43 protein-coding genes (1 of these 43 running past the window's edge) are annotated in these 57,671 nt (G+C 62.4%); 29 read left to right on the forward strand and 14 right to left on the reverse strand.

Features of this window, described 5'->3' with window-relative positions:
- The 8 genes from Q7P63_01730 to Q7P63_01765 all read right to left on the reverse strand — a co-directional run.
- On the reverse strand, positions 1-2,013 hold a 2,013-nt coding region (locus Q7P63_01730; protein ID MDP0498794.1), incomplete at its 3' end, for a hypothetical protein.
- A 169-nt stretch (positions 2,014-2,182) separates the two neighbouring features.
- Positions 2,183-2,986, reverse strand: a complete 804-nt coding sequence (locus Q7P63_01735; protein ID MDP0498795.1) for a fumarylacetoacetate hydrolase family protein — start codon at positions 2,984-2,986, stop codon at positions 2,183-2,185.
- Between the two features lie 24 nt (positions 2,987-3,010).
- Complete coding sequence (locus tag Q7P63_01740; protein MDP0498796.1) at positions 3,011-3,784, reverse strand: SDR family oxidoreductase; 774 nt, start codon at positions 3,782-3,784, stop codon at positions 3,011-3,013.
- On the reverse strand, positions 3,759-4,598 hold the full coding sequence (locus tag Q7P63_01745; GenBank protein ID MDP0498797.1) for an amidohydrolase: 840 nt from the start codon (positions 4,596-4,598) through the stop codon (positions 3,759-3,761). Before Q7P63_01745 ends, Q7P63_01740 begins: the two co-directional genes overlap by 26 nt.
- 19 nt (positions 4,599-4,617) lie before the next feature.
- Entirely contained in the window at positions 4,618-5,718 is a 1,101-nt protein-coding gene (locus Q7P63_01750) for an L-rhamnose/proton symporter RhaT (protein ID MDP0498798.1), read from the reverse strand.
- A 184-nt stretch (positions 5,719-5,902) separates the two neighbouring features.
- The gene (locus Q7P63_01755; protein MDP0498799.1) at positions 5,903-7,045 is read right to left on the reverse strand and encodes a CaiB/BaiF CoA-transferase family protein; all 1,143 of its coding nucleotides are present in this window, start codon (positions 7,043-7,045) and stop codon (positions 5,903-5,905) included.
- Between the two features lie 4 nt (positions 7,046-7,049).
- The gene (locus tag Q7P63_01760; protein MDP0498800.1) at positions 7,050-8,207 is read right to left on the reverse strand and encodes an ABC transporter substrate-binding protein; all 1,158 of its coding nucleotides are present in this window, start codon (positions 8,205-8,207) and stop codon (positions 7,050-7,052) included.
- Complete coding sequence (locus tag Q7P63_01765; GenBank protein ID MDP0498801.1) at positions 8,204-9,283, reverse strand: Gfo/Idh/MocA family oxidoreductase; 1,080 nt, start codon at positions 9,281-9,283, stop codon at positions 8,204-8,206. Before Q7P63_01765 ends, Q7P63_01760 begins: the two co-directional genes overlap by 4 nt.
- A gap of 49 nt (positions 9,284-9,332) precedes the next feature.
- Between Q7P63_01765 and Q7P63_01770 the strand changes: the two genes are divergently transcribed.
- From Q7P63_01770 to Q7P63_01800, 7 genes are all read left to right on the forward strand, one after another.
- Positions 9,333-10,097 (forward strand): IclR family transcriptional regulator, encoded by a 765-nt coding sequence (locus tag Q7P63_01770; protein ID MDP0498802.1) that lies wholly within the window; start codon positions 9,333-9,335, stop codon positions 10,095-10,097.
- Positions 10,094-10,540, forward strand: coding sequence for a MaoC/PaaZ C-terminal domain-containing protein (locus Q7P63_01775; GenBank protein ID MDP0498803.1), 447 nt, complete (start codon positions 10,094-10,096; stop codon positions 10,538-10,540). Before Q7P63_01770 ends, Q7P63_01775 begins: the two co-directional genes overlap by 4 nt.
- Positions 10,541-10,833: 293 nt before the next feature.
- Positions 10,834-14,640: a TonB-dependent receptor gene (locus Q7P63_01780; GenBank protein MDP0498804.1), complete on the forward strand. Its 3,807-nt coding sequence runs from the start codon at positions 10,834-10,836 to the stop codon at positions 14,638-14,640.
- Between the two features lie 28 nt (positions 14,641-14,668).
- The gene (locus tag Q7P63_01785; protein MDP0498805.1) at positions 14,669-15,358 is read left to right on the forward strand and encodes a DUF3826 domain-containing protein; all 690 of its coding nucleotides are present in this window, start codon (positions 14,669-14,671) and stop codon (positions 15,356-15,358) included.
- A gap of 93 nt (positions 15,359-15,451) precedes the next feature.
- Positions 15,452-17,014, forward strand: coding sequence for a polysaccharide lyase (locus tag Q7P63_01790; GenBank protein ID MDP0498806.1), 1,563 nt, complete (start codon positions 15,452-15,454; stop codon positions 17,012-17,014).
- 291 nt (positions 17,015-17,305) lie between these two features.
- Positions 17,306-18,121 (forward strand): sugar phosphate isomerase/epimerase family protein, encoded by an 816-nt coding sequence (locus Q7P63_01795; protein MDP0498807.1) that lies wholly within the window; start codon positions 17,306-17,308, stop codon positions 18,119-18,121.
- Between the two features lie 49 nt (positions 18,122-18,170).
- Positions 18,171-18,665 (forward strand): DUF3016 domain-containing protein, encoded by a 495-nt coding sequence (locus Q7P63_01800; protein MDP0498808.1) that lies wholly within the window; start codon positions 18,171-18,173, stop codon positions 18,663-18,665.
- 87 nt (positions 18,666-18,752) lie between these two features.
- Here the strand turns inward: Q7P63_01800 and Q7P63_01805 are convergent, their stop codons facing one another.
- Positions 18,753-20,138: a glycoside hydrolase family 28 protein gene (locus Q7P63_01805; GenBank protein MDP0498809.1), complete on the reverse strand. Its 1,386-nt coding sequence runs from the start codon at positions 20,136-20,138 to the stop codon at positions 18,753-18,755.
- 240 nt (positions 20,139-20,378) lie between these two features.
- Here Q7P63_01805 and Q7P63_01810 point away from each other — a divergent pair, with 240 nt between their 5' ends.
- From Q7P63_01810 to Q7P63_01830, 5 genes are all read left to right on the forward strand, one after another.
- Complete coding sequence (locus tag Q7P63_01810; GenBank protein MDP0498810.1) at positions 20,379-22,199, forward strand: glycoside hydrolase family 2 TIM barrel-domain containing protein; 1,821 nt, start codon at positions 20,379-20,381, stop codon at positions 22,197-22,199.
- 322 nt (positions 22,200-22,521) lie between these two features.
- Positions 22,522-23,631 carry a 3,4-dihydroxy-2-butanone-4-phosphate synthase gene (gene ribB, locus Q7P63_01815; GenBank protein ID MDP0498811.1) on the forward strand — a complete coding sequence of 370 codons (1,110 nt, stop codon included), beginning with the start codon at positions 22,522-22,524 and terminating at the stop codon, positions 23,629-23,631.
- A 169-nt stretch (positions 23,632-23,800) separates the two neighbouring features.
- Complete coding sequence (locus Q7P63_01820) at positions 23,801-26,764, forward strand: FAD-linked oxidase C-terminal domain-containing protein (GenBank protein ID MDP0498812.1); 2,964 nt, start codon at positions 23,801-23,803, stop codon at positions 26,762-26,764.
- A gap of 31 nt (positions 26,765-26,795) precedes the next feature.
- Entirely contained in the window at positions 26,796-29,117 is a 2,322-nt protein-coding gene (locus tag Q7P63_01825) for a family 43 glycosylhydrolase (GenBank protein ID MDP0498813.1), read from the forward strand.
- Positions 29,114-30,073, forward strand: coding sequence for a pectinesterase family protein (locus tag Q7P63_01830; protein ID MDP0498814.1), 960 nt, complete (start codon positions 29,114-29,116; stop codon positions 30,071-30,073). The genes Q7P63_01825 and Q7P63_01830 overlap by 4 nt, the downstream gene beginning before the upstream one ends.
- Positions 30,074-30,161: 88 nt before the next feature.
- Here the strand turns inward: Q7P63_01830 and Q7P63_01835 are convergent, their stop codons facing one another.
- Positions 30,162-30,863: a hypothetical protein gene (locus Q7P63_01835; protein MDP0498815.1), complete on the reverse strand. Its 702-nt coding sequence runs from the start codon at positions 30,861-30,863 to the stop codon at positions 30,162-30,164.
- 243 nt (positions 30,864-31,106) lie between these two features.
- Here Q7P63_01835 and Q7P63_01840 point away from each other — a divergent pair, with 243 nt between their 5' ends.
- From Q7P63_01840 to Q7P63_01865, 6 genes are all read left to right on the forward strand, one after another.
- Positions 31,107-31,385 (forward strand): acylphosphatase, encoded by a 279-nt coding sequence (locus Q7P63_01840; GenBank protein ID MDP0498816.1) that lies wholly within the window; start codon positions 31,107-31,109, stop codon positions 31,383-31,385.
- Positions 31,385-32,062 (forward strand): ABC transporter ATP-binding protein, encoded by a 678-nt coding sequence (locus Q7P63_01845; GenBank protein ID MDP0498817.1) that lies wholly within the window; start codon positions 31,385-31,387, stop codon positions 32,060-32,062. Before Q7P63_01840 ends, Q7P63_01845 begins: the two co-directional genes overlap by 1 nt.
- Positions 32,059-32,727: a hypothetical protein gene (locus Q7P63_01850; GenBank protein ID MDP0498818.1), complete on the forward strand. Its 669-nt coding sequence runs from the start codon at positions 32,059-32,061 to the stop codon at positions 32,725-32,727. Before Q7P63_01845 ends, Q7P63_01850 begins: the two co-directional genes overlap by 4 nt.
- Positions 32,724-33,104 carry a hypothetical protein gene (locus Q7P63_01855; GenBank protein MDP0498819.1) on the forward strand — a complete coding sequence of 127 codons (381 nt, stop codon included), beginning with the start codon at positions 32,724-32,726 and terminating at the stop codon, positions 33,102-33,104. The genes Q7P63_01850 and Q7P63_01855 overlap by 4 nt, the downstream gene beginning before the upstream one ends.
- A 138-nt stretch (positions 33,105-33,242) precedes the next feature.
- Complete coding sequence (locus tag Q7P63_01860) at positions 33,243-36,698, forward strand: hypothetical protein (GenBank protein ID MDP0498820.1); 3,456 nt, start codon at positions 33,243-33,245, stop codon at positions 36,696-36,698.
- A 183-nt stretch (positions 36,699-36,881) separates the two neighbouring features.
- Positions 36,882-37,544 (forward strand): PEP-CTERM sorting domain-containing protein, encoded by a 663-nt coding sequence (locus Q7P63_01865; protein MDP0498821.1) that lies wholly within the window; start codon positions 36,882-36,884, stop codon positions 37,542-37,544.
- 64 nt (positions 37,545-37,608) lie between these two features.
- Here the strand turns inward: Q7P63_01865 and Q7P63_01870 are convergent, their stop codons facing one another.
- On the reverse strand, positions 37,609-37,863 hold the full coding sequence (locus Q7P63_01870; protein ID MDP0498822.1) for a hypothetical protein: 255 nt from the start codon (positions 37,861-37,863) through the stop codon (positions 37,609-37,611).
- A 165-nt stretch (positions 37,864-38,028) separates the two neighbouring features.
- Here Q7P63_01870 and uvrA point away from each other — a divergent pair, with 165 nt between their 5' ends.
- Both uvrA and Q7P63_01880 read left to right on the forward strand, forming a co-directional pair.
- The gene (uvrA, locus tag Q7P63_01875; protein MDP0498823.1) at positions 38,029-40,962 is read left to right on the forward strand and encodes an excinuclease ABC subunit UvrA; all 2,934 of its coding nucleotides are present in this window, start codon (positions 38,029-38,031) and stop codon (positions 40,960-40,962) included.
- A 5-nt stretch (positions 40,963-40,967) separates the two neighbouring features.
- Positions 40,968-41,366 (forward strand): DUF2809 domain-containing protein, encoded by a 399-nt coding sequence (locus Q7P63_01880; GenBank protein ID MDP0498824.1) that lies wholly within the window; start codon positions 40,968-40,970, stop codon positions 41,364-41,366.
- A gap of 326 nt (positions 41,367-41,692) precedes the next feature.
- Here Q7P63_01880 and Q7P63_01885 read toward each other — a convergent pair whose 3' ends face one another.
- The gene (locus Q7P63_01885; GenBank protein ID MDP0498825.1) at positions 41,693-42,049 is read right to left on the reverse strand and encodes an L-rhamnose mutarotase; all 357 of its coding nucleotides are present in this window, start codon (positions 42,047-42,049) and stop codon (positions 41,693-41,695) included.
- Between the two features lie 89 nt (positions 42,050-42,138).
- Between Q7P63_01885 and Q7P63_01890 the strand changes: the two genes are divergently transcribed.
- The 3 genes from Q7P63_01890 to Q7P63_01900 all read left to right on the forward strand — a co-directional run bounded on the left by Q7P63_01890 (position 42,139) and on the right by Q7P63_01900 (position 45,174).
- Complete coding sequence (locus Q7P63_01890) at positions 42,139-43,185, forward strand: Gfo/Idh/MocA family oxidoreductase (GenBank protein MDP0498826.1); 1,047 nt, start codon at positions 42,139-42,141, stop codon at positions 43,183-43,185.
- A 9-nt stretch (positions 43,186-43,194) separates the two neighbouring features.
- The gene (locus Q7P63_01895) at positions 43,195-44,100 is read left to right on the forward strand and encodes a sugar phosphate isomerase/epimerase (protein ID MDP0498827.1); all 906 of its coding nucleotides are present in this window, start codon (positions 43,195-43,197) and stop codon (positions 44,098-44,100) included.
- A gap of 81 nt (positions 44,101-44,181) precedes the next feature.
- The gene (locus Q7P63_01900) at positions 44,182-45,174 is read left to right on the forward strand and encodes an MBL fold metallo-hydrolase (GenBank protein MDP0498828.1); all 993 of its coding nucleotides are present in this window, start codon (positions 44,182-44,184) and stop codon (positions 45,172-45,174) included.
- A 27-nt stretch (positions 45,175-45,201) separates the two neighbouring features.
- Here Q7P63_01900 and Q7P63_01905 read toward each other — a convergent pair whose 3' ends face one another.
- Together Q7P63_01905 and Q7P63_01910 are read right to left on the reverse strand one after the other, a co-directional pair.
- Positions 45,202-45,603: a hypothetical protein gene (locus tag Q7P63_01905; GenBank protein ID MDP0498829.1), complete on the reverse strand. Its 402-nt coding sequence runs from the start codon at positions 45,601-45,603 to the stop codon at positions 45,202-45,204.
- Positions 45,604-45,713: 110 nt separating this feature from the next.
- Positions 45,714-45,920 (reverse strand): hypothetical protein, encoded by a 207-nt coding sequence (locus Q7P63_01910; GenBank protein MDP0498830.1) that lies wholly within the window; start codon positions 45,918-45,920, stop codon positions 45,714-45,716.
- 418 nt (positions 45,921-46,338) lie between these two features.
- Between Q7P63_01910 and smc the strand changes: the two genes are divergently transcribed.
- From smc to Q7P63_01940, 6 genes are all read left to right on the forward strand, one after another.
- On the forward strand, positions 46,339-50,028 hold the full coding sequence (gene smc, locus Q7P63_01915) for a chromosome segregation protein SMC (protein ID MDP0498831.1): 3,690 nt from the start codon (positions 46,339-46,341) through the stop codon (positions 50,026-50,028).
- Positions 50,029-50,347: 319 nt separating this feature from the next.
- On the forward strand, positions 50,348-52,777 hold the full coding sequence (locus Q7P63_01920) for a TonB-dependent receptor (GenBank protein ID MDP0498832.1): 2,430 nt from the start codon (positions 50,348-50,350) through the stop codon (positions 52,775-52,777).
- 175 nt (positions 52,778-52,952) lie between these two features.
- On the forward strand, positions 52,953-54,134 hold the full coding sequence (locus Q7P63_01925; protein ID MDP0498833.1) for an N-acetylmuramoyl-L-alanine amidase: 1,182 nt from the start codon (positions 52,953-52,955) through the stop codon (positions 54,132-54,134).
- A 97-nt stretch (positions 54,135-54,231) separates the two neighbouring features.
- On the forward strand, positions 54,232-55,965 hold the full coding sequence (locus Q7P63_01930; protein MDP0498834.1) for a hypothetical protein: 1,734 nt from the start codon (positions 54,232-54,234) through the stop codon (positions 55,963-55,965).
- Between the two features lie 173 nt (positions 55,966-56,138).
- A complete protein-coding gene (locus Q7P63_01935; protein ID MDP0498835.1) occupies positions 56,139-57,242 on the forward strand; it encodes a hypothetical protein in 1,104 nt (367 codons plus the stop codon).
- Positions 57,243-57,420: 178 nt separating this feature from the next.
- On the forward strand, positions 57,421-57,671 hold the 5' portion of the coding sequence (locus Q7P63_01940; GenBank protein MDP0498836.1) for a hypothetical protein. The gene runs 871 nt beyond the window's last position; 251 of the gene's 1,122 nt are visible here — the first part of the coding sequence; its start codon is at positions 57,421-57,423; its stop codon lies beyond the right edge, outside the window.

Below are 57,671 nucleotides of genomic sequence, written 5' to 3' on the forward strand. Positions count from 1 at the left end.
CAACACGAAGTCGCCCCACGCGTCGCTGGAGACGAGTTGGTAATCCAGCCCGGCGTCCGGCGAGATCGGCCCGAAGACTACGTAGCCTTGCTCCACCGTCGTGCGCAGGCGGCTGTCGGCTTCCGTCGGGTCGAGCCCCAGCAGCTGCTCGAAACGGTTACTGTGCCCGTCGCCGTCAAAGTCAGCTTCGGCGGTTTGGGAGAGGTCGCCGAAGTAAAGCAGCTCCCAGTCGTCCGGAAGTAAATCGGCGTCGCTGTCGGCGTCGATGAAGAGGTAGGCGACATCGCGTGCAGCGCTGAGGTGGCGAATCGAGGGCAGATCCGACGGGGCAAAAAAGCCAAAGTAGTTATAGGAGTGTAGAGGCTCCGTGGTCCCGTCTACGAACACGACCAGAGGTGCCGGCAGGTCGTTGTAACCGGCGAGGTCCATCGTCAGAATTTCTTTGGTAAAAGCGGGGAGGGTGAAGTCGTAGCTTCCGTTGGCAAAGCCATCATCTACCCCTGGCTGGTATGCATTCGGATCAAAAACGACATTCCAGGCGTAGAATTCGCCGCTCTCCGTGAGTGCCCACGCCTGCCCTTGTGCGACGCCTACGTCCTTGACGGTTCCCAGTTGGTAGGGCGGGGTGCGCGGGTGCTCGCTCCAGGTGCTCAGGGTGCCATCATCATGCAGGGCGATGGAATAGAGGCCGTTGGTGGCAGCCTTTTTGACGTTCTGGAGGCCCTCGGGGAGAATTGAAGCGCCCTCGACGTCCGATCCAAGCTCTGCGACCGTGCCATCGGCATAGGTGATCGTGGTGACGTCACCTCCTGCGCTGATAAAGACTGCCGCTCCCCGCGTCGTCGGAAAATCGAGTTGTTGCTTGGAGTTGTCGCCCCAGCCATAGAGAGTGCCGCTCGCATCGAGGGCTACGGAGTGGTTGGTGCCAACGGCTACTTGGACGATGTCGGCCAAGCCTTCCGGCACGTCGGCTTCCCTGTGGGAATTGTTGCCCCATGCGCGTACGGTTCCGTCCATCATGACGGCGAGAGTGGTGCCGTTCCAATCTTCGCTGGCCTGAATATCTCGCACGTCCGTTACGTAAAACGGGAGGTCGATTGTCGTGCCTCCGTTCTCTGCGTATGCTGTAACCGCCGTGCCATTGCTGAGCATCGCCGTACCACCCCATAGTGCGGTGACGTCTGTAAGGCCGTAGAGCGCAGATTCTTCTGCTCCGTTGCCCCAGACGTCGAGAGTTCCGTCGCTGTTCAGGGTGTAAAAGTGCTCGGAAGGGTTTCCATCGGCAGCGCCGATCGCGACGACGTTCTGCAAATTTGGAGGAACTGCTTCGTCGTCGGAGACAACGGTGCCATCGGCCCGGAGAGCGATGAAGTCGGATTCACCAGCGGCAATTGCGATGATTCCGGACACATCTTCAAACGCGGCAACTTCCAGGCCAGTCTTCAGGTCGAAGCTCTTGAGGGTGCCGTCTTTCAGCAGCAGCAACGCAACCTCGTTCTCGTTGATCGCTAAAGTCTGCACCGGCGAGACCTCCAACTGAGGAGGCGTGGTGTGCTGATCAGTCGAAAACGTAATGACGGATCCGTCTTCCCGCACCGCCACTCCGCGGGGGTGCCCCACGGCGATCTCGACCACGTTCTCGCCTTCAATAATCGGGTCCAGAAAATAGCCGTTGGAATCCGTTTTGATCGCCATAACGTTGCCGTTTTTCAGCAACACCAGATGCTGGCCCGAATTTCCCGCGTAGGCCGCGACATTCTCGATCACCGGAAGCCCCAGAAGCTGCGTGTCTTGTGCCCAGCCACCCCAAGCAAATAATTCGCCTTGCTTGCTGAGCGCGAGACCGGGCCCAAAGACCTCCTGAATGTTCGGGTAACGGGGCTTGCGCAAATCCATCGGCACATCTGCGACCTCGCCGAGGGCGAGCGCATCATACGCCGCCAGCGGTGCGGCGGAGGTGAACAGGGCAAAGGCCGAGAGGACCCAGTGGCGGAAGGTGACGGAAGATGTCATGACAGCGCGAATACGGAAAGGATGGTTAGCTGGAGCAGAACGATCTACGCGTAGGGTCGCAACCTTAATTTCTGCCAAGTTATGGCAGTGGCTCTCCACATCGCCCGCACAAAAAAGGAGAGGCGTGGCGGCCTCTCCTTGGGGGGAAACGAAAGTGCAACCGGGCCTCTTACTCTTCGTTGGCGACGGGGTTGGTGAGGCTGCCGATACCTTCGATCTCGATGGTGACGCTGTCGCCGGCCTTGAGCCAGAGAGGGGGCTTGGCGGCCATGCCGACGCCGTGGGGCGTGCCGGTGAGGATGACGGTGCCGGGGACGAGCGTGGTGCTGCCGCTGAGGTAGGAGATGATCTCGGCGACGCTGTAGATCATGTCGTTGGTGTTCCAGTCCTGCACACGCTTGCCGTTGAGCACGGTGGCGATCTTGAGCGACTGCGGGTCCTTCAGCTCGTCGGTCGTCACGAGCACGGGGCCGAGCGGCGCGAAGGTGTCGAAGAACTTGCCGCGGCACCATTGCCCACCGCCCCACTCGATCTGCCAGTCGCGGGCGGAGACGTCGTTGGCGCAGGTGTAGCCGAGCACGTAATCGAGCGCCTCTTCCTTGGAGACGTTCTTGCAGGGCTTGCCGATCACGACGGCCAGCTCGCACTCATAGTCCACCTTTTCGCTCTTGGCGTGGGTGGGGATGAGGATGGGGTCGCCGGGGTGTTGCAGGGTGTTGATACCCTTGACGAAGAGGATGGGGCGCTCGGGGATCTTGGCGCCCGTTTCTTCGGCGTGGTGGCGGTAATTGAGCCCGATGCAGAGGATCTGGCTGGGCACCACGGGCGCGAGCAGCTTGGCGACATCGGCCTTCTCGGCCGTCACCTGATAGGTGCCGTAGACGTCGCCCTGGATGCGTTGGGCGCTGCCGTCGGCGTTTTGGGCACCATAGTGGACGGCGCCGTTCGAGTCCTGGTAGCGGATGATTTTCATATGCTCGGTCTTAAAGGTAGTGGATTATTTGCCGGCGCTCCAGCCTCCATCGATCATCTGGCAAGAGCCTGTGACCATGGCGGAGGCGTCGCTGGCGAGGTAGAGGGCGAGGGCGGCGACTTCGTGCGGCTCGACCATGCGGCCGTTGAGCTGCGTGGCGGCGAGGTCGCGGGCGGCCTTTTCGGGGTCGGGATACTCGGCGATGCGGGCCTTGACGAAGGGCGTCATGACGCGGCCGGGGCAGATCGCATTGAAGCGCACGCCCGTGTGGCTGTGGTCGAGCGCGAGGGACTTGGTGAGGCCGACGACGGCGTGCTTGCTCACGGTGTAGGCCAGGCGGTCGCGCACGGCTACGACGCCGCCGATGGAGGCGAGGTTGATCACGCTGCCTTGGCCGCGCTCCAGCATACCGGGCACGAAGGCCTTGCAGAGATTGAAGGGCCCGCGCACGTTCACCGCGTGGAGGCGGTCGAGGTCGGCGGCACCCGTCTGGAGCAGGTTGCCCACGTGGCCGATGCCCGCGTTGTTCACGAGGATGTCGACCGCGCCCAGCTTCTCGGCCAGCGCGATCGCAGCGGCCTCGTCGGCGACGTCGAGCGTCTCGAACTGGGCCGATCCGCCAGCGTCCTGAATGGCCTGCACTGTCGACTGCCCGGCCTGCGCGTCGCGGTCGACCACGACGACGTGGGCACCTTGGCGCGCGAACAGTTCGGCAATGGCGCGCCCGATCCCGGACCCGGAGCCCGTGACCAGCGCGGTTTTGGAAGTCAGCTCAAACGGCATAAATTCGTTCCGCATTGTGTCGATACAGCTTGGCGCGTTCGGCATCGCTGGCGTTGGCGGCGAGGGCCGCCGTGGCGTCGACCCACTCCTTGAGCGAGGCGGTGAGGGTGCAGACCGGCCAGTCGCCGCCCCACACGAGGCGGTCCCAGCCAAAGCACTCCACCACATGGTCGAACCACGGACGAAGGGTCTCGACCGACCAGCTTGCCGGGTCGGCATAGGCCACGATGCCGCTCACCTTGCATGCGAGCACGTTGGGCAGCTTGGCCAGGCGGGCCATGTCTTCGCGCCACGGGTCCAGCGTGCCGCCCTTGACGTCGGGGATGCCGCAGTGGTCGAGCACGAAGGCCGTATGCGGGCACTGGGCGATCACTTCGGCGGCGATCTTCAACTGGTGGGGCAGGGCGCAGTAGTCAAACGGCAGCCCGTATTGGCCCAGCAGCTGGAGGTTTTCGATAAAGAGGGGCTGCGTCGGCAGGTCGTCGGGCTGGGTGTGCAGCACGCGGCGGATCCCGCTGAGCAGGGGCAATCGGCGCAACGCATCCAGATGTTCCGCAAAGCCCTCCTGCTCCGGGCGGGCATTGGCAATGATGCCGCCGATGATGGGGTAGCGCTCGGCCAGTTGCTGGATCGCGCGGGCCTCGTCGAGCAGGTGCGGCTCGTCCACATCGGCCTCCATAAAGATGGCCTTGCTGATGCCGCAGCCTTTGGCCGCCTCCAGGTAGTCGGTGATGAGGAAGTCGCGGCTCAGCGGCGCAACGCCTTCCGTCCACGAGTAGGGGAACTGGCGGCGGTCCCAGAGGTGCAGGTGGGTGTCGACGAGTTTCATGGGGCGCAGCGGGTGGGGGTTAGTGGCCGGGCGTGCCTTCTTCGACCGGCACCGGGGCGGTGTCGGTGGCTTGGCTACCGAGGTAGTTGCCGTAGGTGATAAGGCCGACCGCGCCAAAGAGCAAGGCTAGCGCAGCCCCCATGCCCGCGAGCGTCTTGGCGCGCGCGCCCTTCCATTCGCCGATCAGCACGCCAAAGCCGCTGCTGAGCAGGATCAGGATGATCATGTGGATCGCCCAGCTCGAGAACTTGAAATCGCCCATCAGCACGTGCCCACGCCCGTAGAAGAAGAATTGGGTGTACCACATCAGTCCCGTCGCGGCGGCGAGCCCGTAGTTGCGCAACAGCTTGCCCTTGGCGGCATCCGGCACCTTGCCGAACTCGCCCCAGCTCCGGTTTTTGTTGGCGAGGATCAGCACGTAAACCACGGTGGTGACAAACGAGCCGTTCATCGCCGTGATGTACTTCACGTTTTCCTGATTCTGACCCGCGCCGAACTGGGCGGCCAGCTCGGCCACCGGATTGGCAGACTCAAGCGCAAAGTTGAAGACGGCGGAGAGCACGCCCGCCAGTACGCAGATCGGCAGGCCGATGTGGGCGTTGAAAGTCGTTTTGGTGCCGTCGGCCGCCAGCTCGTTTTCCTTTCGGAAGCCCGCCACGCCCGTCAGGATCATGGCCACAAAGCCCAGCACGACCCCGCCGATCACGAGCATGCCGCCGTCCTGACTGAGCGTTGCCCCCAACTGGCCCTTGATCAGCGGCATGAAGAGCGTGCCGATGAGGCAGGAAAAGCCGATCGCGATGGCGTAGGTGAGCGAAAACCCGATGTAGCGGATCGAGAGGCCAAAAGCGATGCCGCCTACGCCATAGAGCATGCCGTAGAGGAACGAGTGCAACATGGCGTCTTTGGGCGCTTCGGCCAGCACGGCGAAGAGCTGCCCGTCGGGCACCGAAAAGTAGGCCCCGATCCACGGCAACAACAGCCAGCAGACCATTGCCTGGACCATCCAGTAGGTTTGCCAGCTCCACTTGTGCAGGAATTTTTGGGGCGAGTAGCACAAGGCGGCGCTGGCCGCTCCAACCGTGTGCAAAAGGGTTCCGATCAGTGGGGCATCGTTCATGGGTGAGAAGGAGGGGTGAGAATCAAAATTGCTAAAGAGAGACGAACTGACGGAAGGCGCTCTGGGAGTGCTGAGCTCTGCTCAGATCTGGTTTCGGTGGTGAAGGATCCGCTTGAGACGATTGCGTGGGTGGATCCAGATCGGTGCAGAGCACCGCACTCCCAAAGTAGTTTTCGTGTAAGACCTACAGCCCGAACTCCGCCTCGATCTTGGCCGTATGCTGGCCGACGCGCGGGGCACCGAGGGTAGGGCGGTAGTGCTCGCCGTCGATCGTGATCGGGCAACGGGTGGTGCGCAAGGTCGGGCCGTCTTCGCGCGTCACCTCCATCTCGAATTCGAGGGCCTTGAAGGCGTCCGTCTGCCAGAGGCGCTCCCAGGTGAGCACGTCGGCGCACCAGATGTCGGCGGGCTCGAGGATGCCGAGCCAGTGGGCGGTCGGCTGCGTCTTCAGGTGATCGGCGATGTGCTGCTTGATCGTATCGCGCTGGGTAAACCACGTCTTCTGGTCGGCGAACTGCTCCAGTACGGGCAGGCCGAGCAGCTTGCCCAGCACGGGGATCGAGCCCATCGCGAGGGCCATGTAGCCGTCTTGCGTCTGGTAGATGCCATAAGGGGCACCGAGGTAGGCGTGGCCGTTGTTGACCGCGCTGCGCTTGGGCTGCTTGCCGCCGTCGTTGAGGAAGGTAGACGTGACCTCGAATTGGAGGTCGAGCACCGATTCGAGCAGGCTCACCTCTACCTTGCCGCCCTGGCCGGTAATACCGCGGCGCACGAGGGTGGCGAGGATGCCTTGCACGAGGTGGGCGCTGGCGGTGAGGTCGGCCACCGCGAGGCCAAACGGCATCGGGGGCTGGTCGGCATTGCCATTGAGCCAGACCAGGCCGGAAAGCGATTGCGCGAGCAGGTCTTGCCCGGGTTTTTCGACCCAGGGGCCTTCGCTGCCGTAGCCGGTCACCACGCTATAGACGAGGCGCGGGTTCAGCTCGCGGCACACGTCGTAGCCGAGGCCGATGCGCTCCATCACGCCCGGGCGGAAGTTCTGGATCAGCACGTCGGCCTTGGCGATCAGGTGCTTGATCTTTTCCAGATCGGCCGGGTCCTTGAGGTTGGCGGCGTAGCTCTGCTTGTTGCGGTTGATGCTGTGAAACAGCGTGCTGTCGCCATCCAGCTCCAGATCGGAGATGTAGAGGTGGCGGCAGATGTCGCCCGAGCCGGGGCGCTCGATCTTGATCACGCGCGCGCCGAGGTCGGCCAGACGTGTCGCGGCCCAGGGGCCGGCGAGGAATTGGGCAAAGTCGAGGACGAGCAGTCCTTCCAGTGGCTTCATATACTTAAGCGGTGGCCAGCGTGTGGCGGTAAAGTTCGTTCAGTTCGCGCAAGGCATCGTGCGGCTTCGTCTCGCGACGTAGCGCGCGGTGCAGGATCGGCCCGCCCTCTTCCTGGAAGCGCGTGTAGCCGCAGTAGCGGGGGCGCAGGAACGAGCGGTCGAGCGTCGGCAGCGTATCCTTGAAGTAGTTGTGCGTGATCGCGTTGTTGGTCGCGTTGAGCCAGGCGCTGCGGTGCCCGGGCTGCCCGCCGGCCAGCGTCGAGAGGTGGCGCTGCGTGTTGGCCGAGGCGGCAAACTGGGCGTAGTCCACCGCGATCTTCACGTTCGGGCGCAGGGCCGAAAGCGCGAGCCCGGTGCCGCCGAGGGTCGAATAAAACGGCTGGTTCAGATAAGTCGGCGGCTGGCCAAACTTCAGCAGGTGGTCGGCATAGCCCTTGCGCGCGTAATTGGAATAGCCGTAGGCGAGCGGGCAGTAGGCGATCTGCTGATTGGCCTTCGACGACATGAGGTTCATCGAGTGAATCGGGTTCTGCTGCCACGAAACGGGGTCGCAGGCCTCGATCAGCTCCTGCAGGTCGGCAATCGCCTGCCAGCCGATTTCCTCGGAGATAAAGGTCTCGCTCTGGAACGGCTCTTCGCCGAGGGCCACGCAGAGCGAGTAGAAATTCATCAGGCAGTTGATCGGCACCGCCGGGCACACGACGTGGCCCGCCCGGGCGAGGTCGAGCAGCTCGGCCCAGGTCTGCGGCACCTTGCGGCCCAGCTTGGCCAGCAGGTCTTCGCGCCAGAAGGCAACCGGCGTGGCAGCGTCGATCGCGAGCGCCCACTGGTGGCCTTCGTAGGTGTAGCTCTCGTGGCTCTTGCCCACCTGATTGGCCAACTGGTCGGCCATAAAGCCCTCCGGCATGTGCTCGTCGAGCGCCAGCAGCGGGCGGTGCTTGGCCGCGTAGCCCGAGAACGGGTGGTCGATGATCATGAGGTCGTATTCCTCGGCCAGCTTTTCGACCGGGAACTCCTCGAACGCCTTGAGGGAGCGTTTTTCCCACCGGATTTCGATCTCCGGGTGCATTTCCTGATAACGCTGCGCGGAGGCGACCATCGGCAGATAACCGCGCGAGTGGTCCCAGGTCATACCGCGCAAAATGGTTTTGGCAGAGCTCATATACTTGGAATGGGGGTGGCGCCGTGGGCGCTGGATTCGTAGGCCGCTTCGACGAGGGCCATGGTGCGGGTCGCGTCTTCTGCGCTGGTGGGGAGTTCGGTCGTCTCGCCGTTGGCCACGCGCTGGACGCTCGCCATCGTACCGATAAAGGCATCCGGGAACCAACTGCCCGAGAAGGGCACGGCTTCCCACGGGCCCGCCTTGCCGTCCTTGCCCACGCGGCAGATTTCAAGACTGTCGGGCTCGCCGTGCGGGTAGTTCATCAGCAAGCCGAGGCGCGCCTTGATCGAGCCTTTCGTGCCCTCCCACTTCACGTAGCTCTCCTGGTGGCGGAGGCCGAAGTTGTGCCCGTGGTTGGTCACGATGTTGGCCCGTAGCAGGTTACCGTAGTCGAGCGCCATGTTGGTGCGCGTCGAAGCGAGGTTTTGGGTGGCCGGATGCTGAAGCGTCTTGGCGTAGATGCCCCGCGGCTCGCCGAGAAAGGCGCGGATCAAATCAAGGTAGTGCACGCTGTGGTAGAGGATCTCCACGCGGGGAATGCCTTCGAGGAAAGTCCAGAGCTGCCACGGCATGTAGACCGTCACGCGCACCTCCATGTCGTGGATCTCGCCGATCTCGCCCGCGTCGATCAACTGCTTGGCCGCGAGAATATAGGGGGCGTAGCGTAGCTGGAAGTTGACGGCGGCCACGAGGCGCTTGGCGCGGCAGATCTTCAACAGCTCGCGTGCGTCTGCCAGGTTTTCACCAAAGGGTTTCTGGATCAGGACGTGCGCGCCGTCTGGCAGCTGCTCCAGCACAGTGCCGATCGCGTTGGCCGGCACCGCGAGGTCGTAGACGACATCCTCCGGCGCCTGGGCGATGGCGTTGCCCAAGTCGCGGTAGATGTGCGGAATGTTGAAGCTCGCCGCCAGTCGCTTGGCCTTCACCTCATTCAGATCGAAGACGCCATGGACGGGGAACTCTGCCGCCTGATAGGCCGGGAGGTGGGCATCGCGGACAATGCCTCCGGCCCCGATGACGACAATCGGGCGCAGGCGCTGCGGCAAGGTGGGGCAAGGAGTGGGGAGACGGGGCATTTTATTTGCAAAAACAAGATTTATATATGAAAAGACGCAAGCCTCAAAAATGAGTACCCCCGACTATCGCGTGCCTGCCCTCGAAAAGGGGCTGGATATCCTCGAAGCCCTGGCCGCTGCCTCCATCCCCCAATCGTTGACGGATCTCGCTACCCGCCTCGATCGCAGCCCCAGCGCGCTCTTTCGCATGCTCAATTGCCTGGAACGCCGCCACTACGTGATGCGCGACCCTGTCTCCGGCAAATACATCCTCTCGCTCAAGCTCTACGCCCTTGCGCACACGCACTCCCCTGTCGAGGCGCTGATCCGCGCGGCCCGCCGCCCCATGCAAGAGCTCTCCGAAGCGGTGCGCGAGTCCTGCCACCTCAGCGTGCTCGACCACGGTCAGCTCCTCGTCGTGCAGCAGCAAGACAGCCCCGAGCCGGTGCGTATCTCCATCGAGATCGGCGGGGTCTTCGATGCAGCAGCCACGCTCTCCGGTCGGCTGCTGCTCTCGCGCCTGCCCGCCGAGCGCCGGGCCGAAGCCCTTGCGTCCTCGCCTATTTACACCGGTTGGAGCAGCCGCGAGCGCCAAAACTTTGAAGCGGGCCTCGCCGAGATGGCGACGAAGGCCTTTGTCGCGGTGCAGGACGAAACTGTGGAAGGTGTCGACGACCTCGCCGCCGGCGTCGGGGGAGGGCAGGGGCCCTGGCACGCCGCCCTTACCATTACCCGCTTTCGCCGCCCCGGCGCCGCCTCCCGCCAGCCAGAGCTGGAGCAGCAACTCCTGCACGCCGCCCAGGAAATTACCACCCAACTCGGAATCGCTTTATGACCCCCACATCCTTCGAAGCCTACCAGATCGGCACCAGCCGCACCTCCACCGGCCGTACCATCACCGAAGCCGACATCATCCTCCACGCGGGCCAGACCGGCGACTTTTACCCCCACCACATGGATGCCGAGTGGTGCAAGACGCAGGACTTCAAGCAACGCATCGCCCACGGCACCCTCATCTTCAGCGTCGCCGTCGGCCTCACCGCCGGTGAAATAAATCCGCTCGCCTTCTCCTATGGCTATGACCGCCTGCGCTTTATCAAACCGGTCTTCATTGGCGACACCATCACGGCAAAATGTACGGTGAAAGAGAAAAAAGACCATAAACGTCCCGAGTACGGGGTCGTTATAGAAGGGGTGGAAGCGATCAACCAGCGTGGCGAAACCGTGCTGGTGGCCGACCACCTCCTCCTCGTGCAAAGAGAAAATGTTGCATCGTGACGTGAAAAAAGCTTCTATTTCAGCGTCTGGATGAAAAAACTGCCTTTTGTTTGCTGAACACTTTTCCCTCCGCGTCGTGGCGTCTCGAACCACCGGCGAGCCGATTGTAAAAACGGTCGGTAAGCTTGGCCCTCCGAGACGCTACTTCTGTTTTTCTACTCCCCTAGATGACCGGTGAATCCACCAATTCCGTGGTTGACACTGGTATTTCATGAAACATAACTAGTGCCATAACTTATTTCATATGAAATAAGTGGCCCCCCGAAACGCAATACCCCTCCCCTTTCCCCAAGATGAAGTTCCGATCCGCTTCGAAGTCGGCTGAGCTGGCTAAGTCTGCCTCGTGTTTCCGTCACTTGATGTGCGGAGCCTCGCGAGGTCTGGTTTACCTGCTGGCCGGGTCATCCCTGTTCTCCGCTGTCTCTGCGCAAGATACCTCCACTGCTCCGGCACCCGAGGCCTCTGCGCAAGCCCCCACTGGTTCCGGCGAAATCCGCGGCCGCGTCTTCAACGCGGAAACGGGTCGCGCTGTCAGCCGGGCTATCGTCACCATCGACGGGACCTCCCGCCAGACGCTGACGAACGACTTCGGTGAATACTCGTTCTACAATGTCCCCTCTGGGCCCGTTCGCGTTCGCGTGAGCTTTACCGGTCGCGACCCGCTCTACCGCACGGTGGAAGTGCCGGTCGACGGTTCCGCCCAAAGCGACTTTACCTTCTCCGCCCCCACCGCGAGCGGTGAAGACGATGAGACGGTCTACGAGCTCGATGCTTTTGTGGTGCGCGCCAGCGACTACCAGACCGCCAGCCAGATTGCGATCCAGCAGGAGCGCACGGCGCTGACGCAGCGGAACGTCGTCGACACGGACGCCTTCGGCATTGTGCCGGACGGTAACGTAGGCGAGTTCATCAAGTTCATGCCAGGTGTGCAGGTGAATTACGGCCAAGGATATTCCAGCGGCGCTGATGCGTCGAGCGTCTCGGTTCGCGGCCTTTCTTCGAGCCAGATTCCGATCACGGTCGACGGTTTGCCGATTTCTTCCTCCGTCCCGGGCTCCCTGACTCGTGAAGTGGCACTCGATACCCTTTCGATCAATAATGCCGCCCGCGTTGAAGTGATCAAGGTGCCTACGCCTGACCAGCCGAATGCCTCCATCGGCGGTACTGTGAACCTCGTCTCCAAGTCAGCCTTCGAATATCCGAAGCCCACGCTCCGTTTTCGAATCTGGCTGACGGTGAATTCGGAGAATTTTGACGATTTTTGGAAGAAGACCCCCGGGCCGGCAGATGAAAAGACCTACAAGGCGCTCCCCGGTGCTGAGTTGTCTTACGCCTACCCGGTAACGGACACTTTTGGTTTCACCGTCAACCTGGCCCAGTCCAACAGCTTCAACCCTGGGACCTCGGCCAAGACAGATTATAAGTTTGATGGGAATCGCGAGCTCGGGCCATACGTTAATGCTGATGGCACTGTTATCGGTGATCTGCGCGAGGATAAAGGCGGCACCGGAGGTGTCTTTGGCGACGCCGCCCACCCCTACCTGAATACGATTTCGGTTACGGATACTCCCCGGTCCTCGACGCGTACCTCTGGAAGCTTGAAGCTCGACTGGCGCCCTATTGAAGGGCATTTGCTGACGTTCAATATCCAGCACTCTATTTACGAATCTCGCGAGGCCGCTCGGCGTTTCCAGATGTCCGCTGAAACTGACCGCGGGGTTATTAGCTTCGGTCCCGACCACATGGTCAGCGATGTGTACAGTGGAAGTTCGGGGATCGATGTTGAATCGCTAGACCGCGAGGGGGATGCTACCTCCGGCTATGTCCGCTGGAAGTATACAAAAGGCCCGTGGGACGCAGAAGCCACCGCGAGCTATTCCCTTTCCAATGGTAGCTTGGATAGTAGCGGCAACGGACACTTTTCGAATGCCGAGCTGTCGATGGGAAATGTGTATCTGGCGCGCTTTGCGGATATCGACGACGGGCTCCCAGGCACCGTCGAGTATTATGGCCTTACTGAAGGAGTCCCTGCTCCTTATCCTTCGAATAGCGCTGCCCGCAAGGAACTCGCGAATCCTGCTCGACTGTCGGAACTGGTTGATCAAGGGGTGCTCTACCGGTTGGACCCAACAAAGCTGAGTTCCTATGAACTCGAGAGCGGCTATAATCCCAATAATCCGGCAGCGGGTAGCCTCGTTGTCAAAACGGGCCAGAGCGAAAGCCGTACTACAATCAAGACCTATAAAGCCGATTTGCGTCGTGAGCTCGACTTTATCCCCCTTGATTTCGTGAATCTGGCGGCTAAAGTCGGTGTATATCGCGAAGAGCGTGAAGACGAAAAATGGGGCGAAGGCGTGGGACGTCGATTTGCCTATGTCGGGTCAGGGCTTTCTCCGGAGGATTTCCGCGACACGGAATATGTCGGAATCGACCCCGGCTTTGGCTTTGAGCCGCGTGAATGGCTAGATGTCTATAAGCTTTACGATTATTATCAGGATAATCCTACTGCGTTTGATGATACGGATGACCGGCCAGTGTGGGATGGGCAACAATATACGCCCTCTCTTGCCGCACAGAACTGGGACACTTACGTAACTCAGCAAAAGTCGATAAAGGAAACCAAGGATGATTATTATTTCCAGCTCGAAAGTAACTGGTTTGATAATCGCCTGACAATCGTTGGAGGCTTTAGGCAATCATCATACGAACGTGAAGGCCGCGTCCCTTATCGTAACGGTAGCTGGAAAGAACTCCGGATAAGGCAAGATGAAGATGGTGACGGTTGGTGGGATCCGATCCCCGCTGTTTACAAGCCGGACCTGTCGCCCGTTTCTTTCGCGGATTATACGTCTGCAGGAAGGGATGCAGCCTTTTTCTATAATCCCACAATTTACAATTCCCCAGTGCTTTATACTGACCCCAACGGGACGGGAGAGCAGATCTCGATGCGTGAATATCTTGATCGGTTTGATGTGGTTTATAATACGCCTACCGATATGGAAGCGGAGCCTTTCGATCCGGCAAACCCTCTGGATGTAAATCGTCAGAGGATTGCGCGGGCAAAGTATGTGCCTGGGCGAGAGGTTGGTGGTAAAGTGAAGACTGATCCGTCGCCGATTATCAGCAGCAGTTATGACCTGACCGACAAGATTACGCTCCGTGCCGCGTGGTCTAAGGTGAACGGTATGCCGGAAATTGAAGGTGCCAAAGGTCTTGTTCGTGAATTCAGAATCGACGACAAGCCCTTGGGAGAGTCGGGTAATATTGTGATCCCTAATCGCAACCTTGAGCCCGAAATTTCCGAAAATTGGGACTTTAGTATCTCCTACTATACCGATAATGGCGGTAAAATTACCCTGAGTTACTTTATGAAAGAGGTAACCAATAATTCTACCGATTTGGTCTATTACCTTGGGTATACAGAGAATGAGGCTGCAGCACGGGCCTTGGCAGAATCTTTTGGTGTGCCGTTTGAATCCCGCTACTATAGCGATAACTGGGCCATTAAGACACCAGTGAATATCGATACACCGCAAAAGACTCGCGGTTACGAAATCGAAGTTCAACAAAGCTTGGGAATCTTGGGCGACTGGGGAAAGAATATCCAGATCTACGCCAGTATGTCGGACCAAGATACGGATGAGATCGAACAAGTTGTGGTCCTTTCCAACAATCCTAATGTTGATCCTGATCCAGTGACACCGTCTACATCGTTTAGTAGTGAACAGTCTAACCTTGCCATTAACGGCGGGTTGAATTGGGCGATCTGGCGCTTTACTACTCGTGTAAACGTTGCGTGGCGTGACGAGAAAATTACCCGAACCGCGGAAGCCTACTTGTTCCCGGATCCGTTGGTAGATGATAAAACGGAGGAAAACAGAACTCCCATTTACTTCTATGAGCCTGCGCGCACGACAGTTGATTTGACTGTTAGCTACCGTTTCTGGAAAGAATACTACTTAAGCGTATCGGGCCGTAATATTACTAACGCGGAGCATGAGAGCTACGTCCGCGGTCCTGATCTCCCCGATTATGCGCATACTATCGAACGTTCCAAGTATGGTGTGATGTGGACGGTCGGTATCAGCGGCACGTTCTAAAGTTCTGCGGCAACGCGACGTTTAGCCCATGCAATTCAGTCTTCAAAACTTCCGATCTCTTCAACGTCTGGCGACCTTGGGTTGCCTGCTGACGATGGCCGCCTGTGCGAATGTGCAGGCGGTTGAGAGCCCCGCCGCAGATCCTTATGCGGCGGTGGCCCAGGGGCGGGCCGAAAAGATCGTGGCAAAGATCGAGCTTGATCGCGCCACGGCCGAGGCCGTCACTGAAATCGTCTCCCAGCAATACCAGGCCCTGAACAAGGTGCATGAAGCCCGCGATCAGGCGATCGCCGCCGTCCGTGAAAAGGCGGCGGGGCATCCCGACATGGTCGAGGCGGCCGTCAAGGCGATCGAGGCGGAGGCGAATGAAGAACTGTATGCGCTGAACGTCGCTTACAACGCCAGCCTGGCTGGCTATCTCAATGGCGAACAGGTAGATGCGGTCAAGGATGGTATGACTTATGGCCGCATGCCGCGCGACGTGGGCGTGTTTGACGCCATGTTGCCGGACCTGACGCCGGAGCAGCGCGCGCAAATCTACAGCTGGATCTGGGAGGCGCGCGAACATGCCATCACCGCCGGTTCTTCGAATGAGAAGCACTGGTGGTTTGATAAATACCGGGGGCGGATCAACAACTACCTCGCGCAGGCCGGTTACGACTTGAAGCAGGCCGAGGCAGAGTGGCTGGAGCGCGAACGCGCCAAGAAGAGCCGCTAGTTACCCGCCCCTTACCCCTTTATGTTCTACTCCCCCGCAAAGTTGAAAAACCTGGGATGGCTCTTCGTCCTCGGGGTAACTGCAGCACCCGTGATGGCTCAATATCCGACCATCACGGAAGATGTGGCAGCCGAATCGGCCAAGCGCCAGGAAGCAGCCGACCGTCGATCTGACGAGGCCTGGGAAAAGGCGTTGCCGGTGGTGAAGGAATGGGCGGCCAAGGGTAAGCCCTATATCCCGTTTGCCACCAACCCGCGAGATCTCCCGCAAGCCGATATCCCGGCCTTTCCGGGAGCAGAGGGCGGCGGCATGTATGCCTTTGGCGGTCGCGGCGGCCAAGTCTACGTGGTGACGAACCTCAACGACAGTGGCCCCGGCAGCTTCCGTGAAGCGTGCGAGGCCGGTGGCCCGCGCATCGTGGTTTTCAACGTGGCGGGGATTATCCAACTAAAGGAGCGCATCCGCATCCGCGCGCCCTACATCACCATTGCGGGCAATACGGCCCCGGGCGATGGCGTGTGCATTGCGGGTGATACGGTGGAGCTGGAGACGCACGACGTCGTCATCCGCCACATGCGTTTCCGCCGTGGCGCCACTTGGGTGGGCGACCGCAACGACTCGATCGGCGGCAACCCCATTGGCAACATCATGATCGACCACGTCTCCACGAGCTGGGGGCTGGACGAAAACATGTCGATGTATCGCCACGTCTACCATCCAGACGGCGACCGCAGCACTTCTGGCATCAAGCTGCCGACCGTCAACCTCACGATCCAGAACTCGATCTCCAGCGAAGCGCTCGACACTTACCACCACGCCTTCGGCAGCACCATCGGCGGCTACAACAGCACGTTTCACCACAACCTGTGGGCGAATAATACGGGCCGCAACGCCAGCGTGGGGATGATTTTCGACTTCACCTTTATCAACAACACGATCTTCAACTGGAAGCATCGGACGACCGACGGCGGCGATCATCGTAGCTATTACACGATGATCAACAATTACTACAAGCCCGGCCCCGCCACCAACGACGGGCCCATCCAGTATCGTGTCATCAAGCCTGAAGCACGTCGCAGCAAGCACTTCAACGACGACTTCGGTCGCGTCTACGCAGCCGGCAACGTCATCGAGGGCTACCCGGAGGTGACGGCAGACAACTGGAACGGCGGCGTGCAGCTCGAAAGCGGATACGAAAACCCGGAGAAGCTGCTTGCGGACATCCGCACCGACCGCCCTTACCCGCACTCCTACGTCTCCATCCAACCCGCTGAGCTGGCTTACGAGTGGGTGCTGCGCAACGCGGGGGCTACCTTGCCCAAGCGCGACCCGGTGGACGAGCGCGTCATCGAGATGGTCCGCAGCGGCAAAGTGGGCTACCAAGACGGCATCATTACCGACATTGCTCAAGTGGGGGGCTATCCGGAATACAAGGGCGAGCCTTATCAGGATTCCGACGGCGACGGCATCCCCGACGAGTGGGAGCTGAAGTATGGCCTCGACCCGCACGACCCCAGCGATGCCAGCCAAGACCTCAATGGCAATGGCTACGCCAACATCGAGGAGTGGATCAACGGTCGCGACCCCTCTGCGCCGCCAGCCCCGATCTGCACGCCCCATACCTATCAGGACCTTTTTTGGGGCACCAAGCTTTAGCAATGCACGGAGGCGTTCGCTGGCTTCAGGCGCCCTCCTGCGTTCGACGATCTTAGTACGCACAGTCAGGATAGTGAACGGGGGCTTCGGCCCCCTGCTTTTTTCCGACCTCATCTGACCTCACCTATCTTCAAGACCATGGCTTCATCCCCTTCTTCCTTTTTCTCGCGTCGTCGTTTCCTTGGCACCGTCGCCCTCGGTGCGGCTGGCGGCGCTTTGGCTTCTCGCCTCCACGCCGAAACTCCGGCGGCTTGCTGCGCCCCGCAAGACAAGGCGTGCTGCGACGGCGACATGGCCTGCTGTGCCGACGACGCCCCGCGCTACCAGGTGGCTGTCTGCGACTGGATGATCCTCAAGCGCCAGAAGCTCAGCGCCTTCCCTCGCACGGTCGAGATCGGCGCCGATGGCCTGGAGCTGGACATGGGGGGCCTTGGTAACCGCCCCACCTTCGACTCCAAGCTGCTGGACCCGATCGACCGCCGCAAGTTCCTCGACGCCGTGAAGGAGTACAACATCAAGATCAGCTCGATCGCGATGTCTGGCTTCTACGCGCAGGATTTCGCGACCCGTGAGATTCGCCCGATGCTGGAGGACACCATCAACACGATGAACCTGATGGGCGTGAAGGTCGCCTTCCTGCCCCTCGGTGTGCAGGGCGACTTGAACCAGCACCCGGAGAAGCGCCCCGCCATCGTCGAACGCCTCAAGCTGGCCGGTGAGATGGCTGAAGCCGCCAACGTGGTGATCGGGATCGAGAGCGCGCTTGACGCCCAAGGCGAAAAGGAGCTGCTCGACGACGTCGGCTCCAAGGCGATCCGCAGCTACTTCAATTTTGCCAATCCGCTCCAGGCGGGCCGCGATCTGATCAGCGAGTTGAAGATCCTCGGCAAGGAATACATCTGCCAGATCCATGCGACCGATGAGGACCGGGTGTGGCTCGAAAACAACGATCGCCTCGATCTGGTGGCTGTGAAGAAAGCCCTCGACGAGATGGGCTGGAGTGGCTGGCTCGTGCTCGAGCGCTCGCGCGATGCCAACAACCCGCGCGACGTGGTGGGCAACTTCGGGGCAAATGCGCGTTACGTGAAGAAGATCTTCCAAAGCTAGTCGACGCACCCCTCTTGCATCCCTGCTTTTTCGCGGCTATCATCGAGGTATGATCAGCCGCGTTTTTCTTTTACTGGGGGCCTTGTGCCCCGCCGCCTGGGGCGCTCAGGCGCTGGAAGTTTCCATCCCCGAGGCCAAGGAGTTTCGGGATTTTACCCTCCGCGGGCAGACGGAAGAGAACACCGCTATCGTCTTCGAGAAAAACCTCCACCGCTATTGGGACAACTACGTCGCCGACGAGTGGCCGGAGGGTTATGCGCTCGATCTTGAGTTTACTGAAATCGACCTTGGGGGCGAGATGGCGATGGGTAACCCCGATGAGCGTTCGGGCAACTTCCCGCCCTTTATCCGCCTGCAGTACGAGTTGAGGGGACCCGATGGTGAGGTGGTCAAGGAGGGCAAGAAGTCTCTGCGGGAGGCCACTGCCACGACGCTGCGGGCGCGCCGGATCGGCACGGATATGGTCTTTCGCTACGAGTTTGCCATGATCCACGAGTGGCTGGAGAACGACCTGCTCAAGCAGATCAAAAAAGATCGGGCGTAGAGGGGGCGGATGCTCTCCACAAAAAACGCCGCTCCCGAGAGGGGAAGCGGCGTCGAAAAGGGTGAAGGGTGGTGGGGCACTGCGGCCTTAGTTGCGCCAGAGCACGTTGGCGGTGGTGCCTTCCTCTTCCGTCAGGCGGTCGCCCTTGGGGGTCTTGAGCACCACGTTGTCGAAGATCAGGTTTTCGGCGTGGGAGATCGTGCCGGGCTCTTCCGCCGCCTCGATGTAGAGATTTTCGAAATACACGTTTTGCACGCGAGCGCCTTCGAGGCCAAAGATCTCGATGGCCGTCTTTGGGTTGTTCGTGGCCTTGAGGTTGCGGATGCTGATGTTGCGGAAGTGGGGCAGGCCCTCTTCTTCGGGCACCGGCTGGGCCAGCTTTTGCCAGTGGTCGGGATGGTCCTCCGGGTTGTCGAGCACTTCGCCGTAGCTGTAGGCCGGGAACCAGTTGAGCTCGAAGCGGATGGGGCGGCGCACGTTTTCCATCTCGTTGTCGTGGATGTTGATCGCCTCGACGATGCCGCCACGGTTCTTGGCCGACTTGAAGCGCAGGCCGAAGGTGGTGCCGATCGCCTTGTTGCCGTAGACTTCCACGTTGCGCACGCTGCCGGAGGTCTCGCTGCCGATGGTGAACATGCCCATGCCGCGTCGAGCGATGTTGTTGCGGATGATGATGTTCTCGGTCGGCAGGTTTACGGCGAGGCCGTCGGAGTCGCGGCCCGACTTGAGGGTGATGTTGTCGTCGTTGCAGTCGATGTCGCAGTTTTCGACGATCACGTTGCGGCTGGAGTCCATGTTGACGCCGTCGGTGCTGGGCCCAAAGCCTTCCTTCTCCGGCACACCGTCGATGTTGTTGCGGATGGTGAGGCCGTCGACGTGCACGCGGTCGGAGTAGACGATGTGGCAGGTCCAGAAGGCCGACAGCTTCAGGTGCAGGTCGCGGATCGCCACGTCTTCACAGTTGTAGATCTGGATCAGGAAGGGGCGACCGACATCGTAGTCCACAACCCAGCGCAGGCCCTTGTCGGAGTATTTCTGGTTCATTTCCCAATACCAGGGCCAGAAGTGCTCGTTGCCACGACCGTTGATCGTCCCTTCGCCGGAGAGCGTCACGTGGTGTTGGCCACGTGCATTAATGAGGGCGGCGGGCCAGTCCATCTCGATGCCGGCCACGCGGGTCCAGACGGTCGGGTAGTCCTCGGGGTCGATAGAGCCCTGGATCTCGGCCCCTTCCTGCACGTGGAATTCCACCCGGCTCTTGAGGAAGAGCGAGCCGACCAGATACGTGCCGGGGCTGACGACTACGCGGCCGCCGCCGTCGCGCGCACATACGTCGATCGCGCGCTGGATGTGTTCGGTCGTCAATTCGGAGCCGTCGGCGATGGCGCCAAAGTCTTTCACGTCGTAGTCGCGCGCAAAGAGCGGCAGCGCGAGCAGAAGGGGGAGGATGCGTAGCAATCGAGAGGCAAGCACGGCGGTATGAAGGGGATAGAAGGGTTGAAACGTCTCGCCCGCAGTGGGGCTTGGGAAGGGTTGGAGGCTCGATTTAGCGGGTGTATTTCATGAAACGTCAATGAATATCGAAAGTCGCGCGCGGTGTAGGCGGCGCCAAATTCAGACTGTTCGAAGCGGGTTAGGTTGCCGGGCTGTGGTGCGGTAGGGATGATGGTGCCAACCCCAGAAACGCCTATGTTCTTCCGTTCCCTCCTCCTCATGCTCCTATCCTTGCCTCTGGGCCTCTCCGGCGCAGACCTGCTCGTCAACGCCCTCCAACGCCCGGGGCTTTCGCTCGACGGGCAGTGGGCCTACCTCGTCGACCCCTACGACGTGGGCCTCTACGACTACCGCGCGCGCGCCTTCGACCGCACCAACCCGCCCAGCGGCGGCTTCGCCCACGATCAGTCGTGGGACGACGAGACCCGCCTGATCGAATACGGCTTTACCGACGACCGCACGCTCCCCGTGCCGGGCGACTGGAATTCACAGGACGAGCAGCTGTGGTATTACGAAGGCGGCATCTGGTACCGGAAGCATTTTCAGGCCCCGGAGGAGCGCGCGGGCAAGCGCTTCGTGCTCTACTTCGGCGGTGCCAATTACCAGACCGATGTCTACCTCAACGGTCGCAAGCTGGGCACCCACATCGGCGGCTTCACGCCCTTCCAGTGGGAGGTGACGGAGCACCTCCGCGAGGGGAAGAACTCGCTGGTGGTGCGCGTCGACAACCGCCGCCACCCCGAGGCCGTGCCCACGACTTCGACCGACTGGTGGAACTACGGCGGCATCACCCGCAGCGTTCGCCTCGTGGAGCTGCCGGAGACGCACGTGGCCGACTACTGGGTGCAGCTCGACCAGGAGCAGCCCGACCGCCTGCAAGTCGATTTGCGCCTCGATGGGCCCGACGCCGCCGGCAAGACCGTGACCGTGCGCCTGCCGGAGCTGGGGCTCAGCCAGCGCTTTACTACCGGGCAGGATGGGCGTGCCCAAGGCACGATGCCGGTCAAGGGCCATACGCTCTGGAGCCCCGACCATCCGCAGCTCTACGATCTGGTGGTCGAGAGCCCGCAGGATCGGGTAGGGGAGCGTATCGGCCTGCGCACCATTGGCACCGAGGGGCAGAGTATCCTGCTCAACGGTCAGCCGATCTACCTGCGCGGCGTCTGCCTGCACGAAGAAAACCCGCTGCGCAGCGGCCGGTCCGTCACCATCGACGAAGCGCGCATGCTGCTCACCTGGGCCAAGGAGCTGGGCTGTAACTTTATCCGCCTCGCCCACTACCCTCACCAGGAGGCGGTGGCGCGCCTGGCCGACGAAATGGGGCTGCTGCTGTGGGAAGAGATCCCCGTCTACTGGACGATCCAGTGGGAGAACCCCGATACGCTGGCCAATGCCCGCAACCAGCTGGCCGAGCTGATCCAGCGCGACCGCAACCGCGCGAGCGTCATCATCTGGTCGGTCGCCAACGAGACGCCGCCTTCGGACGCCCGCCTCGCCTTCCTGCGCACCCTGATCGACGACGTGCGGGCGCAGGATTCGACGCGTCTGGTCTCCGCCGCGCTCGAAATGCACCCGCACCCGGATTACCCCGGCCAGCAGGTGATCGCCGACCCGCTGGGCGAATTCACCGACGTGGTGTCGTTCAACCAGTACATCGCCTGGTACGGCGGCGGCGACCCCGACAACCTGAAGAACATCCGCTGGAAGGTGCTCTACGACAAACCCATCATCGTCAGCGAATTTGGTGCCGGAGCCGAGCCGGGCCGCCATGGGCCCCGCCTGAACCGCTTCACCGAAGAATATCAGGCCTGGCTCTACGAAAAGACGCTCCCCATGCTCGACGGCATTGAAGGCGTCTCCGGCCTCAGCCCGTGGATCCTCGTCGATTTTCGCTCTCCGCGCCGCCTCCTCCCCGGCGTGCAGGACAACTGGAACCTCAAGGGCCTCATCGGTCGCGACGGCCAGCGCAAGCAGGCCTTCTACGTCCTGCAGGATTTCTACGAAAAGAAGGCCGCCGAAGCCGAAGGGAAGCAGGAGTAGGAGCCTATAGATTCGCATTATCCAGCGCGCTATGGAGTGCGGTGCTCTGCACCGATCTGGTTTCGGAAGCAGGATGCGAGCTTTCCCGAAACCATACAATTGATGCTACGCCTACCATTACCGCCTGAGCCTGGAGGTGGCGATCCGTCTGGATTTCTGATCCAGATCGGTGCGAAGCACCGCACTCCATAGCGCGTTGGGTGATATGCCGACTCAGGCCCCTCGTCCGCCCCAAGTCTACGCTATACTGATCGTTTTGGAAGATTCTCCGGCCTTAGGGTTGCAAATCGCGCCCCTTCCGCGATGAATGGGGAGGTACAGCATGGAATCCAGCGCGCACCATTTTGACTCGATTGAAGAAGCGGTTGCGGCCATCGCGGCGGGGGAACTCGTCATCGTGGTGGACGATGAAGACCGCGAGAACGAGGGCGACCTGATCATGGCGGCCTCCAAGGCCACGCCCGAGACGGTCAACATGATGATCCGCTATGGCAGCGGTATCGTCTGCGTGCCCATGCTCGGCGAGCACCTCGACCGCCTCGGCCTCGGGCCCATGGTGGCGCGTAACCGCGAGGTGCAGCGCACCGATTTTGCGGTGACGGTCGACGCCAGCACCGGTATCTCCACCGGCGTCAGCGCCAAGGACCGCACCGTCGCCATCCGCATTTTGGCCAACCCGCAGGCCACCGCGGAAGACCTCGTGCAGCCGGGCCACGTGTTCCCGCTGCGCGCGCGCCCCGGCGGCGTGCTGGAGCGCGCGGGCCACACCGAAGCAGCGGTCGACCTCGCTACCATGGCCGGCCTCGAGCCCGCCGGCGTGCTCTGCGAGCTGGTCAACGACGACGGCACCATGCAGCGCCTGCCGGAGCTGATCGAATTTCGCGAGAAGTTTGGGCTCAAGATGATCACCATCGAGCAGCTCATTGCCTACCGTCTGCAGCAAGACACGCTCGTCGACCGCCTCTGCGAGGGCAGCATCGACACGGCTTACGGCCCGTTTGCGGCGCACGTCTACCGCAGCCGCCTCGACCAGCGCCACCACCTGGCTCTGATCAAGGGCGACGTGGCGGGCGAAGAGCCCGTGACCGTGCGCGTGCACAGTGCCAATGTCCTGACCGACGTCTTCAGCGCCGTGATCGGCGGCCAGCAACCGAATTTCCTGCACAGCTGCCTCAAGCACATCGCGGGGGTCGAGCGCGGCGTGGTGCTCTACATGGAGCCCTCCACCACTGCCGCCAAGCTTCAAGGCTGCCTGCAACCGCAGAAGGCCGCCAGCAGCGGCGCGATGGACTTGCGCGATTACGGCATCGGCGCGCAGATCCTCCGCCACCTCGGCCTGAAGAACATCCGTTTGTTGACCCAGAACCCGCGCAAGGTCGTGGGCCTGGATGCTTACGGCATCGAGATCGTCGAGCAGATCGAGCTGAGCTGACGCCCTGCGCCGCCCTTGTTCAACAATGTGAGTGGAATGGCGGTTTTTAACCGTCGCCCTCGCCGGCACAGTTTCCTTTTATCCCCTTCGTTTCCTGCCCGCACCCAGCGGCTGGCAGATCGTGCTGCCGCGTAGGCAGGAGACGGCGAGGCCAGACCGCGAATCCCCCATGCCTACCGTCCCCCCTCTCCCCGTCAGCCTCCAATCGGCCCTGGCCCAACTCGCCGGGCAGCTCGAAGGCCGTTTGCACACCGGCCAGCTGATGCGCCGCATCTACGCGACCGATGCCTCCGAATACCAGGAGTTCCCGCTCGGGGTGGCGGTGCCGTACAGCGAGGGCGACGTGCGCAAGCTGGTGGCGTTTGCAGCCCAGCACAAGGTGCCGCTCGTGCCCCGGGGCGCCGGGACATCCCTTGCGGGGCAGGTCGTCAGCCACGGCTTGATTGTCGACCTCGGCCAGCGGCTCAACCGCATCCTCGAGATCGACGCGGCAAACCGCCGGGTGCGTGTGCAACCGGGGGTTGTGCGCTACGAGCTGAACCACGCGCTGCAGCCCCACGGCATGCTCTTCGGCCCTGAGACCTCAACCGCCAACCGCGCGATGATCGGGGGAATGGTCGGCAACAACTCCTGCGGCTCCAATTCGATCGTCTACGGCAGCGTGCGCGAGCACCTCATCTCGTGCCGCGGCTTCCTCAGCGACGGCTCGGAAGTCACCTTCCGCGCGCTCAGCCCGGAGGAGTTTGTCGCCAAGTGCGAGGGCGACACGCTGGAGGCCGGTATCTACCGTGAGGTCCGCGCCATGCTGGCCGACCAAGCCAATCGCGAAGCCATTCGCGCCAATTTCCCCAAGGCCTCCATCCCGCGCCGCAACACCGGTTATGCGCTCGACCTGTTGATGGACGCCAACGTGTTCGATGCCACGTCGGACAAGCCCTTCAACCTCTGCAAGCTGATCGCCGGCTCCGAGGGCACGCTCTTTTTCGGCGTTGAGTTCGAGCTGGACTGCAACCCCCTGCCACCCCCGCACAGTGCGCTGCTCTGCGGGCACTACGAGACGGTCAACGAGGCGCTGCACGCGGTCGGCATTGCGCTGGGGCACCACCCGGCTGCGGTCGAGCTGATCGACCGTCACATCCTGGAAGCCACCAAGCGCAACCTCGAACAGCAGCGCAACCGCTTCTTTGTGCAGGGCGACCCCGGCGCGATCCTCGTGATCGACATCCGCCGCGAGTCTGCCGCCGAGGTCGACGCCACCATGGTACAACTGGAGTCTGAGCTGCGGGCCGCCGGTCTGGGCCACGCCTACCCGGTCTTGCGCGGTGCCGATCAGCATTGCGTGTGGGAGCTGCGCCGTGCCGGGCAGGGCCTGATGTCCAACGTGCCGGGCGACGACAAGCCGCGCGAGATCGTGGAAGACACGGCGGTCGACGTGCGCGACCTGCCGGCCTACATCGAAGAGTTCGACCAGATCATGCGCGAAAAGCACGGCATCGAGTGCGTCTACTACGCGCACGCGGGTACGGGTGAGCTGCATACGCGGCCCAAGTTCAACCTCAAGACGCCCGAGGGGCTGAAGATGTTCCGCTCCGTGGCGGAAGACATCGCGGCGCTGGTCAAGAAATACCAGGGCTCTCTCAGCGGCGAGCACGGCGACGGTCGCCTGCGGGGTGAGTTCATCCCCCGGATGGTGGGCGAGCACTGCTTTGGCCTCATGCGGCAGGTCAAGCTGGCCTTCGACCCGCACAACCTTTTCAACCCCGGCAAGATTGTCGATACGCCGCCGATGGATACCCATCTGCGTATCGCGCTGGAAGAAGAGCATCGGGAATACGACACCCACTTCGATTTTTCCGAGAGTCTTGGCCTGTTGCGCGCTGCGGAGCAGTGCATCGGTTCGGGCGACTGCCGCAAGAGCCACCTCGCCGGCGGTACGATGTGCCCCAGCTACATGGCGACGAAGGATGAGAAGGACTCCACCCGCGCCCGTGCCAACGTGCTCCGCCAGATCCTGACCGCTGGCCCGGTCGAGGCCCGCAAGAGCGTCTTTGACAACGACGAGGCGAAGGAAGTGCTCGACCTCTGCCTTTCGTGCAAGGCCTGCAAATCGGAGTGCCCGGCCAATGTCGACATGGCGAAGCTGAAGGCCGAGTTCCTGCAAGGCTACTACGACGCCAACGGGGTGCCGCTGCGGTCGCGCATGATCGCTGGCTTCACCCAGAGCCAGCAGATCGCCTCCAAAGCGCCGTGGGCCTGGAATTTCATCTTCGGGACTCCCGCCCTGCGCAAGCTGGCCAACAAGGCCGTCGGCTTCCACCCGGAGCGCACCATTCCGCTGCTGCCGCCGCAGACGCTGGCCGCCTGGTTCCGCCGGCACCAACCGGCACCGCAGGCGGGCACGCGCGGCAAGGTGTGGCTCTTCAACGACGAGTTTACGAATTACAACGACGTCGCCATCGGGATCAAGGCGGTCGAGCTGCTGGAGCGGCTAGGCTACGCGGTCGAGATCCCCGAGCACGGCGAAAGCGGCCGCACCTGGCTCTCCAAGGGGCTCGTGCGCGAAGCCGCCGAGCGCGTCAACGCCAACACCCGCGCTCTGAAGGACAAGGTGACCGCCGAGCAACCGCTGGTCGGCATCGAGCCCTCTGCGCTGCTCACCCTGCGCGATGAGGCGATCGACCTCGCCCCGGCCGACCTCAAGCCTGCGGCCCGCCAGTTGGCCAAAAACGCGCTGCTCTTCGATGAGTTCCTCGTGCGCGAGATGGAGGCCGGTCGCCTCGACGCCTCCGCCTTTACCACCGATGCGCGCCGGGTGCACCTGCACGGCCACTGCTTCCAGAAGGCCCTGGTCGGTAATGCCCCCACCGTGCGCATGCTGAGTTTGCCCGCCCACTACGAAGTAAAAGTCATCCCCAGTGGCTGCTGCGGTATGGCGGGCTCGTTCGGCTACGAAGAAGAGCACTATGCCGTCTCCCAACAAGTGGGCGAGCTGGTGCTGTTCCCGGCCGTGCGCCAAGCCGATGAGGCCGACCTCATCGCGGCGGCCGGTACGTCCTGCCGCCACCAGATCCACGACGCTACTCACAAGACTGCTCAGCACCCCATCGAGATCCTCCACGCTGCCCTCGTTTAACTAACGCCAGAACCCCGAAACGAAGCAGATCATGAGACAACCCTTCCGTTGGTTCTGCACCGGCCTCGCGCTCGGTGCAGCCGCCACCGCTTTCGCCGCCCCCACCATCTACATGGTGGGCGACTCGACGATGGCGGACAAACCCAAGCCCGAATACCCGGAAAGAGGGTGGGGCCAGTTGTTCAAGGAGCTGGCCGCCCCGCCAGCTACGGTCGAAAATCACGCCGTCAACGGGCGCAGCACCAAGTCGTTTATCGACGAAGGCCGTTGGGACAAGGTCTACGACTCCCTGACCGAAGGCGACTGGGTGATCATCCAGTTTGGGCACAACGACGAGAAGGAGCACGACCCTAAGCGCTACGCGCACTTTGAGACCACTTACCGCGAGAACCTGACCCGCTTCGTGCGACAGGTGCGTTCGCGGGACGCGGAGCCTATTCTCGCCACCTCCGTCGCGCGCCGCCGCTGGGAAAACGGCGAACTGGTGCCCACCCACGGCGAATACCCCCGCGTGGTGCGCGAAGTCGCCGCTGCCGAAGGTGTGCCGCTGCTCGAAATGGAGCGCCTGACTTCCGACCTGGAGCGCGCTTACGGCGAGGAAGGCTCCAAGGGCCTGCACCTCTGGTATACCGCCGAGCAGGTGCCCTCCCGCCCCGATGGCCTCCAGGACGACACGCACTACAACGAAACCGGCGCGCGCGAAGTGGCCGCCATTGCCGCCCGCGAGATCAGCCGTCTCCACCTTTCGCTGGCCGACTGGATCGACTACACGAAGGTTAAGGCCCCGCCGCCCGCCTGGAGCGCCGACTTGGGCGACGGCACTTATATCAACCCGATCCTCAACGCCGACTACTCCGACCCCGACGTGGTGCGGGTGGGCGAGGATTACTACATGACGGCCTCCAGCTTCAGTCACGTGCCGGGCCTGCCGATCCTGCACTCGACCGACCTGGTCAACTGGACCCTCGTCAACCACGCCCTGCAGCGCTTTCCGGAAGAGCGTTTTGCCGCGCCCCAGCACGGCGGCGGCGTCTGGGCCCCGTCGATCCGTCATCACGACGGCCTCTTTTATATCTACTACGGCGACCCCGACGCGGGGATCTTTGCAATGACTGCGGAGGATCCCGCCGGTGAATGGAGCGGGCCGCATCTTGTGGTCGAAGGCCAAGGTTTGATCGACCCCTGCCCGTTGTGGGATACCGATGGCCGCGTGTGGCTCGTCCATGCGTGGGCTAATAGCCGGGCGGGCATCCACAACCAGTTGACCTTGCGCGAGCTGACCGCCGACGGCCTTTCCGCCAAAAACGATGATGCCCCCGTCATCATCGACGGCCATCGGCTGCCGGGCTACCGCACGTTGGAGGGCGCGAAGTTTTACCAGCGCGACGGCTGGTATTGGGTCTTTGCTCCGGCGGGCGGCGTGCCGATGGGCTGGCAGAGCGTCTTCCGTGCGCGCGACATTCGCGGCCCCTACGAAGACCGTATCGTGCTCGACCAAGGCCGCACGCAGGTCAACGGCCCGCACCAGGGTGCGTGGGTCGATACGCCGGGCGGCGAGCACTGGTTCCTGCACTTCCAGGATCGCGGACCGTTGGGGCGAGTGGTCCACTTGCAGCCGATGGTGTGGACGGAGCAGAATTGGCCGGTCATGGGCACCGATCCCGACGGCAATGGCCGGGGCGAGCCGGTCCGCCGCCACCGCAAGCCCGACTTGAAGTTCACCGGCTACGCCCAGCCGCCTGCCTCGGACGATTTTGAGGGCGATACGCTGGGCCTCCAATGGCAATGGCAGGCCAACCTGCGGCCGCAGTGGGCAGAGTTGCGCGAGGGCAAGCTGCGCCTCAACGCGGTCCCGCACACGGCAACCAACCTCTGGCCCAACCCGGCGCTGCTGATGCAAAAGGCGAGCGGCGAGGCCTTTTTCGCCACCGTGCCGGTCGAGCTTTCGCCGGGGAGGGAGGCTGTCACCGCAGGGCTGACGATCTTTGGTCGAGACTACGCCTGGCTGGGCCTCGTGCGCGGGCAAAATGGCACCCAACTGGTGCACGCCGAATGCCTGCAGGCCGACAACGGCAAGCCCGAGCAGCGTAAGGTGGTGCTCGAAGACGCGCCCGACCGTATCTGGCTGCGTGCACTCTGGAACGAAGCCGGCGAGCGCTGCGCCTTCGCCTACAGCGTGGACGGGGAGGCCTACCAGACGCTCGATTCGACCTTCCAGGCGCGCGAAGGCCGCTGGGTCGGCGCCAAGGTTGGGATATTCTGTACCGCCCCGGGCGCCTCTCAGGCCTTTGCCGAATTCGACTCCTTTACCCTCGCGCCGCTCCCCGGCGCCTTCCCCTATCTCCATCCATGAAAAAGACTTGGCTCATATTTCTCTTCGCCTGGCTGGCTTCCCAGCTCTGCGCGCTCCAGCCCGACGCCGTGGTGGCGCTCGACGGCAGCGGCGACTACACCTCGATCGAAGACGCCATCTACGGCGCGCGTGAAAAGGTCGAAGGCGAACCCCGCTGGATTATCCTCGTTAAGCCCGGCGTTTACCGCGAGCGCGTCTACGTGCAGCGCGAGCGCGGCAACATCGCCCTGATCGGCGAAGACGTGGAGACGACCATCCTCGTCAACGACTTCAGCGCCAACCTTGAAGACAAGGACGGCGAGAAGATCGGCACTTTCCGCACCCAGACGATGCACCTCGACGGCGACGGCTTGATCATCGAAAACATGACGATCTCCAACGACGCAGGTCGGGTGGGGCAGGCGCTCGCGCTGCGCATCGACGCCGACCAGGTCGTGTTGCGCAACTGCCGCCTGCTGGGTTGGCAAGACACGCTGCTGGTCAACCGGGGCCGCCACTACTTCGAAGACTGCTACATCGAGGGCGCGGTCGACTACATTTTCGGCGGCGCGACTGCCGTCTTCAAGGGCTGCACGCTTCACTCGGTCGGCAATGGCTATATCACGGCCGCCTCCACGCCCTACGATCAGGAGCACGGCCTCGTCTTTATCGACTGCCAGATCACCGGCGCGGAAGGTGTGCAGACCTACCTCGGGCGCCCTTGGCGCGCGCATGCGCAGACGACGTTTATCAACACCGAGATGAGCGAAACCGTGCGCCCGGAAGGCTGGCACAACTGGGGCAAGAAGCAGCGCGAGGAGACTACCCGCTACGCCGAATACGGCAGCACCGGCCCCGGCGGCGACCTGACTCAGCGCGTAGATTGGGCCAAGCAGCTGAAGAAGCGCGAAGCCTCCAAGCTCACCCCTGCAAAGATCTTCGGCGACTGGGACATCCCGGCCAAGGTGAGTGAATAGAAAAAGCCCTGTTCTTTCATAAACAATAAGGCCGGGAAGCAGTTGGATGCTTCCCGGCCTTATTTATAAGCTCCTAATGCCTGCGGCTTTAATCGTTTTCGCGGAAGCCGCGGCGTTCTTCTTCGCGGGAGTCTTGCATCACGCGCAGGCAGATTTCGCGCAGGTCGAAGAGACGGATGCGCATCTGCTGAAGGAAGTCGGCCGGGTCGCTGGCGTATTGGGCGGTGGCGGGGGCGAGGGTCAGGCTCTCGTTGAGGGCGCGCAACACCCACTTGAGGTGGACGACCGCAAGCATGTAGTCCCCCATGTCGAGCGACTGGAGGGCCATCACCATGTTCATTTCGCCATCGTGAAGGCTTTGCGCAAATTTCCAGGTGATGCGGCTGTCGATCTGCTTGAAGCGGCGGTTGACCACGATTTCCCACGCGTAGCGCACCTGGGCGTAGAGGCCGGCGCTGGCTACAAACACGGGGTGGCGGTGCAGCGTGTAGGGGTCGAGGTCCATTTCGTCGGCCTCGTCGTCGCCCGTCAGGCTGGAGGTGGGGGCGTCGTCATCGTCGTCCATCTCCGGCTCGGCGGCGGACCAGTCCTGCACGTCCCAACCCATACGGTTGGCCGCTTTGTCCAGGCGATCAGCTTCTTCGAAGTGCTGATCGTAGAAAGTAATGAAGCGGGAAATCTCCTTTTGCTGGCGCTTCAGGAATTGCTGCCAGTCAAACTCGTTCCAGGAGAGATCTCCTTTTTCGTCCCAGTCGCCGTCCGCAGACCCATCAAAATTGTAATTGCTCATGGAATTAGCGACCTTTTGAAGGTTCAGGTTGTTATCGTCTCCTTTGCCCCCAAATGCAACGGAAATTCCGCATTTAGCTCTACAATCCGCCGCAGTTTGGAAGGAGCAGACGATATGCAGATACATGCACGCATTCGTGGTAAGTGTCAACTAACAACCTGAAAGGCCCGTTTAAGCGGGCGTGCGGCGGGGCGTCTTTTGGGCTCGCTATTTGGGGGCCGCGCCTCCAGTTTATGGGGCGTCATGGCTGCCGAGATCACGCACTTGCAGGCCCGCTTTCATGGCCGCGTCCAGGGGGTTGGGTTCCGTTTCTACACCCTTCAACTGGCGAAGGGCTATGCCGTTTCGGGCTACGTTCGCAACGAGCCCGATGGCACCGTCGCGATGGAAGTCGAGGGCGAAGACGGCGAGGTGCGGCGTTTTCTGGCCGACTTGCGCGAGCGCATGGCCGCCTTTGTCCGCCAGTGCGATGAGCGCTACCAGCGCCGCGAACCCCAGTTTTCGGGCTTCAACCTCGGTTGATGGCCACCTTGGGCTGGAGCTGGCGCGACGTTTGCCTGCCGGTCGGCTCCTGGCCGCGCCGCCGGACGTTGTTGCGGCTGCCAGAGCTCGACCTGCCGCCGCAGGGCCTGGTCTTGCTGCTGGGCGACCCCGGCTCGGGCAAGAGCACGCTGCTGCGCTGGTTGTGGACGCGCTGGCGGGAACGTAGCACCCGCGCTCGCATGGTGCCGGAGCGCTTTGCCTTCCCGCCCGGCACTCGGCTACAGACGCTGTTGGCGGGTATTTCGTGGCCGGAGGGCCTGCCGACCGCCGGTCTGGATCTCGCCCAGCGGGTCGATGGGCTGAGCCGGGGGCAGCGTCAACTGGTGGCGCTCGCGAGCCTGGAGCGTGTGCCCGTCTGGCTGCTCGACGAGCCGCTGCTGGGGCTCGATCTTGCTCAGGCGCATGAGACGGCGGGCTGGCTGCAATCGCTGGCTCAAGACCGCCTGATCGTGGCCGCCTCGCACCGCTGGGAGTGCTTTTTGCCGCTCGACCCCTACGTGCTGGTGCTGGCGGAGGGCGGCTGTGCCTATCAGGGCTCACTTGCGGCGTTGGTCGATCAAGCCGAGGCTCGCCTGACGATCGCCAATGCGGCGGGTGAACTCCAGCCGCCGGGGATAGATCTTGCGGCGGTGAAACGCTTTTTGGCCCTGGTATGAAGGGGCGGCGTCATTTGCAGATCGAGCTGAACCCGCGCCGTTGCAGGCGGCTGGTGCTCGCAGTCGTGCTGCTGCCGCTTTGGGCGGAGGTGCTGTATCGGGTGCTCGGCCCGCTCAACTTCAGCCTGCCGCCCGAGCGCTACCCGGAGGCGCTGGCCCTGGCGCTGGTGCATTGGGGTGGGGCGGCGCTGGCGCTCGTCTGGCCGGCGCACGAGGTCTTGAGGCGCGAGGCCAGCGGTGAGCGTGCCTGGTGGCAAGGGCAGGGCAGGGGGACGGATTTTCAGTTGCTCGCGGTTCTGGCCCCCTGTCTGGGCGCATTGCTGCTTGGCGGGTTGGCTTTATGGTGGTGGGCGGGCTGGCATGGGGCGAGTGTCTCGGCTGCTGCCTGGGGCGGTGCCTTACTGCGCCTGGCCACGATTGCCGTGGCGAGCCTGTTGCTGGTGCAGCTCTTGCCCCGCATGGCCTGGGTCTTGATCGCGGGTGCCCTGTGGCTGGCGGTATCTCACCTGCCGGCGGTGTTGGTGGCCGGGCAGCCGCCCGCGTTGGCGTGGATGCTGCGGCTTTTTCCAGACTTGAGCCACCCGGGCGCGGGGACGGTCTCTTACCTCGCGGCCTACCTGCTGTTGGCTTCGTTGCTGGCGGCAAAACGCTACCCCGCACCATGAAGTGGCGTCTTGGACTGGCGATGGCCGCATTGATGCTAGGGGCCTGGCTGCGCCCAACGTCCTTCATCGGCTCCGAGCCCGCCTGGCAGGCTGCCTGGGCGCGCAACCTCGCGGGGGAGGGGCGCTACCTGCTGGCCGACCAGTGCTGGATTGCTGCCTACTTCGCCTGGGAGGCCGAGGACGCGGCGGCGTATTATGAGCGCAGCTTATCGGCATTGTTAATGGCCCCGGAACAGCCTCTGTATTACGCCGAAAGTCGTAACACTTGGCAATACGACCTGCCTCACTGGAAATGCAGTGAAGATGCTGATACCGAAAAGCTTGTCCGCTGGTGGCAAACGAAGGCCGAATCGCTCTTGCACGATCCTGGGCGGTAGTCCTTGCTCAACGTGTTTTTGCCTCTATGCTATCGAGACATGGGATTCAGGATAATATTTGCTTATTCTACGGCTTGACGAGTTTAGCAAAAGTTTTTGAAATCCCCTCGTCAACGAACCTTAATCTTCTCCCGCATCATGCAACCCACTCTACCGGACCTGCGCACCGCCATCGGATTCGACAGCGCTACCTGCAGCAGTGTCATGCCCGACAAGGGCATGATCGAATACATCAACATGCAGCTGGCCGCGCTGGGAGAACCGATATTCGGCAAAGAAGAAGACTACGCCTTTCTGAAGATGGGCCAGTCACTCATGGCCCATTATCAGGCCAAGGATGAATTGCGGGACCAGCTGCGTCCGCCGGTCGACCGCCGGATCGAAGAGTGGCTGCACGGCTATTTGACGGAAGTGGAGGGTGCGGAGAGCCTGCACCTGCCCGGCAAGACCTTTTCGCTGGGCCAACACGGCCTTGCCCGCATGCTTTCGCTGCCGGCCGACCGCGACGAATTCCATAGCGACATCGTCCACTCCTACCGCATCGCCAACGGCGTGTTGCATAACCCGAAGAGCGACCGCCGCACGACCAAGGGCGTCTTCCACGTCACCGAAGGTGGCCTGCCCATCCCGGAAGACAAGAAGGCAGTGCCGAAGCAAACCTTTGCCAAGCTGCTCGAAGCGGCCCTGCAACCGCCGGCTGAGCTGATGCGCCTGCCCTTTACCGCTTCGCAAAAGAAGCAGGCCCGCTGCTGGGTCTCGCTGTTGCTGCGCCCGGTGATGTGCCCGGCCGTCCCCGGCTTCACCACCGAGAAGAGCATGGAAGTGCGCTTCTTTGCCCCCGGTAACCTGGTGTGCAACCTTGATTTCGTGGAGTCGATCTTCGGCAACGCGGGCGACCCCTACCTGCACCAGAACGATGCCGGCCTCGACGTCGAGCACTGGTCGGGCCACACGGGCTGCGTGATCCTCGCCCCGCACCTGCTCAAGCTGACCAAGAAGTCCGTCGGCCTGCCCCACATCAGCGAAGCCACCGACCGCCAGAAGCGCGATGGCATGTGCTGGGAGCAGGAAGATGAGCTCTACAACGACGGGCAAGCCTACAAGATTACCGCTCGCGACGAGCACGGCGTGGTCGTTACGATCATTTCCGACAACTACTTCGGCTACTGCAAGAAGGAGGTCAAGACCCAGCTCGGCTACGCCGCCAACCTCTACGGCCTGGTGGAAGAAGAGCACGCCGGTGGTGCGCTCGCCTTCTCCAGCTACGACTTGGGTGAAGACTTCCGCCTCAGCGACTTCATGCCGGAGGTCAATCACACCTTCGAAGACGTGGTGCGCCTCTACGCCCACCGCATGGAGCTGCAGCCCGAGGGCTACGGGATCGACCTCAAGCACCCGAACATCCTCTACGTGCCGGAAGATGCCTACTTCTCGCTGCCGGACCAGAAGATCACCTGGCGCAACGCTTATGGCGAGCGCTCGATCAAGCTCCTGGCGCAGAAGACCTACATTCTGCCCAGCGGCTACAAGGTGCGACTGATGAAGCCCGCCGAAGGCCGCCGCTGGCGCCTCATCGGCACCCGGGCCCAGCCGACCATGTCGCACAAGCCCTGCACGGTGTCCGGCGGTGGCAAGTCGGAGATCTCCAAGTCGATCGCTGACGCCATCATCCACAACTCCTTCTACGTCGACCACATCCGCGAAGCTTTCGACCAGGTCGACACCATCCTCAACCGCGAATACGGCGTGCGCTTCCGCGACGCGTCGAAGAATCGCAACAAGGGCCGCCGCATCCTCAGCCCCGAGCGCTCGCTCGGCTCCGTGATCAAGCTGCTGACCCCCAGCGAAGAATATACGCCGGAGCACAACGCCTTCATCCAGGGCATCCCGACCGAGATCAAGGAGCTGGTGCTGCTGGTCAAGCGCTTCTACAAGCCCGACTGGGGCGAAAACTGGCGCGACCGCTTCGCCGTCGACCGCATCAACGGCGTGCTCGGCCACGAGCTGCGCTACCGCGGCGCCCCGATCATCGCCAGCTACCTGCGCCTCGGCTACGAGCAAGACGGCTCGTGGCGCGTGTTCTCCCTGCGCAAGGACTTCTGGCCCGCCGCCAAGATCCAGATGGAAGACGACATCACCGCTTCCGTCGTGGCCCCGCGCGAGTCGATTGCCGGCACCGCAGGCAGCACGCCCAACCCCTCGCTCAAGTTTACCTACAACTGCGAGTACCGCCTGTTCCAACGCCCCGACGACGCCATCGTCCGCGGCTACGACCACCAGACGGAGCACGACATGAGCCGCAAGGCCAACTTCCTCTCCAACTACGAGCCCCTCGGCCAGGCCGAAGCCCGTGAGATCGTGGAAGATGCCGTGCGCTTCGACTACTTCACCGAGCCGATGAAGCACATGCTGCGCGACTTCGTGGAGAATCCCGAGAAGCACCCCAATTACATCTGCTGCTCGGCCATCCCCCGTATCATCGAGGGCAAGTTCTCCAAGAACCCGCGCTACCTGCAGACCCGCCCCGGCCTCGAAATGCCGGAAGACATCTACCTGGCCAACATGGGCCTGCGCCTCTTCCGCCGCCTGCGCGAAGAAGAGCCCGTCCATACCCCGGTCGACATCGTCTGCCCCGGCCACCGCAACAACCCGCCCGAGCCGGGGGTGCGCTCCCTCGCGGTCTTCAACCCCATCCACTACATGCCGCTGCCGGAGGCGTTCATGGAGTTTATCTCCAGCATGACCGGCAAGAGCCCGTCGACCACGGGTGCGGGTAGTGAAGGTGCGCTGACCAAGGGGCCGTTTAACGCGCTCCTGCCGATCCACGACATCAACAACGCCTTCGTTTCTTACGCGGTGACGGGCTACCAGCCCTTCGTGACCTCGGCTGCCTACGTGGGCCCGAAGTTCCGCGTCGACCACGACATCAGCCTGTTGGTGCCCGAGATCTGGAGCCGCATGAAGCGCATCGAGCGCGAGCCCAGCTACCTGATCGAAAACGGCCTGCTCGACAAGGTCGACGACATCGAGGTGAACGGCAAGAAGGTGCCCGCCAGCATCCTCGGCTACCGGATCAACCAGAACTTCGTCAACCTCTTCATGGGCCGCGTCTTCGGCAGCCCGAGCGTGCTCTTCACCGAAGAGATGCTCAAGCCCGAGATGCAAGACATGGAGGTGTTCGCCGACGGGATCGAGAACATGATGGCGACCCACAAGCGCGTGGCCGCCAACTACTTCGCCGACGGCTCCTACGATGCCGCCGTGCCGCCGGTCAAGGCCCTCCTGCACATCATGCGCGATGGCGAATACGAAGGTATGACCCTCGCCTCGCCGGAGCTGCGTGAAATGTTTACCCGCGACGCCGTGATGGCCAGCGACTGGTACAAGGCCCGCCTCGATTCGCAACAAGCCTCCGATGTGTCGCGCGCCAAGCGCAAGCTGGCCTACCTCGACTCCTTCACCCACAGCTTCCCCGGCCTCGCCGACAAGCGTGCCGTGATGGAGAAGGAACTGGCCACCTTCCAATCCGAAGGCTACCGCGAGTCCCTCGTCGGCACCATCGGTCGCGACCCCTCGATCGGCATCGCCGAGTAAGGCCGGCTCGCATACCCAAGAGTTTCAGCGCCAGCTTCTTCGGAGGCTGGCGCTTTTCTTGTACGTAATTGGTTATAAGATAATATTTCGTTATTATATTGACCCACTGGAGGATTGCGGTGCCCTCTGATAGAGGCGGAACCTCATGCGGAGGGGCCGTCGCCACATTATCATACGATCTCCATGTATTCCCTAAAATCGCTCATCGTCTCTACCGTCTCTCTCCTGGCTGCCGCCGCGTCCGTCCACGCCGCCGTCGTGCTGTCTCCGGAATCAGTGTTGCGCAACGACTTCGGCAGCTTCAGCGCCAGCTTCCCGATTGAACGCACGATCAATCAAACGGGTCTCACGGCTGGCTCGACCTTTGAGTCCGGGGTAACGGACTACGACACCTACGTCGCTTCCAATCCCACGCACACTGCTCACGATACCTCCTTCGCCGCCTGGTACGGTGCTTCGTTTGCGCCGCAGAACGGCATTATCGATTTCGACCTCGGCGATACTTACACGATCGAGTCGCTGGCCTTCTTCTCGAATCCGTTGCGGGCGATGCAGTCGATCACCATCTATACCTCCAACGATCCGTTGTTTACTGCCAGCACGCAGGTCGGCACCTTTGTGCCCTATTATTCGGGTTCGGGTTCCGAACTCGCTCCGTTGCAGAACATCAATCTGGTGGACACGGTGGCGCAATATGTCCGCTTCGACGTCAGCGGCTATTACGGCAACAACGTGGGCATGGGCGAAGTCGCCTTCGGCGTCGTACCCGAGCCGACCACCTACGCCATGCTCGCTGGCGCCGCCGGTCTCGGCCTCGTGATGCTGCGTCGTCGCCGCCAAAGCTAAGCGCGCTGCTCATCTGGTTTTCTGCACCGTCCGCCTAAGTTCAGGTCGGGCGGTTTTTTGTGGTTTATCGCCAATCTTCGGGATGGATCCGCTCAAACTCCTCTTCGATTGCCTCATTAATGCGCCGGGTATCTTCCGGATAGTCCTTGAACATCCCTGCAAAGCGCATCCACGGCTTTTCCGGTTGGGCGGACTTTTCGGCGGCGACGCGCTCTTGCACTACGGAGGCAAGGTATGCGTCCACGCTCTGCCCGCGTGCGGCGGCTTGGGCCTCCACATCGGCAGCAACGTCGTTCGGCACCTCAAAGGTCAACTTCACACGACTAATCTTAGGAAGATGCGGGGCGGCGTCAACTGCGAGCGTGCGCCCATCCGTGTTTCATCCGCGCTCATCCGTGGCAGAAAAACCTCTCTACATACCCCCGCCTTCACCCCAAACCATTCGACAACGGGCACTTCCCGGCGTAGGTTGCCCGTTTGCACCATGGGCGAAATTCACATCAAGGGCGCGCGGCAGCATAACCTGAAAGACGTGGAGGTGCGCATCCCGCGCGACCAGTTGACCGTGATCACCGGGGTGAGCGGCAGCGGCAAGAGTTCGCTCGCCTTCGATACCCTCTACGCCGAGGGCTACCGGCAGTATATCGACAGCCTCAGCCCCCGTGCGCGCTCGGTGCTGGAGCAGTTGCCGCGGCCCGATGTCGACTTTATCCACGGCCTCTCGCCGGTCATCGCGGTCGAGCAGCACCGCAACGCCGGGGCCAGCCCGCGCAGCACGGTTGCGACCGTGACGGAGATTGCCGACTACGCGCGCCTGCTCTGGTCGGTGGCCGGGGAGGCGCATTGCCCCAAGGATGGTGGCCGGATCATCCGCCGGAGCCTCGACGACGCGGTCAACTACCTCCTGCAGCTCGGCCAAGAGCGTAACGGCCCGCGTGCGATGTTGCTCGCGCCCTATCTGGAGGCCAAGCCCAGCGTGCTGCGCGGCGAGTTGCCCCACCTGCGGCAGCGGGGCTTCCAGCGCGTGCGCGTGGCGGGCAAGATCGTGGAGATCGACCAGGACGACGCGCTGCCCGGTGGTGCCAAACCCCTCCAGCTCGACCTCGTGATCGACCGCCTCGTGCTGCGCGAAGACCAGCGCTCCCGCATCGCAGATTCGCTGGAGCTGGCCTTCCGCGAGGCGCAGGATCAGGCGCTCGTGTTGGTCGAGGCCCGGGAAGGGCAGGGGGACACCCTTTGGACCGACGAGCAGGGCCGCGTGTGGCAGGAAGTGGTCGTGAGCCAGCACCTCGCCTGCGAAATCTGCGGCACGACCTACGCCCCCGTCACGCCCAAGACCTTTTCGTGGAACCACCCCGACGGCGCGTGCCCGACCTGCGGCGGCCTGGGCAAGATGATGCGTTTCGAGCCCACGCTGCTCGTGCCCGATCCGTCGGTGTCGGTCAAGAAGGGCGCGATCAAGCCCCTGCGGCTCGGGTCCAAGCGCATGATCATCCAGCACAACGCGATCCTCAAGCAGTTGGCCGAGCAGATGTCGTTCGACCCCAACCTGCCGTGGCAGGACCTGCCGGAAGACGTGCGCGAGCGGATCCTCTACGGCGCGGGCGACCGCGTCTTCCAGTTCAAGCTCAAGCCCGGCAACACCAAGCCGGAGGAGAAGCGTTGGGAGGGCGTGCTGGCGCTGATCGACGAGATCCGCCGCGAGACGAGCAGCGACGGCCTCAAGGCCCGCCTCGTCACCTACCAGAGCAGCGGCGAGTGCCCGGACTGCCATGGCGCGCGCCTGCGGGCGGAGGCGCGGCACGTCTTTGTGGCCGGGCATACCTTCAACGATTTCCTCCAGCGCGACCTCACGCACGCCTACAGCTTCGTGCAAAGCCTGGAAGCCGGGGCGGGGCAGGATTACGAGGCCTTTGCGGACGTGGTCAGCGGCTTGAAGGGCCGCTTGCACTTTCTCAACGAAGTCGGCCTCGGCTACCTCTCGCTCGACCGCGAATATGCGAGCCTCAGCGGTGGCGAGGCCCAACGGGCGCGCCTGGCCACTCAACTCGGCCTCGGGCTGGTGGGGGTGACGTATGTGCTCGACGAGCCCACCATCGGCCTGCACCCGCACGACACCGCCGCACTCGTCCGCACGCTGCAGGACTTGCGCGACCGGGGCAACACGGTGGTCGTGGTCGAGCACGATGAAGACGTGATGCACCCGGCGGATTACCTGCTGGAGTTTGGCCCCGGAGCGGGCGAATACGGCGGCCACGTCATCTTTGCCGGCACGGTCGATGCGGCCAAGGGCGACAAGAAGTCGCTCACGGGCCGCTACCTCAGTGGGCGCGTGAAGGTCGAGAAAAGCACCGATACCCTCCTGCCGGGCCGCCTCAAGGTGCCGGAGGGCACCGACATTGCCGTGCCGCGCGACCACATCGAGCGCGGCGACCGCGCAGGCTGGGTCGTGATCGAAGGCGCTTACGAGCACAACCTGCGCGACTTGACCGTCGCCTTCCCGGTGGGGCTGCTGACCTGCGTGACGGGGGTCTCCGGCAGCGGCAAGAGTACGCTCGTCAACGACATCCTGGGCGATGCGGCGGCGCGCGCGCTGAATCGGGCCAAGAGCATCCCCGGCCGCCACAAGGGCTTGCTTGGGCTCGATCACTTCGAGAGGCTGGTCCGGGTCGATCAGGAGCCGATTGGCCGCAGTCCGCGCAGCAACCCGGCCACGTATACCAAGATTTTCGACGAGCTGCGCGCGCTCTACGCCCAGACGCCCCTCTCCAAGGTGCGCGGCTACGGGCCCAGCCGGTTCAGCTTCAACGTGCGCGGCGGGCGCTGCGAGCGGTGTCAGGGCGACGGCATGATCAAGCTCGACATGCAGTTCCTCAACGACGTTTACACCGAGTGCCCGAGCTGTCACGGCCAGCGTTACAACCGCGAGACGCTCGAAGTGCGCTTCCGGGGCTTGAGCATCGCCGAAGTGCTCGGCCTGACCGTCGACGAGGCTTACAACGTCTTCCAGCGCGTGCCCAAGCTGGCCCCCAAGCTCGAAACGCTGCAGGCGGTGGGCCTCGGCTATCTGCGGCTGGGCCAAGCCGCGCACACCCTCAGCGGCGGCGAGGCCCAGCGCATCAAGCTGTCGCTCGAGCTGAGCAAACGCAGCACCGCCCCAACGCTTTACCTGCTCGACGAGCCGACCACGGGCCTGCACTGGGCCGACATCCAGCAGCTGATGGACTTGCTCTTCCGCTTGCGCGACCAAGGGCATACGGTGATCATCATCGAGCACCAGGTCGACGTGATCCGCCTCGCCGATTGGGTCATCGACCTCGGCCCCGGCGGCGGCGATGAAGGCGGCGAGCTGCTCTACGCCGGGCCACCTTCGGGTCTGAAAAAGGTCGAGCGCAGTCGTACGGGCAAGTGCTTGTAGAAGCCATGCACCGCTCGCGTCCGATCAACACCGTATTCCTCGTCGTCGTGCTGGTCCTCGGGCTCAGCACGCGCCGCCTGCCGGAGCTGTGGCCGCCGGTCATTCAAGCCTATGGCGGCGATACGCTCTGGGCGCTGTTTGTGTATCTGGGGATCGGCTGGGTTTTCGTCCGTTGGTCGCCGAATCGTGTCGCGCTGGTGGCCTTGAGTTTTTCGGTGCTGATCGAGCTCAGCCAGCTCTACCACGCGCCATGGATCGACCAAATCCGCGCCACCACCCTCGGCGCGTTGATCCTCGGCCACGGTTTTCTCTGGAGCGACCTCGCTTGCTACGCGGTGGGCGTGGGCATGGGTTGGGTGATGGAAGGCGGCCCGCTGCGCCGAGAGGGGGCCAATGCGGCGTAGCAACAGGCTGGCACCCGTGCGGGTGCATATCGTTTTGTGACGTTCTACCGGAAGTCGCCTGGCGGCGACATCACGGCTAGCCGCTGGCATCCTGCGGATGCTGGACCAATAGCTGGAGTCGGAACCTTATCTGTCCAACGCGCTTTTGGAGTGCGGTGCTCTGCACCGATCTGGATGATGTATTCGCAAGGGCCACCCATACCCGAGGCTCAAGCGGAGATGACCGCTTGGCGGGGGATAATTCCAGCTGAGACCTGCCTGCTCGCGAAACCAAATCGGCGCGGAGCGCCGCACTCCCAGATTGCGTTAGGAAGTTTGTTCGCTGTCTACACCCGGCAGTCTTCCGGCATGGGCATGCGGTAAAACTCTTCGTATTCGACGCTGCCGAATTCCTGATCCTTGATGCGCTCCATCAGCTGTTGCCAGCGGGCATCCTGGGGGCGCGGGTAACCTTCGGCGCGGGCGACGCGCTCCGGGTCGGTCTCGACAAAGATGAGAATATCCCGCCCATGGATGAAACACGAGAAATCGGTCACGCCGAGGTCTCGGTATTCCGCCTCCAATTCGGGCCAGATGTTTTCGTGCGCGCGCAAGTAGGTTTCCACCTGCCCGGGGCGCAGACGCTGTTTCAGGATCACACGGTGCCGCATATCAAAACTGGCATTCAGCACGAATCGCGCCACGGCATCAGGCGGTCAAAAACGCCCAATCGACGGCCAAAAAAGCGCAGCCTGCCGTTGCATTAGTGCGGTAAGGTAGCACTGTTTCCACCATGATACGTCTCGCCATTGTGGGCACGGGGAGCATGGGGGCTAACCATATCCGCCAGTTCCAGAAAATCGCCGGCTGCCAGGTGGTGGCACTGTGCGATGTGCGCCTGGAGGCCGCCCAGGCGCTGGCGCAGGAATACGGAGTGCCGGAAGCATTCGGCAACGTTACGGACCTTGTCCGCAAGTGCGCTTTCGATGCCGCTGCGGTGGTCGTTCCCGACCGTTTTCATGTAACGGTTGCCTTGGAGTTGCTGGCGGCGGGCAAGCACGTGCTCTGCGAAAAACCCTTAGCCGAAAACTACGCAGATGCCTCTAGAATGGCCGAGGCGGCGAAGGCGGCAGGGGTGATCAATATGGTCAATTTTTCTTACCGCGACCTGCCCAACCTGCAGGCGGTGGCCAATCTTTGCCGCAGCGGCGAGTTGGGCGCGATCCGCCACGTGGAGGCCCGCTATTATCAGTCGTGGCTCGTTTCGAAGTCCTGGGGCGACTGGCGCACGGAAGACCGCTGGCTCTGGCGGCTCTCCTCCGAGCACGGCAGCAAGGGCGTGTTGGGCGACGTGGGGGTGCACATCCTCGACTTCGTGACCTTCCCCACGGGCCACTTGCGCAAGCTCTACTGCAACCTCAAGACCTTCCACAAGGCCCCGGGCGACCGCATCGGCGATTACCCGCTGGATGCCAACGACACCGCCAGCATCTTCGGCGAGCTGGAGAACGGCGCGCAGGCCATCGTCCACACCACTCGCTACGCCACGGGCCACCAAAACGACCTTACGCTGCACGTCTATGGCACCAAGGGGGCGGTGCGGCTCGATCAGGCCAAGTCGCCGCTGGAGTATCACGTGTGTCTGGGGGAGAACGTGGACAAGTTTGAATGGGAGACGGTTTCCGCCCCGAAGACGCCCAACAACTACTTCCGCTTCATCCAGAGCATCATGACGCGCGAGCAGGACCAGCCCGACTTCGCACGCGGAGCCGAGATCCAGAAGGTGCTCGATGCCTGCTTTGTCAGCAGCGAGCAACAAGCCTCCATCACCCTTGACTGATTTTTCCACATGGCCCACCCAAACCATCAGGACATCCGCCTCGGCACCCTCGCGCCCGGTCGCGGCAACCCAGCCTCGTATATCCGCCAGATCCTGCCGCATGGCTTCGAGTGCTTTCAGCTCACCTTTGGCGGCAACGTAGAGGGGCTCGACCTCGGTCGTATCGCGCATGAGGTGAGGGAGGCGCTGGACGGCACGGGCGCGTTTATCTCGGGCATCGGTGTCTACGCCAACCCGCTGGGCGACCGCGAGGAAGACACGCAGACCCGCCGGGCGTGGGAGCTGTTGATCGATCACGCGGAGGCTTTCGGCTGCTCGCTGGTCTGCGGTTTCACGGGCCGCGTGCGGGGCAAGCCGATCCCGGAGTCCATCGGGCGCTATCAGGAGGTATTTGGTCCGCTGGCCGACCGCGCGGGCAGTAAGCGCGTGCGCCTCGCATTCGAGAACTGCCCGATGGGCGGCACCTGGCAGACGGGCGACTTCAACATCGCGCACAACCCCGACGCCTGGGCCCTGATGTTTGAGGCGCTGCCGCACGACAATATCGGCCTCGAGTGGGAGCCCTGCCACCAGATGACCCAGTTGATCGACCCGCTGCCGCAGATCCGCGAGTGGGGTCACAAGTTTTTCCACTTGCACGGCAAGGACGCCACCACCCGTTGGGATCTCGTGAAAAAGCACGGTGCCTACGGCAAGGAGCGCGTCGTCCACCACCGCACGCCCGGCTTTGGCGACAGCAACTGGACCGACGTGATCAGCGAGCTGCGTATGATCGGCTACACCGGCACGATCGACATCGAGGGCTGGCACGACCCCGTCTATCGCGACGAGCTGGAGATGACGGGCCAGGTCCACAGCCTCCACTACCTCAAGCACTGCCGGGGCGGGGCCTTCATCGCCAACCCGCAAGTGTGACCACTTGCACGTAGCGGCTTGAAAAATGGGCCTGATGGGCGAGGTTTAGGCGCACCTGTCAACCTCCGCCTCTACTGCCCCATGTCTACGCTTATCAATCGCCGCGATGCCCTGCGTTGGGGCCTCGGCCTCTCGGGCGCCTTTGCCCTTTCCAATCTCGTCTCCGCCGCGCCGCCCAAGGCCTCCCAGGAGGGGCGCGATGCCAACGGCGCGGGCATTTACCACCGCCCGCTGGGAGAGTTCAGCCTCTGGACGGTGTCCGACGGCTTTGGCGCGTTTCCGGTCTACCCGACCTTTGGCGGTCGCACCGGCAGCAAGGATGCTGTGCTCGAAGCGGCCCGCCGCTGGCACCTTTCCGACCCCGTCTACAACAACTTCATGATGCTGGTGGTGCGCACGCCCGACGCCCTCGTGCTGATCGACACCGGCAACGGCGAGGGCAGGGGAGAGAACAGCGGCAAGCTGCTCGCCCGCCTCAAGCAGCTCGGTTTTGCGCCCAAAGACTTTACGCACGTCATCATCACCCATGCGCACCCGGACCACCTGTGGGGTGCGGTGAGCAAGGGCAAGAGCGTCTTCTCGGAGGCGAAATACTTTATCGGGCAGGCGGAAATGCGCTTCTGGAACCGTAGCGACGCCGAGATCCGACAGGCGCCGGAGCAGATGCGCGGCATGCTCACCACCACGCGCGACGCATTGCGCGTGCTCGAGCCGCAGGTCAAGCAGGTGAAAGACGGCGAAGAAGTGCTGCCCGGCTTCACGATGCTGGATATGCCGGGTCACACGCCCGGGCACATGGGCGTCCAGATCCGCAGCGGCGGCGAAACGCTCTACCATGTGGCCGACATCGCCAATCAGGTGCGCCTGCTCTTCGAACACCCAGAGTGGGACTTCAGCTACGACAACGATCCCGAGCAGGCGACTGCCACGCGTCGTCGGGTGCTGGGCCGTATCGCGGAGGAGCGTGCGCTGATCTTCGGCACACATTATACCTTCCCCGGCTTCGGCTACGTCAACCAGACGGGCGAAGGCTTCGAGTATATCCCCGAGCCGATCCAGTTTGGGGGCTGGTAAGCGTAACCCCCTTACAAATCCACTTCCCTAAACTGCGGCTTCTTCGGTGTTGGCGAAGGCGAAGCGCAGCATCACGTCGCCGCCGAGCGTCTCGGTGCGCTGGCGGGCGTGCTCCATGTGGGCGCGGCAGCAGCTTTCGAGGTCGGGGAAATCGAGGGAAAGGCGGTATTGCTGACGATACTGGTATTGGCGCCCCTCGGCGGTCACCCGAATGCGCTGCTCCAGCCACTGGCGCAGGGGAGTAATGGGGGCGTTGCTCTTGGCCTTGGCCAGTAGGCGGAAGTAACACTGCACGCACTTGCCCGGCGTCTGCGGGTGCAGGATGGCCTCGCGAAAATCGAGCGCATCATCCGCCGCCATGCGGTTGGCGCGGACGATGGCGGCCAGAGAAGATTCGAGCTGTTCCAGTTCTGCGTTACCGACATTCATGGTCTCAATGCACGATATTGAGACCGATTTGCAGGAGTGGGGCAAGAAAAAACCGCCTATGCACGTAAATGCAATAGGCGGCGAAAGTTAAGCGGCTAGCCGCGAACGGCTTAGGCCTTCGGCTCGAACTCGCCGCACCAGTCGTTGCTGGCCGTCACTGGGAACTTGGCTTCGAAGGTGGTATTGTCGTCCACCTTAAAGGCCACGGAGCGAGGCGCATAGCGTCGGCATTCGCCTTCGCCGGATTGGAGCGCCTGCCAGTATTGACAGGCATCACAAGCACGAGTCGTCGTTTTGCTGGCAGTAGATTGCATCATAATGCCCTCACTATACACGAATCTGGTAATCGTTCAAGTGGATTGGGTTTACAATTTGTTGATTTTCAATTGCTTGAAATTGCAACTCAGTTTCACCTAGCGCTTTTGAGTGTGAGTCTCTTTAGCGGATGGGCTCTGATATTGAAGGTGGTTTTAAGCCGCAGGTGGACGCAGATTTACACGGATAAATTCAAAAGGGATAAGGGCCTTCTTCAACACGCGAGGTCGGTCGAGTAGTGTCCATGTTCCTGAAGTCGATCTCATCATCTACTTCTCATCCGCGAAAATCTGCGCTCATCTGCGGCTCAATATCATCTTTTCACCTGACGGCACCACCCCGCCTTTCGGCTTGCCGCGCATCGTGGCCCGTCCACACTCTACGGGTTTCTTCTGCCGCCCTGCGCCGGCCCTGGTAGACATGTATCTGAAGGAACTTCGCATCAACGGCTTCAAGTCCTTTGCGCTGCAGACGCGACTCGACCTGCATCCCGGGGTGACGGCCATCGTGGGCCCCAACGGTTGCGGCAAGAGCAACATCGCGGACGCTTTGCGCTGGGTGCTGGGGGAGTCGTCGGCGAAGTCGTTGCGCGCGGGGGCGATGAGCGACGTGATTTTCCAAGGCACGACACACCGGGCACCGCTCAACCTGGCCGAAGTGTTCCTGCTCTTTACCGATTGCGAAAAGGAACTGGGGCCGGGCTATGCCGAAGTGGAGGTGGGCCGCCGGGTCAACCGCGAGGGCGGCAGCGATTACTACCTCAACGGCAAGCGGGTGCGGCGGCGCGACGTGCAGCAGCTCTTTCTCGATACCGGCATCGGGCAGGTCAGCTACTCGTTCATGCTGCAGGGGCAGATCGACCAGATTCTCTCCAACGACCCGGCGGAGCGGCGCGCGATCTTTGAAGAGGCCGCCGGTATCTCGCGCTACAAGACGCAGCGGCGCGAGGCCCTGCAAAAGCTTGAAAGCGTGGACGCCAACCTCGCCCGTGTGACCGACGTGCTGGACGAGGTGAGCCGCCAGATCGGCACGCTCAAGCGGCAGGCGGCCAAGGCGATTCGTTACCGCCGGATCGACCGCCGACGCCGTAGCCTCGACCTTGCGTTGAAGGCCCGCCGTTTCCAGCTGGTGCGGGAAGACGTGGCCGAGCACGAACGCAAGCTGGCCTTTCTGGAGCGCGAGGCCGAGCAGGCGCGTCACAAGCTCGCGCAGGCCGAGGAGGCCATCGCGCAAAAGCGAAACCGCCGCAACCAGCTCCAGGCGCAGGCCCAGCAGCTCCAGCAGGAGGTGTTCGAGGCGCGCTCGAAACGCGATCAGGGCCGCCAGCGCATCGGTTTTGCCGAAGAGCGGCTGGGCGAAAACGGGCGGCGTCGGCAGGAGCTTTCCACGCAGGCCGACCAGATTGAGGACCAGCTTGGCGCGCTGCAGACCCAGGTAGAGGAAAAGCGCGCGTGGCTGGCTGAGCGCAAGGCGGCGGGCGAGGAGACGGAGCAGAATTTTACCCAGCAGGAGCGCGCGCTGGCCGAGCTGCAACGCACGCAGGCCGATACCGAACGCGCTCACAGTCAGGCCCGCATGGTGGTGCAGACCAAAGAGAGCGGGGTCAGCCGCCTGCGTTCGCGTACGACCACGCTGGAGGTGGACCTGAAGACCTTCCAGGCCCGGCACGCGCAGTTGGCGACCGATTGCGAGACGCTGCAGCACGAAGTCGAACGGCTGGAGCAGGAGGCGGCGCAGATCCGCGAAATCTGGCAACAACGCCAGGCCGAGCACCAGCAGGCGCGCGAACGCGTCGAGGCCGTCACTGGGCAGATCCGGGCGGCGCAGGACGCGCGACGCAGCGCCGAGCAAAAGCTGGCCGCATTGGAGCAACAACATACGCGTCAGGAGGGCCAGATCGCGGCGTGGCAGGCACTGCAGGACAAGCTCGAAGGTTTTTCCCAAGGCGCAAAGGCGCTCGTGCAAGGCAAGCTGCAGGGCGCGTTGGCTGCCGGCGAGGCTTCGCTGCTGCTCCAGCACCTGCGCGTGACGGAGGGCTACGGTGCCGCGATCGAGGCCCTGCTTGGCGCAGCGGGGGAGGGCGTGTGGTTGCGCGAAAACGGCCGCGTCAGCCCCGTGATCGAAGCCCTGCGCGCGAAGAAGTTCGACCGCGTGGCACTGCTCTTCAACACCGACGCCCCAGTGCCCGAAGACGTGGCGTTTGACGGCCTGAAGCCCGCCCGCAGCCTCGCCCGCACGGCCAACGAAGACGTGCGCCCGGTGGTCGAGCGCCTGTTGGCGGGCTGCTACTACTGCGCGGACTTGCCGGCGTTCCTGCAGGCGTGGCGCGAGCAGCCGGATTTCCATTTCCGCTTCATCGTCACGCCCGAAGGCGAGCTGGTCGACGGTCGCGGCTTGATTCAGGCCGGTGGACGCAGCGGGCAGGCCCAAAGCTCTTACCTCGAGCGTGCACGCCAGATCGATCAGGCCCGCGAGGCCCTCAAATTGGTGGCCGACGAGGTGCAGGACGCTCGTCAGGCCGTCGAAGTGGCTGCGCGCAAGGTCCAGCACATCGAGCAACAGGCCGAAGAGCAGCGCAAGCGCCTCAACGAACTCGCGCAAGAGCTTTCGACTCTGCAAGGCCAGAGTAACAGCGCCGTCCGCAGCCACGAGCAGGCGGTCAAGCAGCTCCAGCAGCGTCGGCAGGACCTCGCCAAACTCGAGACGCAACGCACCGAATCAGCCCAGCGCCTCGAAACCGCTCAGCAGGAGATGACCGCGCTGGAGCAGGAGATCGGCGCCGCCCAACAGCAGGTGACGCATTATGAGGCGGAGGTCCAGCGCCTGCGGCAGGAGGTGGAGAAGGCCAAGGAGAGCTTTAACGAAGAGCGCCTCGCCCGTGCGGAACGGCGTCAACAGATCGAGCTGGGCCAGCGCGACCTGCAGGACAAGGAGCAGCAGCTCCGCCGCGCCCAGAACGCCCTGCGCCAGCGCCGCGAAGAGGCGACCAACCTGCGCCGCCAGGACGAGGACCTCCAACAGCAACTGTCGACCGCCCGGACCGAAGTCGAGGCCGCAGAAGCGGCCTTGGCCAAGGGCGAGACGCAGCTTGCCACCGCCCGGCAGGAGCTGGAGGCGCTGGACAAGGACGTGACGGTGGTCGAAAAGGGTCTCGTGGCCCAGCGCGAAGGCGTCGACCGCCTGAACAAGGAGCATGGCCGCGTCGAGGTGGCGCTGGCGAAGCTCCAGACCCAGCGCGACAGCCTGTTGACCGAAGCCCAGGGGGCTTACGAGCTGGACATTGCCCGCGAAGACTGGCGTCGCCATTGGCTGGAGGCGGGCGACCCGGTGCCGGAGCGCCTGAAGGTGGAGATCGACGAATGGGAGGCTGACGAAGCGGTCGACGAGCCCGAAGTCGATACGTCACCCGAGGCCTTGCGTGCGGTGCAGGAGCCCGCGTGGGAGCCGGTCGCGAAAGAGGTCGACACGCTGCGCCAGAAGCTCGGCTCGCTCGGCACGGTCAACCTGCTCGCGATCGAGGAATACAAGGAGCTGAAGGAGCGCCACCATTTCCTCAAGACGCAGAGCGACGACCTCTGGCAGAGCAAGGACCAGCTGATGCAGGCCATCGACGAGATCAACACGACTTCGGAGCGCCTCTTTGCGGAGACGTTTGAGCAGATCCGCAAGAACTTCGCCTTCACCTTCGAGCAGCTCTTCGGCGGCGGCAAGGCCGAGCTGAACCTGATCGACGCCGAAGACGTGCTCGAATCCGGCGTCGAGATCATCGCTCAGCCGCCCGGCACGCGCTTGAAGAGCCTGCAACTGCTCAGCGGCGGCCAAAAGACCATGACGGCAGTCGCGCTGCTCTTCGCGGTCTATATGGTCAAGCCCAGCCCCTTTGCCGTTCTCGACGAGCTCGACGCCCCCCTCGACGACGCCAACATCGGGCGATTCTGCGACATGGTGAAGCGCTTTACCGACAAGTCGCAATTCCTGCTCATCACGCACAGCAAGCGCACCATCAGCATCGCCGACACCATCTACGGCGTCACCATGCAAGAGCGCGGCGTCTCCCGCGTGGTCTCCATGCGCTTCAACCACCACAAGGGCGAGGCCGAGGTGGCGTAGGGGGAGGGGGCGGGCCCTTTTTAGCCTGCCAACTTTTTCCCATACCAGAAAATCGCTGTAGCCGCTGAGGTTCATCCCGTGCGTATTCACTAAGTGGCTACGCTCAAACGTGAAGATCATATGTGCAAAATCGCACGTTATCGCTGGCTGGGAAGGTGGATTTTACGCTATTTGGGCAACTGTTGAGCGGTTGGTATAGGCTCGGCTCGGATAGGGGCCTCTCAAGCCGGAGGCGTTTGCTTCCCGGATCCGACCTTAACCGTTTCAGCACAAAAAGATGTCCCGTCTCTTTGTCCGAAAGTTGGGGTGGGCGGCCTGCTTGGCTGCGCCTGCCCTTTTTGCTCAGGAATCCTCCGAAGAACTGGAGCTCCTCGACACCTTCACCGCCAGCGGGCGGGTGACCGAACCCTTCCAGGCCGTCGGCTTCGACAGCGTGCGCGCCACTACCGTGGTAACGCGTGATGCGCTGCTCGCCGCGCCGCCTGGCATCAGCGGCCTCAAGATGCTCGAAAGCATCCCCGGCGTGGTCATGTCCAACTCCGACGCCAATGGGCTCTATGAATTCGGCAACCAGTTGCTCGTGCGTGCCTTCGGCTTCGAGCAGCTCGGGTTTACGCTCGACGGCATCCCGATGGGGCGCACACAGGCCTTTGGCGGCAGCCCGATCTATCGTTATGTGGACAATGAAAACCTAGAGGAAGTCGTGGCGAGCCAAGGCTCGGGCGATGTCACGGTGCCGGGCTACGTCTCGCTCGGGCCCTCGTTTCAATACTTCACCGCCACGCCTTCCGAGGAGTTTGAGCCGCACCTGGAGGCCTCTTACGGCTCCAATGACTATACGCGCCTCTTTGCCAAGATCAACGTGGGCGAGATTGCGCCGGGCCTCACGGGCTACTACAGCATCTCGTCGATCAAGGCCGACTACTGGCGCGGGCCCAACGAGAACGACCGCATCCACATGGAGGGCAAGCTCAACTGGGAGGTGAACGACAAGATCACCATGTCGGCCCTCTACGTCTACAACGACTTCGAGGACGGCGATTACCGCTTTCTGGGGCTGGCCGACTACCGGAACTTCGGGCGCTACTTCGACTATATCGACTATATGCCGGTGGCACCGGGGTTGACGATGGCCACCGACGATGTGAGCTACGACTACGCTGCTGCCCGCGCTGCCTATCAGGCCGATCCGCAGGCAAACCTCGGTGCGTTCTTTGTCGCCGTGCCCGATGGCATCCCGGACAACCTGCAGGAGCGCACGGTGCGGGATGCGAGCGGGAACGTCACGGGCACCATCTCTGCCACCGCGCGGGACGAAAACGGCTACGTCGTCACCGACGAGTATCGCGGCCACATCAATGCCCGGACGGACAACCTCTTCGGCTACAACTTCGACTTCGATGTAACGGAGGATGTGAACCTGCACGCGACCCTCTACTATGAAGACAAGCTGGGCGATGGGGTGAGCTACGACGACTTCGACGGCGAGATCGAGCACTACATTCGCCAGACGGAGAATGGTTTTTCCGGCCTCAGCGCCCCGCAAGGCGTGCTGTGGGGGCTGACGCACCTCGAAGGCGAGCGCTATGGCGGTCGGCTCGATCTGGATTGGGAGATCGGCGAGATGCAGCTCGTGGAGGCGGGTTTCTGGTACGAGCAGGACGAGTTTTACCGCAACACCACGCGCTACAACATCCGCGACGGCCTGGCCCAGCCGCAGGCGCTCTTCGACCAGCCGGTCTTCCGCATCAAGGACTTCACGCAGACGACCGACTCGATGCAGTTCTACCTCAAGGACACGATCAGCCTGATGGAGGACCGCCTGAAGATCGAGATAGGCGTCAAGGCGCTGGACCTCGACGTGGAGCTGACGGGCTTTCGGAGCGAGGAAGACTACGACGTGTGGGCCCGTAAATATACCGACGCCGACTACATGCAGAACGGGGCTCGCCTCGATGCGGGGTGGGACGACTATTTCCTCCCGGCGGCAGGCGTCACGTACAACCTGACGGACACCATGCAGGTCTTCGCCTCCTATACCGAGAGCATGGCCAGCCCGACGGCGGAGAGCGAAGACGTGCTCAGCTATGGGGACCCGCGCAACATGGTGATCCCGGAGGCGCAGACCTCGAAGAATTACGATATCGGCTTTCGCACCAACTTCAGCGACTTCAGCTCGTCCATCGCGCTCTACTACGTCGACTTTGGGAACAAGCTGGAGAATGTCGGCTACTTCGATCCCGAACAGAACGAGACGTTCAACCGCTACGAGACGGCGGGCTCGGTCGAAGCCTACGGGCTGGAAGTCGCGTTGAGCTACGTGCCGAGTTGGGCGAGGGGAGACCTGGCGGTGACTTCCTCCCTCCTGATCAACGAGGCCGAATACGGCACTTCCGATCTTACTGTGGTCGGCACGCCCGACTGGACGCTCTCGACCACCGTCACCTACTCCTTCTTCGAGAGCCTGGTGGCCAGCGTCTCGGCCAACTACATGGGAGAGCGCCCGATGAACACCTCCAGCACCGGCATTGTCGGCAGTGGTACGCTCTACGCAGAGGCTTACACCACGGTGGATGCGTATCTGGAAGTGCGTTTCGCGCCGTTGCTCGGTGAGCGCTACCAAGGCTTCAGCCTGCGCATCAACGGCACCAATCTGACGGACGAGGACGCGCTGGGGAACATCTTCAGCTCCGGTGGGCGGCCCATTCAGGACCGCGCCTTCAGCGCCACCCTGCGAGCGGTGTTCTAGCGTTAAGATTCGCGCACCTCGCCCGGGGAGTAGCGGTTTTTTCGTTCGACCCGGGCGGGGTGTTTGCCTTGGATGAGGGTTTTGCCGCCGGAATTGACTCCGGCGCGAGCCTTGATCCCCCTGCGTGTTTAGCCCTTGCCTTATCCGTTGGTGTGCGGCCTTTTGTGGGCTGCTGATGTCGTCCATGCTGCATGCTGCCGATCCTGATGCGCTCCACGCTGCCGTTTGGGGGAGCGAGCCGGATTGGTCGCAGCTCGCAGGCTATGCGCACGTCATGACTGCCGATGAGGTGCGGACGCTGCTCGATACCGTCTATGCCCCCGGTGGCGCGGCGGATGCATGGCTGACGGTGGCCGACGATTTCCTGCAAGTGCAGACGGGCAGGGGAGACGAGGCCATTACCATTGCCCTTGCCAGCTCCGCAGACGACGACCGCCCGGCCCCCCGCTACTGGCGGACGCTGGAGGAATGGCGCCAAACCCGTGAGGGCGCCCGCCCGCTGGAGGGGCTGCGCGTTGTGCTCGACCCCGGCCACATCGGTGGCGAATGGGGCCGCATGGAGGGCCGCGAGTGGCGGCTGGGCGACGGCCCGCTGATGCGCGAGGGTGATCTGGTGCTACTGGTGGCGCAAGAGATCCAGGTGGAGTTGCGCGAGCTGGGGGCCCAGGTGACGCTCGTCCGTGCCCGCAACCGCCCGGTGACGCCTTACCGCCCGGCAGACTTTGTACCGCTGGCTCGGGCCGATCTGGAGGCTCGTGGCCAGCCGGTGACGCCGCAGAAGGCCGCGCGACGCGCCGAGCTGTTCTTTTACCGCTACGCCGAGATCCGCGCGCGGGCCGAGTTGATCAACCAGCGCATCCGGCCCGATCTGGTCATCGCGCTGCACCTCAATGCGGCCGCATGGCCCGACCCGGCAGCCCCGGCTCTCGTGGAGCAGAATCACGCGCACATCCTCCTGCACGGCACGTATGGCGCGGGCGAGATGGAGCGGTCGCTGGGTCGCTTCGAGATGCTGCGCAAGCTGCTGACCGACACGATTGGGCAGGAGCTGGCCTGGGGCGAGGGCATCGCGGAGAGCCTGGAGGCGGAGACTAGCTTGCCAACTTTCAGCTACAGTGGCACCTACGCCACCAAGGTGGGATCGCACCCCTACTTGTGGGCCCGCAACCTGTTGGCCAATCGTATCTATGATTGCCCTGTGGTGTATCTGGAGCCCTTCGTGCTCAACAGCACAGCCGCATATGCCCTGGTGGGGGAGGGGCCGGAGGAAATGCAGCGGTCGAGTAGACTTGTGCAGGAATATGCGCAGGGTGTGGTAAAAGGAATGCTAAAAGCAGCGCAATCACCGGAGCGTTAAGGTATTTCCCCGGGCACAGGCCGCAATTGCGGTGGACTCTGCCGCGCGGGGGTCTTAACTCTCTGATTCCGAACACTTCATCGTTCCGTTTCCGATTATGAAAACCTCCTCTCTATCTCAACTGGCGGCATTTACCACGCTCTTGACATGCCCTCTGTGGACGCAGGCCAAGGTCGACCTGCAGCAACTGCGCAGCATGGCGCCCATGGACAGCCTCGTCTACCTCGAGGTGGGCGACACCCAGCAGGCTTCGCAAGATTGGGAAAAAGGCCCCTGGGGTAAGGCCTGGGAGTCGATCGACTTCCAATCCTACTTCCAGCAAATGGGCATGGATGAAGAAGACCAGGCCGAAGGGTCCAAGGTCCTCGAGGAGATCCAGAACATTTTCAGCCACCTGAAGGGGCCGGCTGTCCTGGCCCTGAAGATGGACCACTTCGCCGAGGCGTTTTTGGGCGAAGATGAGAGCGCGCAGCTCGAATACAACGGCTACTTCGCGGCCGGCCATGCCGACAAGAAGTTCTTTGCCAGCTACTTTGAAGAAGAAGGTGCCGCCAAGCTTGATTCCCTCAAGGTCGACGGCTTCGACGTCTATACCTTGGAGAACGAGGAAGCGGAAGAAGCTGCGCCCGCCAAGCTCTACGTCCTGCTCAGCGACGATACGATTCTCCTGACCTTGAATGAAGCTTCGGCCGTGAAATACGGCCACGCCGTCAAAGGAAAGAGGACCAAGGAAGCGGGCCTCGTCCAGAGCCCGAACTTCCAGAAGATGCTGACGACCCGACCGGATGAAGACATGTACATCTTTGCCAACATGGCGGGCTTTGCCTCCGTGCTGGATCAGGTGATCGACCAGAATAGCGACACCATTCAGGAGGCTGCCGACAATGGTCAGGTTGTTGGGGTGGACCAGCTCAAGGCTATCCTCGGCTACAACACCTGGCAGTCCTGGTACATGGCCTCCAGCTTCGACGGCGAGGAAGCCACCGCCTATTCGGCCATCAACTGGGATGGTGACGGCGGTTTGCTCGGCCAGATCATGAGCTATCACTCGGGCGCACTCCCGCAGCCTGCCTGGGTCCCTGCCGACGCCTCTACCCTGACGGTCGCCTCCTACGATATGGGCGACTTGTTGAGTGGGATCGAGCGCCTCGTGGGTCGCGTCTCCCCCATGGCGGGCGGGATGTACATGATGATGAAGAACCAGTTCAAGATGCAGCAACTGGACATCGAGGGTAACCTGATCCGCAACTTCGGCTCTGGCCTCGTGCAATACCTGCCAGCCGAGATCGAAGAAAGCACCGATATGAACCCGGTGACGCTGTTGACGCTGCGCGACGGACCGGCGCTGGCCCAGACGCTGACCATGCTCTCGGCCATGCAAGGCGCGCCGCTGCAGTTTGAGGACTACAACGGCTCCCAGCTCCTCAGCTTCAGCACGCCGCAGATGGCCTTCGACGAAGAGGGCAACCCGATCGAATCGCCGACTCAGATGCCTGCCCCCACCATCGCCATCACGGCGGAAAACCTCGTCTACGGCATGAGCCGCAGCAGCGTGGAAGGTGTGGTCGATCTCCTCGGCAGCGAAGCCAGCCAACCGTTAATCGAGGAGGGCTTCATCCAGGATTACATGAAGAGCATGAAGCCCAATGCGGCCATGTTTGCCTATTACGACCTCGAAAAGACGCTCAACCTCTACCTCAAGGCGATGGCCCAGATGAGCGGCAACACGTATGAGCCGGTGGAGATCGACGGCGACTTCATCACGCTCGGCCAAGGCTACCCGATTGAAGGCGGCTTTGTGCAGGAATACGTCAGCAAGCCCCGCAAGTAAGCCTCTCGCCCACGGCCCGACCTTTTATCGCTCCCGCCTGCCCCGGCGGGAGCTTTTTCATGCCCCTACGATCTGATTGCAGATGGTGTTACGATAAGTTTTCTAACGGATCTCTGTCGCGCAGTTGCTTAGCCTTGAATATCTAGCGGGTTATACTTACTGATTGAGATAACATGTGGAAAATTGGCCTGCCCCTGGCCGCAGCAATATGCGGTCTTGCCTCTCATCTCTGCTCTCAGGAACCTCAAGACAAAGCGGTCTACGACCTCGACGCCTACGTGATTGAAGACACCAATCGGGAGTTCACGCCCGACTTCAAGACCGAGACGCCGCGGTTGACTTACTTTGAAAAGCCGCGCTTGCCCAATGGCGAATTCATCCTCGCACTCGCTTTTATCGACCGCTACGCCGTCAGCGCGACGCCCGATGCCTACAAATGGGCAGGCATCCTCTCCTTTCCGTGGGTCGACGGACTGGGCCAGCACTCGGTGGAGCACATTTGCCTCTTCTACTATGATCAAAAGCTCTACGGCTGGGCCCCTTCCGACGAAGAAGAGCACCGGCGTTTCACTGCCCCGCTGGAGCCGGCTGATCTGCACCGGCCGTATGCCTTGCTGAAGTTTGCGAATGGCTACCTGGCTGAAGTATCGCCTGCAGGGGAACGTTGGATGAGCTCTCGATCAAGCAGGGACGGGCAGTATCTGGAGCTCTCTGACAATTACTTCCGGCGGACTGGGGGCGGAATGCCTACCCCCGAGAATTTCGCTGAATCTGAGGGCGGATTGCAGAAGCTGTTGGTCAAATTCGACGCAGGACGTGTTGCGCCTCCTGGCTCAGGCGGCAGTCATACCAAACTTGAGGATTTGGTAAGCATCTATTACTACTTCCTGGAGATGCCCAACAAGACGCTGGGTGAGAGCCCGATCTACGGGCCGGAGCCTGGGCTGGAGCGCAAGGGAATCGACTGGGGCGCGATCGTAGGGCGCCAGCCGGTCTCGACAGGCGATGCATTCAAGACGGCTCGTGAGCTGCTTGGTGAGCGCTGGAGCCAGCCAGCCCGGGTCAAAATGCGCCCGCAGGGCGCGCTGGATAATCTGCCGAGCTACGAGCGCGTATTGCTTTTTTCCGTCGATGACAGCGTTTACGCTTACACGATGGAAAACGGGGTCTGGAACACGGAGATCACGCTTGGTCAGCTGCAGGCCGGAGATGTGGAGGAAAAACTGGCCTACCCCGGCGGTTATACGGTCGAAGGCGTAGAGTTGCTTGACTGGTAGAAGGTGCCGATACGCAGTTTCTGCAGTTTAATGCTAGTATATGGTGTGAACAGTTTGACAATTGAAATCAAACAACTATTTTAATCCTACCATGTGGAAGATTGCCTTACCCCTGTCCGCAGTCCTTTGCGGTCTCGCCTCTCCGCTCTGGGCGCAAAATTCAACGAGCGAATTGACGTTGGATCTGGATCCTTATGTGACGGAAGATTCCAACCGCGAATTCAAGCCCGACTTCGACGCGGATACCCCCCGCTTCAGCTACTTCGAAAAGCCTCGTTTGCCCAATGGGGAGTTCATCCTCGCTTTGGGATTCCTTGACCGATACGCCAAGTCGGCGACGCCCGATGGCTACAAGTGGGCCGGTATCGTTTCCTTCCCTTGGCAAGACGGGCTGGGGCGGCAGGCAGTCTCACACCTGTGCCTCTTTTA

This window comes from Verrucomicrobiota bacterium JB022 (assembly GCA_030673845.1).
Classification (GTDB): Bacteria; Verrucomicrobiota; Verrucomicrobiia; order Opitutales; family Oceanipulchritudinaceae; genus WOUP01.

Excerpts from the sequence above, each read along its gene's own strand:
- Q7P63_01860 (MDP0498820.1), top strand. The coding sequence starts at position 33,243 with ATGCAACCCACTCTACCGGACCTGCGCACCGCCATCGGATTCGACAGC.
- Q7P63_01925 (MDP0498833.1), top strand. The coding sequence starts at position 52,953 with ATGTCGTCCATGCTGCATGCTGCCGATCCTGATGCGCTCCACGCTGCC.
- smc (MDP0498831.1), top strand. The coding sequence starts at position 46,339 with ATGTATCTGAAGGAACTTCGCATCAACGGCTTCAAGTCCTTTGCGCTG.
- Q7P63_01760 (MDP0498800.1), bottom strand. The coding sequence starts at position 8,207 with ATGAGCTCTGCCAAAACCATTTTGCGCGGTATGACCTGGGACCACTCG.
- Q7P63_01910 (MDP0498830.1), bottom strand. The coding sequence starts at position 45,920 with ATGATGCAATCTACTGCCAGCAAAACGACGACTCGTGCTTGTGATGCC.
- Q7P63_01820 (MDP0498812.1), top strand. The coding sequence starts at position 23,801 with ATGCCTACCGTCCCCCCTCTCCCCGTCAGCCTCCAATCGGCCCTGGCC.
- Q7P63_01845 (MDP0498817.1), top strand. The coding sequence starts at position 31,385 with ATGGCCACCTTGGGCTGGAGCTGGCGCGACGTTTGCCTGCCGGTCGGC.
- Q7P63_01855 (MDP0498819.1), top strand. The coding sequence starts at position 32,724 with ATGAAGTGGCGTCTTGGACTGGCGATGGCCGCATTGATGCTAGGGGCC.
- Q7P63_01765 (MDP0498801.1), bottom strand. The coding sequence starts at position 9,283 with ATGCCCCGTCTCCCCACTCCTTGCCCCACCTTGCCGCAGCGCCTGCGC.
- Q7P63_01865 (MDP0498821.1), top strand. The coding sequence starts at position 36,882 with ATGTATTCCCTAAAATCGCTCATCGTCTCTACCGTCTCTCTCCTGGCT.
- uvrA (MDP0498823.1), top strand. The coding sequence starts at position 38,029 with ATGGGCGAAATTCACATCAAGGGCGCGCGGCAGCATAACCTGAAAGAC.
- Q7P63_01895 (MDP0498827.1), top strand. The coding sequence starts at position 43,195 with ATGGCCCACCCAAACCATCAGGACATCCGCCTCGGCACCCTCGCGCCC.
- Q7P63_01840 (MDP0498816.1), top strand. The coding sequence starts at position 31,107 with ATGGCTGCCGAGATCACGCACTTGCAGGCCCGCTTTCATGGCCGCGTC.
- Q7P63_01750 (MDP0498798.1), bottom strand. The coding sequence starts at position 5,718 with ATGAACGATGCCCCACTGATCGGAACCCTTTTGCACACGGTTGGAGCG.
- ribB (MDP0498811.1), top strand. The coding sequence starts at position 22,522 with ATGGAATCCAGCGCGCACCATTTTGACTCGATTGAAGAAGCGGTTGCG.
- Q7P63_01890 (MDP0498826.1), top strand. The coding sequence starts at position 42,139 with ATGATACGTCTCGCCATTGTGGGCACGGGGAGCATGGGGGCTAACCAT.
- Q7P63_01905 (MDP0498829.1), bottom strand. The coding sequence starts at position 45,603 with ATGAATGTCGGTAACGCAGAACTGGAACAGCTCGAATCTTCTCTGGCC.
- Q7P63_01780 (MDP0498804.1), top strand. The coding sequence starts at position 10,834 with ATGAAGTTCCGATCCGCTTCGAAGTCGGCTGAGCTGGCTAAGTCTGCC.
- Q7P63_01880 (MDP0498824.1), top strand. The coding sequence starts at position 40,968 with ATGCACCGCTCGCGTCCGATCAACACCGTATTCCTCGTCGTCGTGCTG.
- Q7P63_01930 (MDP0498834.1), top strand. The coding sequence starts at position 54,232 with ATGAAAACCTCCTCTCTATCTCAACTGGCGGCATTTACCACGCTCTTG.
- Q7P63_01825 (MDP0498813.1), top strand. The coding sequence starts at position 26,796 with ATGAGACAACCCTTCCGTTGGTTCTGCACCGGCCTCGCGCTCGGTGCA.
- Q7P63_01775 (MDP0498803.1), top strand. The coding sequence starts at position 10,094 with ATGACCCCCACATCCTTCGAAGCCTACCAGATCGGCACCAGCCGCACC.
- Q7P63_01835 (MDP0498815.1), bottom strand. The coding sequence starts at position 30,863 with ATGAGCAATTACAATTTTGATGGGTCTGCGGACGGCGACTGGGACGAA.
- Q7P63_01810 (MDP0498810.1), top strand. The coding sequence starts at position 20,379 with ATGCTCCTATCCTTGCCTCTGGGCCTCTCCGGCGCAGACCTGCTCGTC.
- Q7P63_01800 (MDP0498808.1), top strand. The coding sequence starts at position 18,171 with ATGATCAGCCGCGTTTTTCTTTTACTGGGGGCCTTGTGCCCCGCCGCC.
- Q7P63_01850 (MDP0498818.1), top strand. The coding sequence starts at position 32,059 with ATGAAGGGGCGGCGTCATTTGCAGATCGAGCTGAACCCGCGCCGTTGC.
- Q7P63_01770 (MDP0498802.1), top strand. The coding sequence starts at position 9,333 with ATGAGTACCCCCGACTATCGCGTGCCTGCCCTCGAAAAGGGGCTGGAT.
- Q7P63_01740 (MDP0498796.1), bottom strand. The coding sequence starts at position 3,784 with ATGCGGAACGAATTTATGCCGTTTGAGCTGACTTCCAAAACCGCGCTG.
- Q7P63_01755 (MDP0498799.1), bottom strand. The coding sequence starts at position 7,045 with ATGAAGCCACTGGAAGGACTGCTCGTCCTCGACTTTGCCCAATTCCTC.
- Q7P63_01785 (MDP0498805.1), top strand. The coding sequence starts at position 14,669 with ATGCAATTCAGTCTTCAAAACTTCCGATCTCTTCAACGTCTGGCGACC.
- Q7P63_01790 (MDP0498806.1), top strand. The coding sequence starts at position 15,452 with ATGGCTCAATATCCGACCATCACGGAAGATGTGGCAGCCGAATCGGCC.
- Q7P63_01900 (MDP0498828.1), top strand. The coding sequence starts at position 44,182 with ATGTCTACGCTTATCAATCGCCGCGATGCCCTGCGTTGGGGCCTCGGC.
- Q7P63_01935 (MDP0498835.1), top strand. The coding sequence starts at position 56,139 with ATGTGGAAAATTGGCCTGCCCCTGGCCGCAGCAATATGCGGTCTTGCC.
- Q7P63_01745 (MDP0498797.1), bottom strand. The coding sequence starts at position 4,598 with ATGAAACTCGTCGACACCCACCTGCACCTCTGGGACCGCCGCCAGTTC.
- Q7P63_01735 (MDP0498795.1), bottom strand. The coding sequence starts at position 2,986 with ATGAAAATCATCCGCTACCAGGACTCGAACGGCGCCGTCCACTATGGT.
- Q7P63_01795 (MDP0498807.1), top strand. The coding sequence starts at position 17,306 with ATGGCCTGCTGTGCCGACGACGCCCCGCGCTACCAGGTGGCTGTCTGC.
- Q7P63_01830 (MDP0498814.1), top strand. The coding sequence starts at position 29,114 with ATGAAAAAGACTTGGCTCATATTTCTCTTCGCCTGGCTGGCTTCCCAG.